Genomic DNA, 57289 nt, shown 5'->3' with positions numbered 1-57289 from the left:
TCACTTAGTTGAAGGCTTGCCAGCAAAAAGAGCTTATGCCCGCTTTCATGTTACCCAGCAGCATTTTAGCCAGGCATTAAAACTACTAAACAAAAAAGCTGACTTGGCCATGCAGTACGCGGCGCTGCAAAAGAGTAAAGGTGAGCAGAACTTTGACGAGTTAAGGCGGCGGATCATTGAAGCAAAACAAAGCGGCGGATATCGTCCGATATTTGGCGGAAGCCATAGAAATCCACCTGGTGATGATTGATAAAACCACATTAGATAAGTGGTGTAAAAATAGAGATATAACGAGTGTGGGTTAGGAAAATGAGAGTTGGCATTCAATATATAGCGTTAAAGGATCTAGGGGATCGCTGAATGATCGCAATCGCGTTTTTTTGCGTTTTGGGTAGCAGGGTTTTATCAGTGAAAGCAGCGAGTGCTGGCGCGGTTTTTCGGGATCGCGTTTTTGCGTTTTTTTCATCCGATAAAGCGGGCAGGCGTGGCGTGGGTCTGACGGCGCGCGCTGGGTTAGAAGTGGGGGTAAATCGCAGGCAATAAAAAACCGCCCGAGGGCGGTTGATGGGAATGGGGTTCCGATAGTTACTTGGCTTCGGTTGCGACTGCCAGTTGGTAAGGCTTAAAGCGGACTATCTCTTCGCCTGCCCAGTCGTTGATGGCCAGTAGTGACTGGCGAATACAATCCAGTTCGTTAGCATCAAATACCTGTGCAGCCTTGCCGGCATCACCAAAGCCGCCGGTATTGTTGGGCACAATCCCCATGAGTTGAGGCGGTACGCGGTGCGATGCCAGCTGGTCGTCACGGCTGACGTTCTTAATACTCAAAAACTCATCATTCGCGGCAACTTCTGCCACTGGGATTAATTTGATCCCATCCTTATTGCCACCTGGTGCATGCAAAAACAAGTTGCGGAAATTGCCAGGGCCTTTGCTGTTTCTTAGGGATTCACGCAGCTTGTCGACATCTTTCTCGTTCACTGTTGAGTCAGTAAGGTACATGATAAATCCAGCGTGACTGCCGTTCTCGTAGTACCGACGCCTAAACAGTGTCGCACTCTCATTCAGCAATGACGAGTTCATGCTGGCCACATAGTCGGGAATGCCATAAACCTCTTGGTTTAAGTCTGGATCCTTTACGTGAAAAATTGATGATTCAGAAAACTCCATCTCTTCGTGAAAGTTAGGCACCCACCAAAATTGATTAGGTTTAACACCTACCCGCGTGTATTTAGCCGGCGAGGCTTGATACTTCAACGCGCCACCCAAGCGATTCTTAATGACCTGCACATAGGCATTATTAAAAACCAGATAATCGAGAACAATGGCGCTGAACTCGTACAGGCTAAGCTTAGGGTGTGGAATAAAACAACTTTTTAGAATATTGCGCTTTACCTGAATCGCGCTTGCATGATGCACAGAAGCACGATAAATGCGGCTAAGGCCAGTCAATGAAAGCGGCGGCTCGTAGTATTTACCGTTAGACATGGCCTCAAGATAGTCGAAGATCTCCCGTTGGCTCAGTACTGGCATGGGGTCGCCAAAGGTAAAGGTCTCAATTCGTTGCTCTTGCGGCCCTTGCTGCTCTTGCGGTTTGGCTGCCATGGTTCGAGCCTTTCTATATTTTGCCATTAGTCGTAAATCTCCAACGTCGATGTACTGGTGCCGCTGGTATCCAGTGGCTCATTGTAAAGCGCATGCATTGCCGCCCACGCGATATCTGCGTGGCTAATTTCTTCGCTGCGAGCGGATTCATAGGTAACTTGTTTGCCGTTGGCTGTCAGGGTTTTACGAATGCTCATAAATGCCTGGGCTAGGTCGGTCCAGCCTGCGTCATATTCCAAGCGGCCTTTACTGATCACGTCATAAGCCTTGATCACCATCTGACTTTTCAGCACAGGGTTGTAGAGGAATGGCGTGACTTGAGGGAAAAACTTCTTCACCAGTTGATACACTGCCTCACCCAGTCCCGTGGTATCGATGCCGATAAAGGTCACGTTGTATTTATTGCAGATATCCTGAATCGCTTTGGCCTGTGCCTCAAAGTCCATGCCGTTCCAACGGTGTTTCTCTATCACGCGGAACTTACCGCCTGGCACTGCAGGTGGGCAGATCACAATGCAACCGGCGCTATCACCTTTGCCGCCTTTATTCGGGTCGTAACCAATCCACACTTCACGGTGCGCCAGCGGTCTTGGTGCAAAAGGCTTGTAGTCTGTCCACACTTCCCACGAGTCAACCATGCAGCGCTGCATCATCACCATAGGAAACACCGACATAGTGTCGTCGATGAACTCACACATCAGCAGGTTTGCGTATTCGTCAGGGCTGTATTCTAAGTGAATTGTATCGGGGTCGAATAAGTTGCAACCTTTGCGGATAGCATCATCGACGGTGACCACTTGACGCCACTGGCCGTCTTCACACTTGCGGCCGCTCTCTAGGGCGCGATGGCTAACATCAATCTCAATGCGATCGGCTTTAGGGCGGCCACGGTTAAACAATGTGCCAGTCCAAAACGGGTAGGCGTCGTGGGTAATCGATGACGGGGTAGAGATATAGGTTTGGCGCCACTGCGCGTGCAGTGCCATACCTGAGGCGACCTTGCGGAACTCTTGGAACTTGTGGATCCAAAAGTACTCATCCAAATACAAGTTGCCGTGGTAAGACTGAGCTGTTCTGGCATTGGTGCCCAAAAAGTACAGAATGGCACCGTTGTGCAGCACAATCGGGTCGCCCTTAAGTTCAATGCCGGTGACATCCTTCACGAACTGAATGATGTACTGCTTAAAAACATGGGCCTGCGCTTTACTGGCCGACAAAAAGATTTGGTTACGGCCCGTTACTAGTGCATCAATAATGGCTTCATGGGCAAAAAAGTACGTCGCGCCAATTTGTCTCGACTTGAGAATATTGCGTATACGCTGGGTGAGTCCTGCTGTGTACCATTCCTTTTGATAGGCAAACATCGAGCCTTGGAACGCTTCAATCAGCTTTTCCAAATCCTCTTCGCTAACATGGTTCTTCACCGGCGGCTTTTTAGGTCCAGCATTGCGGTTTTGTACGTTCGGATTGAGGTCTGCCTCATTACCGCCATTGTGATAGCGAGTAATACGGGCAATGCGCTCCATCTGCCGACCGAGTAGGTCTATCTCCTTAAAATCCTTGCCGTCTTTATCCTCTTTATTGATGAGCTGCAGCATGCGCATTTCAAGCGCAGAGTCCACCCTGTCAATGGGTTTAGCATCTTCCCAAGCATCGCGTTTTTTCCAACTCGACACGGTACTTTCAGGCAGTTGTAAATGCTGGCTAATCTCGCGGACAGCCCAGCCTTGCCAAAAAAGATTTTTGGCATATTGGCGTTGATTCTTATCTATAGAGATTTGGGGATTCAGTTTCATGGCGCCAGTGTAAATAGCCCAATACCGAAAACCCTGCTGTTTAAGCGGTATCGGTTTCCTTATACCGCCCGAAGCCCTTGCCCATCATCGCCTTGCTCTTGACCATACAGGCAGCAGTTAACAGACCTAATTCAACCCCAAAGGGCGACCAAGATGGCTAAGAAATCGAAATTTTTCCGTGTATTTACTGAAGGACATACGACCGACGGCCGAGTCGTTGAGCGTCAGTGGATCATCGATATTGTAGAAACCTATAACACAGCAAAGTATGGCGCCCGCATTTGGATGGAGCATATCCGTGGCATGACGGCAGATAGCCCATTTAAAGCCTATGGTGATGTGAGTGCGGTAAAGGCTGAGGAAGTCGATGGCAAATTAACCCTGTTTGCGCAAATTGAGCCGACAGAAGAACTGATCGCCATGAATCAGAAAAAGCAAAAAATCTATACCAGTGTTGAAATCGACCCTGACTTTGCTAAAACCGGTAAATGTTATTTAACCGGCTTGGCAGTAACAGATTCTCCTGCATCCCTTGGTACTGAAATGCTGGCGTTCTCAGCAACCTGCAAAGACAGCCCACTCTCTTCACGCAAGCAGCGCCCCGAAAACCTGTTTACCTCTGCAGTGGAAGTGGATTTTGAATTTGAAGAGGTCAGTGACGAGCTAGGACTATTTGCCAAAGTCAAAGCGCTGCTCGGTAAAAATAAGGCAGAAGCCAAAACCGACTTTGCCGACGTGCATCAGGCTGTTGAAGAAATCGCCCAAGCCGTTGCTCATGCTGAAACGCAATTTGGCACCAAAGTCACTAAAGGCATGGAAGATTTGATTAAGTTGCAGACGGATTTTAATGAGCTCAGCACTCAATTCAATGCACTCAAGGCCCAGCTTGAAAAAGAAGAGCCAACAGGCCAACGACGTTCGCCCGCAACCGGTGGCGACAACAACATGAAAACCGATTGCTAAGGAGCAAACATGCGCAATATCACTCGTACACTTTTTAATGGCTACCTTTCACAGGTTGCCACGCTTAATAGCATCGAAACGGCAACAGCTAAATTCACCGTTGCGCCAAGCGTTCAGCAAACGTTAGAAACGCGAATGCAAGAAAGCTCGCAGTTCTTGACGATGATTAACGTTGTGCCGGTCACCGAAAAGTCAGGCGAAAAATTAGGCCTTGGCGTTAGCGGTACTATTGCCGGCACGACCGACACCACCCAAAGCGATCGCCAAGCCATTGACCCAACCGATTTAGATGCACTGGGTTATGACTGTACTCAAACCAACTTCGATACGGCGCTTCGTTACGCCAAAATCGATATGTGGGCCAAGTTCCCTGATTTTCAGGCGCGCATCCGTGATGCCATTCTGAAACAGCAGGCGCTCGACCGCATCATGATTGGCTTTAACGGCACTAGCCGCGCGGCTACCTCTAACCGTACCGCCAATCCATTACTGCAAGATGTAAACATCGGCTGGTTGAAAAAAATTCGCCAGCATGCACCACAGCGCCATATGGCAGAAGTGGTTGAAGGTTCAGGTAAAATTGTCATCGGCACCGATTACGCCAACCTCGATGCCTTGGTGTACGACATGGTGAACAACATGATTGACCCATGGCACCAAGACGATACTGAGCTAGTTGTGATTTGTGGCCGCAAGCTATTGGCTGATAAGTACTTCCCGATTATCAATAAAGACAACGCCCCAACCGAAGCTATGGCCGCTGACATGATCATCAGCCAAAAACGCATTGGTGGATTAGGCGCGGTGCGTGTGCCGCATTTCCCCGCTAACGCCTTGCTGGTGACGCGCCTGGATAACTTAAGCCTTTATTGGCAAGAAGGCGCTCGCCGTCGCAGTGTGATTGATAACCCTAAACGCGACCAAATTGAAAACTACGAATCATCAAACGATGCCTATGTCGTTGAAGATTATGGCTGCACTGCGTTTGCCGAAAACATTGAGATGGGAGCATAGCCATGACATCTCCCGCCCATAAACGCTTTCATGGTGTTTTGGCGGCAGCGCGGGGAACGGATTCCCCTTTAAGCGCTCGCTCCGAAAATACCTACGAGCTCATGCTTATGCAGCTTACCGAACATCGCCGCATCTTAAAAACGGTGCAGGCGCTCGCGCGTAAGCTGCAGGCCAAATCACAGTTCTTGCCAGAATATGATGCCTATATCGATGGCACCATTAAGGGTGACAGTGGCGTGCAGGATGAAGTATTCGTGACTGTGCTGCTGTGGCATATCGACGTTGGCAACATCGACCGCGCGATAGAACTGGCCGCATACGCGCTTAAGCATGATTTGGTGATGCCAGACCGTTTTGAGCGCAATCTGGCTTGCACCATTGCCGAAGAAATTGCCGAAACCGCCGCGCGCGTGATTGAAACCGAAACTCCAGTAAAAAGTGAGCAATTAAAGGCTGTGCTTGATCTCACGGCCGAGTGCGACATGTACGACGAAGCGCGCGCTAAGCTGCTGCGTCAAATGGGGCAAGCATTTGAAGCTGAAGGCGAGTTAACCGCTGCGCTCGACGCCTATCAACAAGCATTAGCCCTAAACGATAAAGTGGGTGTGAAGAAGTTTATCGAGAAAGTCACTCGTGATCTTAAGAACGCCGACAAACAAACAACCGAAAGCACTGAGCCCTCAGAAACACAAGGCAGTGCAGGTTAACCGAGCGACCCTCGCAACCCGTGCGGCGCTGGCCAAGTAGCGTTATCCAATTTCACTACTTAAGCCAGCCCACCGCACAACCTAGCCGCAAGCAGGTAAACATGAGTTTTATCGCCCCAGCCACTAGCGCAGCACCAAGCACGATTACCAACAGCCCGTTTTGGCCTGATTTTCAGTTAGCGACATTGCGCGATGCCATGCGCCTTGATGGCACAGTGACAAACGCCCGACTTGAGCACGCAGTCATCAATGCAGCACTGCAGACAAACAGTGATCTCAAGGATTGGCGTATCGGGCAGCAAATCTTGGGCTTTGACGGTTTAGAGCAGGTGCCTGCCGAGCAAATCAACGGTCAGAGCATCTATTTGCAATTGTATTTACGTGCGGTGTACTGCCTCACCAAAGCCAATCTCATTGAGCGTTATAGCGATTTTGATAGCACGGCCAAGGGGCTAAAGGCGGGTGAAGTGCTCGGCGAGAGTGTTGACGATCTGCGCCGTGATGCGCGTTTTGCTATTCGCGACATCTTAGGCGAAAGCCATGTCACGGTGGAACTGATTTAATGAGCAGCTTGCAGGCAGTTCGCAGCATAGAGGGCGATACCGTCGATAAGATTTGTTATCGATACCTTGGGGCAACGGGTGAGATTACTGAGCAAGTGATAGACGCTAACCCGCAGCTTGCCGCCATCGGCCCTATATTGCCAAACGGTACGCTGATACTTCTTCCTGTGCAGGTGGCCGCGCCGACACAGCCAAACTTTATTCAACTATGGGATTAATGATGAGCGAGCCAATTTCAGCGACATCAGCCACATCTGCAGTCGTCACCGCCAGCGTGCTTACATTAGTGCCTGGGGCTGAGCCTGCAGTCATGATCGGCGCGTTTACAGGTGCAGTGTTGTTCATTATTTCGAATGACGCAGCGGGGAATTATCAGCGTATCGGACTGTTTATTGTGTCATTTTTGGGCGGCGTACTGTGCGCCAACTGGGCCGCAAATGCCTTGAGTGCATTACTGCCAGATGCCTTGCAGGTTAATGTGGGTATGGCGGCGCTCATTTCATCCGCCTGTGTTGTGCGCATGCTGCAGTATTTTATGAAACTCACCAATAACCCAGAAAGTTGGCTTAATGCCCTGCGTGGGCTTAGGGGGAAATGATGCTGATTATCAATGCCATTATTTGCAGTTTGATTGTGTTGCGCCTGGCTTTGTTTGTACGAACAGGGCGGCATCGAATATTCATCAGTATTTGCGCCTATCTCATCACAGTCGCCGCAGGCATTGAGGTCATTCTCACTGTGTATGGCGTCGCCACAGCGCCAAGTTATGCTGAGATATTTTTAAAAGCCACGCTTTGCATCGCCATTTTCCAAGCGCAGGGCAATGTTGCGCATCTTCTGCAACCAAACTCGAAAAAAGTTGGTAGCAGGCTAGTGCGCATTCCCCGTGCACAAACATTCAAAACCAAACATAGGTAATCGAGATGACCCTAAAAAAAGGCAGCAATGGCACGGCAGTGCGTGATTTACAACAACGGCTCAATGCCGCTGGCGCGTCATTAACGGTAGATGGTTGGTTTGGTGATGCAACCCAAAAGGCCATCGAGCAATTCCAAGACAAGCAAGACTTACCGCGCACCGGCTACGCAGGGGTAAGAACGCTGGCATTACTCGCCGGCGAAAGCCGCAGCAAGTTTATTCAGCACTCACAATTAGCTGATGCTGCAATGGTGCTAGGCGTCTCGTTTGCCGCCATGGCCAGCGTGGCAGAAGTGGAATCCAACGGCTTTGGCTTTTTCGCCTGTGGTAGGCCCACGATTTTATTTGAGCGGCACGTATTTTATCGCGAGCTATTAGAGCAAGGCGCCGCAGCGGCAGAACTGGCAGAGAAATATCCGAATATTTGCAACCCAGCCCGTGGCGGTTACACCGGCGGCAGTGGTGAGTATCAGCGCTTTGCTATTGCGTACCAGCTTAATCCAGAGGCCGCGATTTGCGCCTGCAGCTGGGGTATGTTTCAGATAATGGGCTTTCATTGGCAAGCCTTGGGATATCCGTCCCAGCAGGCTTTCAAGCAAGCCATGGATATTTCAGAGGGGGAACAGCTCAAGGCCTTAGTTAAATTTATCGAGTCGGATCCTGTGCTGCATAAGGCACTCAAAGCGCGTAAATGGGCAGAATTTGCCAAGCGCTACAACGGTCCTGCTTACAAAGAAAATGACTACGACATTAAATTAGCGCGGGCGTACCAGCAGTTTGCTGCCGCGAGCAAGCCACAGAGTGCCGATAATGTTGTCGCTGCTTAGTCGGTTTATTAAGCCATTTGCAGGTTATTTACTTGTCGCCGCCATCGGGATTGCGCTCACTATGGCGGGCGTTATTTATCAGCAACAAGAGCGACTTAGTAAGTTGCAACAGACGCAAGGTTCAATGCTGCAATCGCTGACACAAACATCACAGTCCTATTTTGACTTAAAGCAGCTATCAGCCGAAAACCAGCAAGCGCAGGCAGAGCTGCGAACGCAGCTAGCCAGCGTGAAAAGCACGAGCCAATACCGAAAAAACAAAATTGAGGAGCTAAAAAGTGAACTTAGCGATGTTAAAGCCTGGGCTGATACTTTGTTGCCTGATGCTATTCGCCGGCTGCACCAGCGCCCCGCCATTAGTGGCAGTGCAGAGTACCGTCGTTGGTTGTCCACTCGTGATCCCTTGCCTATTGCCGGCGAGCAACCCCATCAACAACCAAGGGATAAGCAGTGAGCTCGATACCTGCGAAACGGCTTGGCATGACTGCGCCGCGCAAATCGATATGATCATTGAGTGCCAGAATAAACAGAAAGCTAAGCAGCAAGCCAAAGGCTTAAGCCAGACTGAAGGGAAACGCAATGAATAAACCGGCGCAGCTGCGTGAGCTGTTATCTAGCCACGTTCCCCACTTGCAACAAAATCCTGATTGCCTGCACGTCTTCATTGAGAACGGCAACATCATCGCCACCGGGGCGGGGCAAAACCTGAGTTTTGAGTATCAATTCAACTGCGTATTAATCGTGACAGACTACGCCGCCCATGCCGATACGCTCATCGTGCCGATTTTAGGTTGGCTTGCATCGCAGCAACCAGAGCTATTATTTAACCCGGACAAGCGCGAGTCAGGGTTTAAATTCAAAGCCGAAATCATTAATCACACCACTGCCGACATCGAAATTGTGCTGGCATTAACTGAGCGAGTAAAAGTTGTTGCGGGTGATGATATGCAGCTTGAAGTGACGCACTTACCTGAGCCCGTTTTCAATGACGAAGCGATTGATTGGACACTTTACACCAATGGAATTGAAGTGCCATGGCCACCGACGATTTAAACCGACTGAATGAGTTGTTTGACGGGCTAATACAACAATTATCCCCTGCTGCGCGCAAGCAACTAAGCCGCGATATTTCAAGGCGCTTACGAGCAAGCCAGGCGCAGAGGATTAAACAAAACAATGCCCCAGACGGCTCGGCGTTTGAGGCTAGAAAGCCCCAGCCTACGTGGGCGAAAAGGCTAGGGGCTATTAAACGAAAGCTGATGTTCCAGAAAATAATCAGACAAAAATACTTAAAGGCCGAGTATTCAGCATCAGCAGCCAGTGTTGGGTTTACGGGGTTTATTTCCCGCGTAGCGACCGAGCATCAATACGGGCTTAGAGGGCGGATAAACGAGCGGATATCGGCACAATATCCAAAGCGTGAATTATTGGGCTTTACTGCCAGCGAGCTCGATATGATCGAGGAGGCTGTCATTACCCATCTTGCGCTATAACTTCCCACATACCACCCAAACCGCTAGCGGCTAGTCATACAACTGGCAACCATAGCCGCATGAACACGACCGCCGCGATTACCGAACTTACACGCCGTATCGATAACCTTTTACGTATTGGCACCGTTGCCGAAGTAAAGGGCGATTCGTGCCGCGTAAAAACAGGCGAGTTACTTACCCAGTTTCGCCCCTTTTTTACTCGCCGTGCCGGCACGGCAAAAACCAGTTGGCGCCCTACCGTTGGCGAGCAAGTGATGTTGTTATCGCTTAGCGGCGATCTAACCAACGCTTACATTCTGCCCGCGCTTTATAGCGATGAAAACCCAGAGCCTGACGATAACAACAATCGTGAACGCACTGTTTATCCAGACGGCGCGGTGATTGAGTACGATCCAGATACAAGCGCGCTTAAAGTTACCGGTATCAAAACCGCCACTGTACAGGCGAGCGAGCGGGTGACTATCGATTGCCCAAATTCGGAGTTTACGGGCAATGTGTTGGTTAAGAAAAAACTCACTGTAGAACAGGGCGCGAAGGTTACTGGGGCGATTGAACATTCAGGCAAGCTGACCAATAACGGCGGTATAGCAATCACTGGCGGCGCTAATATCGACGGTATTAATTTTGGCACCCATAAACATGGCGGTGTCGATACCGGCTCGGGCACTTCAGGAGGCCCGCAATGAGCGCCAATGAAAAATGGCAAGGTATGAATCGCTTTACTGGCCAAAGCATTAGCGAGTCGCAGCATATCAGCCAAAGTATCCAGGACATATTAACCACGCCATTAGGTTCGCGCGTGATGCGTCGAGACTATGGTAGCGCAATTTTTGAACTTATCGACCAACCCCAAAGCGCCGCGATAAAGCTGCAGATTATGGCGGCGGCAGTTATCGCGCTAACCCGTTGGGAGCCGCGTATTCGCATTACTGAGATTGAAATTATCAGTGGCGGCAACGACGGCAAAGTGCAATTCAACTTAGTGACCGACCGCATCGACACTCAACGTGCCCAATTATTCGAGGCCACCTATGGCTGAGCTCATTGACCTTTCTAAAGTTCCTGTGCCTGACATTATCCAGCCGCTGAGCTTTGAGCAGCGCTTTGCTGCGCTCAAGCAATTACTGATTGATATCGACCCCAGCTATGAAGCTGTGGTGGCGTTAGAATCGGACCCTATTGCCAAATTACTGCAGGTATTTGCTTATCGTGAAATGCACTTGGTTGCGCAAATTAATGATGCCACTCGCGGTAATATTTTAGCCTCATCAACGGGTAATAATTTGATCGCGTTAGGCTCACGTTATGACCTAGCGCCATTAGTTATCCAAGCGGGCAATCCAACTGCAGTGCCGCCAATCCCTGAAATTTTAGAGGATGAACAATCCTTTAAGCGCCGCGTGCAAATGGCGTTTGATGGCTTAAATACGGCGGGCAGTATCGACGGTTATATCTTTTTTGCGCTGGGCGCCGATGGCCGCGTGGCTGATGCCAAAGCCGTGAGTCCTGAACCCTGTGAAATGGTGGTCACCATTCTATCTATCGAGGGTAATGGCACAGCTAATAATGAGCTTCTTATTAAGGTACGTGACGTCTTTGGTATGAGTGCCGACGGTTTATCACAGTCAAATACCCCTTCAAAAGTGCGGCCGCAGGGCGATAGAGTAACTATTCAGGGCTCTGGCATTGTTAATTACAGTGTGCAAGCCGTGTTACAGCTGTTGCCGGGGCCTGATTCGCAAGTGGTGTTAGCCGCTGCGAATCAAGCGTTAGCACTCTACCAAAAGGAGCAGCGCCGTTTGGGGGCTGATATTACCCGTTCAGGAATATTTAAAGCGCTGCACCAAAGTGGCGTCAATAACGTCAATCTGATTAGCCCATCAGCTGATATCACAGTGCTTGACCATCAAGCGGCCTATTGCACCAGCGTTAATATTTCGATTGGGGGCGTAGGTGAATAATTCGGTTTCATCGTTACTACCACCCAACGCATCCCAGCTTGAGCGCGATATTGAGCAAGTGATCGCCAGCTCGCTAGATTTGCCCCTGTCTATTGCTGACCTGTGGGACCCGTTTCGCTGTCCGTTGTCATTACTGCCTTGGCTAGCGTGGGCCTACTCAGTCGATCAGTGGGCGGACAGTTGGCCTGAAAGCGTTAAGCGCCAGGTGGTTAACGATGCTTTTGGTATCCATCGATTTAAAGGTACTCCATACGCGGTGCAACGGGCACTTAATAGCTTAGGCATTAAGACCAATATCCTCGAATGGTGGGAAAGCGCTGGCAGCAATGTGCGCGGCACCATGAAAGTGCTCGCGTTAGTTAACGACAATATCACTGACGAAAATGAAGGATTGATCACGGCCAAAATGCTCGCCATGGTGACCGAGGCGATCAGCAATTCTAAGCGCGGTTCGATCCATTTTGATGTTGAGCTCGGCATCTCATTCGAAGAGTCGCTTACTGTCGCGGCAGGCATTAGCCCTAGCGTGGGCATATCAGATATCGATGCCGATTCTAATGGCGTTCGCCCTGATAGTGTTATTGCCTTAGCTGGCATATTTGGCATCGAGCATCGTATTGACTGCATCGATACCAATTACCAGTTATCTCCTGTGCTACCTGACGAATTGTTATTTACCCACAAGCTTGCGGCGGTGTCGCATCAACTAATCATCTCTGAACACGAATTAACGGGAGTTGTGTAATGGCACTAACACTGCAATTTACTGAAGCTGGCCTTGCCGCTTGCTTGTCAGCAAAAGACAAAGGGATGAGAGCCGAGATCACTCACATGGCGTTTGGCTCAAACGCCTATACGCCCTCTAAAACCCAAACCAGCTTGAGCGCTGAAAAAGAGCGTATTGCCATTTCTGACTATCAAGATGGCGGTAAGAGTCTGCGGATGGCTGGCGTATTTGATGGCGCGCTAGAGTACGCCATCAAAGAGATAGGGTTTTACATTGGCACTACTTTGCTTGGCGTATACAGCGCACCAAATAAGACACTGGGCTACCGAACCCCAGCTGTAAAAGTCGTGCAGTGGTTTACGTTAAATATTGAGGCGCTGCCAACAGACAGCATCACAGTGGTAGTGGGCGCTGAAAACCTTAACCTGATTTTAGACAAAGAGTTTATCGCGGGCTGTACGGCATTTTTACAAAATGCGGCGGCAGTTATTAAAAATGCTCACTGGAACATGCAACTCAGTGAGCGCATTAGACAAGTAGAGGGATAATTATGAGCTCGATTGCTGAAGAAATTGCGGGGCTAAAAGTCGCGTCCGCAACACAAACTGCCGCATCACAGGCGTTATCGCAAGAAGTCGCTGGCAAGATGGCGGCTATCGATAAAAAAACCAATGACTCCATTGCTAAGGTTGAATCAACCTACGACCAAAAAGCGGCCGGACTGACCATTATCGCCACCGACGGCTACAAAAAAGCTATCGAGCACAATTCCGGCGGTCGCAATACCGTGGTGTACGACGCTCAGGGTAACCCTAACATTATGTGCGTTATCCCGCGCTTCAATATTGAAGACCTAGGGCTGGTTGGCTTAAACCTTGGCACTGGGGTTCACCCTGCGTTCCAAACTAACGGCGTACCCCGCGGCGAGATATTAATCGGCAAGTATTTGGCCTCAGCCGCCGCCAATGGTAGCGCAGTCATTGGTGGCGTACAGCCGCGCACATCCGTTAACTACGATGTAGCCAAAGAGCTGTGTACGCGCAAAGGCGCAAATTGGCACATGATGTCAGTGCATGAATGGGCAGCTATTGCGTTGTGGTCCCTTGCTAATGGAACTGTGCCGCGCGGCAACACAAACTATGGGCGCTCGCACGAGAAAAAATGGGAAACCGCGCGCCGCTCTGATAATGGTGCACCTGGGGACGTAAGCGGTACAGGTAGAACGGACACGGGCAAAGGGCCATCTACTTGGAATCATGACCATACAAATTTTGGTGTGTGTGATTTAGTGGGCAACGTTTGGGAATGGTTAGATCAATTTAAGCTAGACGATGGCCAGATTATTACCACGCTGGACAATAACCCTGCAGTGGCTGAAGCAAACTGGCACAAACACGCTGCTTATTTTGATTCACCTACTGATAACCAAACCGGCGCGGGCAGCGCTGGCGCGCCAATCCTCAGTAATGCGGTGACTAAGCGCAACGGTCCTATGAATGACGATTCAAACGATTACCCATACTTAACCGCCTCGCACTTTGCTGCCATCACTAAAGCAGTGAGCTACGTGCCTAACGAGCTATTGCGCAAGCTGTTAATTGAATCGGCCACCACATCAACGGTCGGGGGTTACATTTCCGCGAGAAACTACGGTGACCGGTTCCCTATCCGCGGTGGCTACTGGGGCGACGGCACGGACGCCGGGCTGGGTGCGCTCGGCTTGCTCTATCCGCGCTCGTTTGCGTACTACAGCGTCGGTTTCCGTCCAGCTTTCTTTGTGTAGTGAAGCCTGAATCTTTGTGTGCTGCGCGATAGCGCAGCTGTTCTCTTACTCTTGGAGGCAGATTGACCGCCTTACTTATTGAAGATAAATGCCGAGAAATGTTGTTGTACGGCTATCAAGCATTGAAGCAGTTTCCTAAACATGAAACACATGTACTGGGCGCTGAAATTCGTTTGTCTATGCTGCAATTGCAGCGTTTAGTTATCACAGCTTTTAAACGTTATCACAAAAAGACCACGCTCACCGATCTCGACATTGAGTTGGCCATTCTGAAGCGACAGGTTCGACTGGCAAAAGACTTGCGCTATGTCGATCTTAAAAAGTATCAGATATGGATAGAAAAACTCGTTGAGATAGGTCGCATGATAGGCGGTTGGATAAAGTCTGTTAAAACCAAACAACAGGCGATTGCATTATGAATATGCGGGACCGGTTCCCTATCCGCGGTGGCAACTGGAACAACGGCACGAACGCCGGACTGGGTGCGCTCAACTTGAACAATCCGCGCTCGAATGCGAACAACAACATCGGTTTCCGTCCAGCTCTTGATTACGCCAGAAGCAAACATCCTACGGGATGCTGCCAGTGCAACAATGAAAAGGATGCAGTCGCCTCAGCTATTGCTGAAACAAAAATTAAGCCGATTGATGCGTCAATAGGCTGCTCTTTTGAGCAAATTTACAGCTTTGAAAATATCTTGAATGCGGCTTACCAATGTCGCAGGGGTAAAACAAAAGCCAATGCAACACTGGCATTCTTCAATCATCTTGAAGAGAACGTTATTCAAATTCAAAACGAGTTAATGTGGGGTATGTATGAAATGTCGCCATACCATCACTTTTATGTCTTTGAGCCAAAGCGTAGATTAATCTCGGCGCCACATTTTAAAGACAGGGTGGTGCATCGTGCGATTTACAACATCATAGAGCCGCTTTTTGACCAGCAGTATATTCACGACTCTTACGCCTGCAGGCGCAATAAAGGGACGCATAAAGGCGCTGATAGAGCGCAGCTTTTTATCAAGCGTGTGGAGCAAAAACACGGCAAAGCTTATGCACTTAAGGCGGACATTAGTCGTTATTTTTCTAGCATTGATCACCACATTCTTAAATCGCTGCTTAATGCAAAAATACAATGTGAGCGCACCAAAGCGTTGCTGTTTTATATCATTGACAATAGCCCGAGTGATGCGCTCGGCGTAGGCATTCCTCTGGGTAATCTAACAAGCCAGATATTTGCCAACATCTATCTTAATGAGCTTGATAGATTTGTTAAGCACAATCTAAAGGCGAAAAACTACGTGCGCTATATGGATGACTTTGTCATCGTGCACCAGGATAAAACCAAGCTCCATGCGTGGAGGCATGAGATAGAAACATTTTTGCATCAACATCTCAGGCTCAAAACTAACAGTAAGACGCAAGTTTTTCCCATTTCAACCAGTCAAGGTAGAAGCTTAGATTTTCTGGGGTATCGAATTTACTCCGGCCATAGGCTATTAAGAAAGTGCAGCGTCAATCGAATAAAAGCCAAGCTAAAGCAGTTCCATAGGAAGTTTGGTGAAGGCGAGATCAATCTAGTGGAGATAAAGCAAACTATCCAATCATGGCTAGGACACGCAAGCCATGCCAATACTTACAACCTAAAAAAGGCTTTGCTTAGCAAGCCGTTCAGGAGAAACAGCAATGAATGAAAAATTCACTTATTTATTTAACGGCGTATCGCACACTGATGTGTCGCGTGAATACATGAACAACTTAGGCATGAGCACTGAGCAGGTTAATTCTGTGCTCGCTCAGCGTGACTTTGAATTGTCGCAAAACATCGAAAAACGTAAGGCTGCGTATCGAGAAGAGTCAGACCCGCTTTATATGGAGTGGCAATACGACCAAACGCCAGAAAGCGAGCAACATTGGCGCGATAAAGTGGTCGAGATCAAGCAGCGCTATCCTGTCGCTACTGATGAATGATCAGAGGTTTTTAGGTCAATAAACGACTCTTACCACTCAAACCAGTAGCACCGCTCCGGTGTGCTCTGCAAGCTTAGCCCTGCTTAGTTTTGCAAAACCCACAGCACCGGAGCTTATTATGGATTATCACCACGGGGTCCGCGTCATTGAAGTCAATGATGGCACCCGAACTATTCGTACAGTATCAACCTCAGTTATCGGCATTGTCTGCACCGCCAGCGATGCTGATGCAACACTATTCCCGCTAAACACCCCAGTATTGCTAACCAATGTTATGCAAGCCATTGGTAAAGCAGGCACCTTAGGTACGTTAAAACCCACGCTAGAAGCCATTGCCGCTCAAGTGAATACACTTACCGTTGTGGTACGTGTTGAGCAGGGGGCGGATGAAACAGCCACAACGGCGAATATTGTCGGCACTGTAACCCCACAAGGGCAGTATACCGGCCTTAAAGCATTGCTGGCTGCACAGTCATTATTGGGCGTTAAGCCTCGCATTGTTGGCACTCCAGGATTAGACACCTTGCCAGTTGCCACAGAACTTGCTGCGACGGCTAAAAAGCTGCGCGCCTTTGCCTATATCAGCGCCTATGGCTGCGCCACCAAAGAAGAAGCCGTGGCTTACCGTGAAAACTTTGGCGATCGTGAAGTGATGATCATTTGGCCTGAGTTTGTTGCCTTTGATACCGTTGCCGCCGCAAGTGTAAACGCGACAGCGACCGCTCGCGCATTAGGTTTACGCGCACGTATCGACAAAGAAGTCGGTTGGCACAAAACCCTATCGAACGTCACCGTTAGCGGTGTTACCGGTTTAAGCAAACCCGTGTACTGGGACTTGCAGGATCCTTCTACTGATGCTGGCTACCTAAACAGCAACGACATTACCACCTTGATTAACCAATCAGGTTTCCGTTTTTGGGGCTCGCGTACCTGTTCGGAAGATCCCTTATTCCAGTTTGAAAACTACACCCGCACCGCACAAGTGTTGGCTGACACCATTGCTGACGCACACATGTGGGCCGTTGATAAGCCAATGACCCCCACATTGGTTAAAGACATCATTGAAGGTATTAACGCTAAGTTCCGCGAGCTGAAAGGCCTTGGCTATATCGTCGATGGACAAGCCTGGTACAGCGAAGACGTTAACGACGTCAGCACGATTAAGGCCGGTAAGTTGTATATCGATTACGACTATACCCCAGTGCCTCCGTTGGAAGATTTAACCTTCCGTCAAAAAATTACCGACCGTTATTTGGTCGACTTCGCGTCCGCAGTCGCTGCGGCCTAAGGATAACCCATGGCTTTACCAAGAAAACTCAAGCACCTGAACCTATTCGGTGATGGTCAAAACTGGATAGGTGTGGCGGAAGAATTTACCCCCGCCAAACTAAGCCGCAAATTTGAAAAATACCGTGGCGGCGGCATGCCAGGTGCGGCTGATATCGATATGGGGCTGGATGATGATGCCTTAGGTGTCGAATTCACCTTAGGCGGCTATGAAGCCCAGCTCGTTAAGCAGATGTCGGCCAGCAAGATTGACGGTGTTCAGCTGCGTTTTGCGGGTTCATTCCAGCGCGACGACACCGGTGAAGTGCAAGCCGTCGAAATCGTATGCCGTGGCCGTTACAAAGAGCTTGATCGCGGCAGTTACAAAACCGGCGACAACAGCCAAACCAAAGCCACTATGACGTGCACTTACTACAAAGAAACGGCAGGCGGCGAAGTGCTTGTTGAAGTTGATACCGTTAACGGCATTGAGATCATCAATGGCGTCGACATGATGGCAGAACACCGCAAAGCCATCGGGTTATAACTCGGGCTTAAAGCGTCAATACCAATTTTAGCCCGCAATACATAGCCGTATGCGGGCATTTTTTAATTAGACGGCACCGGGCATCCTGCCCTCTAGCCGCATTCAGGTCATCCTGACCATAACAGAGAGTCTAATCATGTCAGAAACAACTCATAAAACCGTCACTTTAGATAACGCTATTACTCGTGGCAAAGAAGAGATCACCGCCATTCAACTGCGCAAACCTAAAACGGGTGAACTGCGCGGCCTCAATGTAGTGGATATTCTCAACATGGATGTAAATGCCATGTCGAATTTACTGCCGCGTATCAGCTCACCCGTACTCACTAAAGAAGAAGTGCAAGACCTTGCACCAGAAGACTTTGTGCAGCTAGCGGGAGAAGTCACCAGTTTTTTGATCCCAAAGAAAATGCGCTAGCCCTCCCAAGCTGCGTAGATGACACCATGGCAGACATTGCCATGGTGTTCCACTGGCCGCCCAGTGAAATGTACGCCATGGAGATTAATGAGTTAATGCGTTGGCACGAGAAAGCCATATCCCGCTGGAACCTGCAACACCCCCCATCAAAGTGAGGCCATGAATGTCAAAAAAACTTGAGTTAAAACTGCTGTTGGATATGGTCGATAAGGTCACTGGCCCACTTAAAAAAATCCGCGAAGCCAGCGGCGGCGTCTCGGGGGAGCTGAAAGCCACGCGCGATAAACTCAAAGAGCTCAATAAACAGTCTCATCAGATTGATGGTTTTAAAAAACAGCAAAAGGCCATGCAAAGCACCACATCGACCCTAGTAGATGCGCAGGCAAAAGTGAAGCTGATGCAGGCACAAATGAAAGCATTAGGTGGCGAAGCCTCCAACAAGATGCGCACTGACTTTAGAAAGGCTAATGAAGCGGTGCGGGATTTAAGCCAAACCCTTGAAAAGCAGCGCACAGGGCTAGGAGAACACAGGCAAAAACTACGCGACTCAGGTATCGATACCGGCAAACTCGGCGATGCCCAAAAACAGCTTAAAGAAAAAATAGCGCAAACAACCGATGTCATGGAGCTACAACGCAAAAAGCTAGATGCGGTTTCTCGGCAACAAAAGAAACTTGATGATGCCAGCGCAAGTTATAAGAAAACCAAAGCGCTGCAGGGCGATCTTGCCGGAAAAGGCGCTGGCATGGTGGCAACGGGTGCGGCTATTGGTGCCGCCTCGGCAATTCCTATCATTGAATTTTCAAAAGCCGAAACAGCTGCAACAGACCTTAGGGTCGCGATGATGGGTACGGGCGGCGTTGTGCGCAAAGAATTTGCCGAAATCAATGCACTGGCCAATCAGCTCGGCAACAAACTCCCGGGCACCACTGCCGACTTCCAAAATATGATGACCACCCTTGTCAAGCAAGGGATGTCACCAAAAGCAATTTTAGGCGGGCTAGGCGAAGCGTCTGCATTTTTAGCAGTGCAAGTGAAAATGCCGTTTAACGAGGCGGCAGAGTTTGCGGCTAAATTGCAGGATTCCACTGGCACAGCCGAAAAGGACATGATGAGCCTGATGGACACGATCCAGCGTATGGACGGTCTTGGCGTTACAACAGACAATATGTCGCAAAGCTTTTCTAAGATGAGCTCTGCATTGCCAATTTTGAGGAAGACAGGGCTAGAGGCTGTAAAACTGCTGAGTCCGCTGACCGTCATGGCCGACCAGGCGAACATAGCTGGGGAGGTGGCGGGTAACGCCTATGCCAAAGTATTTAGGCTCTCAATGGATAAGTCAAAAGTCGGCATAGCAAACCAAATGCTAGAGGATAGGGGCATTAAGCTCGATTTTACCGACGGCAAAGGCGAGTTTGCTGGGCTAGACAACCTTTTCAAACAGTTAGAGAAAATAAAAGGGTTGAGCACCGAAGACCGCCTACCCATTCTAAGCTCAATATTCGGTAACGATGGCGATACCTTGCAAGTGCTTAACCTTATGACCGATAAAGGCATTGCAGGCTACCGCGAAACCGCCGCAAAGATGGAAGCGCAGGCATCACTGCAACTCAGGGTGAATGAGCAATTAAATACCCTGACCAACCTATGGGATGCCGCCACAGGCACTTTTACCAACGCGCTTGTTAACGTGGGCGAAGCGGTTGCACCAGAGCTGAAGCAGTTGGTTAACTGGCTGAGCGAAATGGCCGAAAAACTCGGCACATGGATAAAAGCCAACCCCGAACTCACTGGAACCCTATTTAAAGTCGCTATGGGCGTGGGGGCGCTAGCCGTTGCCGGCGGTACGCTGACGTTAATGCTCGCAGGCATCTTAGGGCCAATCGCCTTGCTCAAGTACAGTACATCTGTGCTGGGCATTAATTTGATGGGGTTATTATCCCCAACAGAAAAACAAGGTAGTGCCTTTGGCAGACTATCGAAAAGCGTGACGGGGGTGATAGGTAAAGCCACTAACTTTAAAGGCGCATGGGCAGGTATCGGTGCGCTATGGAAACAAAGCGATCCTAAAAATACCTTGCCAGCTTTTAAACAAGTTGCTGCAACACTCGACCGATGGAATGGCTCATTAAAGCGCATTGGGCCACGCTTTTTGCAGGCTAGAGCTGCAACGGTGGCATTCGCTAAAGCGCAGTGGCTAGCCGTCGTCTCGGGCTCAAAACTGGCAGCGGTCAATGCAGGGAAAGCTATCAAATCGACTGCAAGCGGCATACAGAGTTCCACTGCGGCAATGCGGGCTTATGTCCAAACTCATGGCAAAGTGGGCACTTTGTTGAATGGCTTTAAAGCCAGCGCGCGAGGAATTGGCCGCGTACTACTTACCAGTGTCACGTCACCGCTTCGCCTCGTTGGGCAAACGCTGCTATTTGTTGGCCGCGCCGCCTTACTTAACCCCATTGGCCTACTGGTCACTGCCATCGGTTTGGGTGCGTTGGCCGTTTATAAGTATTGGCAACCCATCAAAGCATTTTTTGTTGGCTTTTGGCAGGGGCTGCAAGAAGGGCTTGCGCCCGTAGCGGAAGCGCTTGGCCCTGCGTTCGTCGCATTTGGTAGCGCATTAGCCCCACTCAAACCCATTTGGGACGGCATCGCCAGCGTGCTCGGTACTGTTTGGAAATGGGTAACAGAGTTACTTACCCCGATTAACGCCACCGCCGCCGAGCTTGATAATGCCACCGGCGCAGGTAAGCGCTTTGGTTTATGGCTGGCTGACATCATTAATTTCTTCCCGCAAGTCATCGGCAATTTTATGAGCTTTGGCGCCAACATTATGGACGGTGTAATAAACGGCGTCGTGAGTAAAGTTGGCGCACTGAAAGAGGCTATATTCGGTGCCGCCAATGGCGCTATTGATAGTTTTAAAGACATGCTCGGCATTGCTTCACCCAGCAAAGTATTTGCGGTAATGGGCGACCAAACCATGCAGGGCTTAACCGTTGGCATTAGTAGAACCCAGCAGGAGCCGCTAGCAGAGGTTAATAAACTTAGTAAACAACTGGCAGGCACTGCCTTTGTGCTGGGTATTTCTGCTCTTCCTGCCGCCGCCATGCCAAATTTGCAGGCAATACCAGACCAAACCCGCACCATTCGGGATGAATACCAAGGCGCTGATTATTCGGTGCCGGATGCAATCCGTTTGGTAAAAGAGGGCGAGCTGCCTGCCAGAAAAGCGAAGAGTGACGACTTAACGCATAACGGCAGCGACTTAGCGCATAACGATAACAACTTAACGCATAGTGCAGCGCCAGATCGATTAAGCGCTGGCAGTGCCTTTGCGCAGCGCCAAGCGCCGCAACCTCAAACCGTTCACATCGATGCGGGTATCCATGCACCCATTACCATCCACACTACCACCAATATGGATGCGCAGGATGTCGCGCGCCTAGTCGCCATCGAACTAGAAAAGCGTGACCGCGCTCAGCAGGCACGCCTTCGCAGCAGCCTTAAGGACCTGAACTAACATGAGTCAAATATTATGATGATGACACTCGGTTTTTTTTTATTTAGCAGGCTAACTGTGCCATACCAATCATCGCAGCATGACATGGTATGGCGTCACCCAACCAACAGCCGCGTGGGGGCGCGGCCATCGGCGCAGTTCTTAGGGGTTGGTGATGAAACGCTAACGCTATCTGGTGTGCTAATGCCCGAAATAACGGGTGGAGAGCTAAGCCTTGAGGCGCTGCGTAAAATGGCCGACACAGGTAAAGCCTATCCACTTATCGAAGGGCGCGGCACTGTGACAGGTTTTTTCGTGATCGAGAAAATCAGCAAAGGCCGCAGCGAGTTTTTTAGTGACGGCGCAGCGAGGAAGATTGAATTTACGATTGAGCTAAAACGGGTGGATGAAAAAAACACTAGCCTCATCGCTAACGAGAACCTCATCGGCATGGGTATCAGCAAGTTGATAAGGAAATTTTTGTGAACCTACTCGCGCAGTTTAACCCGCTGGCATCGAGCGACCAGCCCACGCCAGACTATCAAATATTGGTCAATGGCAAAGACATCAGCCCCAAAATGAAAACGCGGCTTATGTCGCTGCGCCTGACTGATAATCGCGGTTTTGAGGCCGACACCGTCGAAGTGCAACTTGATGATGCAGATGGTGAGCTGGCCATGCCACCTAAAGGCGCAACCATGCAAGTGCGTATTGGTTGGAAGGGTAGCGCACTGGTTGATAAAGGCACGTATACCATTGACGAACTTGAGCACAGCGGCCCGCCAGACGCCATAACCATCCGAGGCAAATCCGCCGATATGCGTGGCACCTTGCAACAAAGCCGTGAGCAAAGTTTTCATAAACAAAGCGTGAGCAGCATTATCGATGTCATCGCAGCGCGGCATCAGCTCAAGGCTAAAATCAGCGATAACTTGAAAATGGAGTTTATCGATCACATAGACCAAGCCAACGAGTCCGATGCTAATTTTCTAAGCCGCCTTGCCGAACAGTTTGATGCCATCGCGACGGTAAAAAATGGCAACCTGTTATTTTTACAGGCGGGTTTAGCCCACAACGCCAGCGGCATCGCGCTCGACCGTGTAGACATTACCCGCCAGTCAGGCGACAGCCATCACTTTGGCGTAGCCGATCGCGATGCTTACTCAGGCGTTGTGGCCTATTGGCAAAACGATAAAGCCGCCAAGCGACAAACCGTTAAAGCTAAAAAGCCAACTGAAGCGAAACCGAGTGATGTAAAGGTGATTGTTGGCGAAAAGGAGATCATGGTTGGCAGTAACGACAACGTTAAAACCTTGCGACACACCTATGCCAACAAGCAGAACGCTGAGCGCGCAGCGCGTGCCATGTGGGACAAACTGCAACGCGGCGTGGCTACCTTCACCATCACCTTAGCCATGGGGCGACCGGAGCTATTCCCTGAGCTGCCAGTTAACGTCAGTGGTTTTAAACCGCAAATAGATAACAGTGACTGGCTACTCACCCGCGTTGAGCACAACATCACCGACACGGGTTACACCACAGGGATAGAGCTAGAAGTTAAAAACAGCGAAGTGGCCGAGGTGGCCGGTGGCGAAGATGGGGAAGATTAACCGCCAAATGTATCAAGCACAGACGCCAATAACTATGTTGGCCACAGCGGAAGGTCAAAATTTTGCAAAGACACACAATATGTTGTGTATATAACCCTATAGCCACCCTTTAGAATGGTTGTACGCAGTAACAATAAGGAGTTAACCATGACCTCGCACAAACCATATAAAACCAACACCCATAAAGAGGCTGTGTAATGGGTTGCGGTGCAGGCATGACCTGCCCACATTGCGACAGCCGCGCGCTACAGCGCCGAACTCGCGCTATCACGCCACTCACCCGTGAGAAAACCTACCGCTGTAATAACGACGAATGTGGTCACATATTCGTTAGTATTGAAGAAATCCAGCGCACCGTAGTACCGCCACGCATTCGCCGTGAAGGGATAAACCTGCAAATGAGCAGAATATCCAAACCACAACTAGAGCCAAGCCGAACAGAAGCTAGCCCAGCTCAGCGATAACCAGCAGCGCCAAAACAAAAGCCCACATCAAAGTGGGCTTTTTGTTGTCAAAAACAACACTGCGGACAATATGTGGCAAAGCTTCTTTAAAAGACCATAAAAAACATAATCTTAAAGCATCAAAAAAGGAGGTCTTAGCCTCCTTTCTCTCATAATTCATCTTTCACAACAATTAAGAATGCAGTCGGCCTTCGGGCTGTTCGAAGATTAAATCTTCCATTTGCTCATAAGCGGACTCATGGCCAGGAGCATTAAACAGTACCATTAAGATAACCCATTTGAGATCTTCTAAAATCAGGGTTGGTTCATCCAACTCCATGACTCTATCGATCACCATTTCACGGGTTTCGACATTCAGCACTTTAACTTGCTCTAAAAACAGCAAGAAACCGCGGGATTCCACATCCAGCTTGTCCATTTCGTCCTTTGTATAGATACGAAACGAATGCTGATCGTGATTACAAAGATAGGGTTTATCCCCTTCTTGTAATTCAGCTAAGCGCTCCAACCAAGTTAACGCTTTTAAAATCTCGGATTGATGAAATCCGGCACGAGTGAGTTCCTTGGTTAACTCGTCTTCATCAACTAGTAGTTCAACTTCACTGTGAACATAGTTTTCAAATAGATACATGAGGATATCAAACATGGCTAGCTCCTCTTTACTCTGACGTAACCACCGGGTACTGCTATTACCCAACCTTGCAACTCAAGTTCAAGCATTTGTTCTAACACCAGATCTATCGTTTTTCCACTATGTTCAACGACTGCATCAATTGATGTAGTTTCATAACCTACACTAGCTAACAGAGACGAAAATGGCAAATTACAAATCTCGCCTTGCTGTATATGGTGGCATAACTTCAATTCTTCAAGGTGGAAAGCGGTTAAACTTGCCAACTCTTCCACTATATCGGCAGCGGTTTCCACAAGCTTTGCTCCATCACGTAATAAATCATGACAGCCTTGATGGTAACCACCTAAGATTGAGCCCGGAACGGCAAACACCTCACGCCCTTGTTCCATCGCCAACCTAGCAGTGATTAAAGAGCCGCTTTTGCGACAAGCTTCAACCACAAGTGTCCCTAAAGATAGACCGCTAATAATGCGATTTCGTTTCGGAAAATTACCCGCAAAGGGACCAGTATCAGGCCAAAACTCGCTAAGTATACAGCCTTGCTGCTGAATATCATGATAAAGCTGCCGATGTTTTCGTGGATAAATGATCTCTATGCCCGTTCCTAGTACGGCAATAGTATGCCCTTGATGGTCAACACAGGCTTTATGGGCCGCCCCATCAATCCCCATCGCCATGCCACTACAGATACCAAATCCCATTGAGGACATCTCAGCAGCCAGTTGGTAAGCGACCTGCAATCCGCCAGGAGAAGCATTACGACTGCCAACAATCGCAAGATAAGGAAGGGCTAACGCCTCTAAGCAACCTTTAACGAACAGGACGGCGGGCGGATCTGAGAGTTGTTTTAATAATGGTGGATAAAGCGGATCAGAGAAACAAAGCAGATGATGATCGGCGGCTTGCTGTTGCCATTCGAGGGCGACATCCACTTTTTGATAATCAATAACAAGGCTATGGAGCAGATGATCAGATAAAGGTAGCGCTTGTCTCTCATGCTCTAACCTTTGTCTGAGGTCGTCCACTTCCATGTGCGTTAATAATTGTTGGATCCGAGCGGGTCCTAGCCCAGATACAGCACAAACAACTAACCAATCGACCAAATTTTCAGAGATTATAGACCTCTTAAGGCTAAAGATTCTGGGGCGATTAACTTATCGTCGACACGAACAGGCCGCTCGGTGGAGACAATCAAACCTAAGCTCGCCTTATCAAACACTTTAAACACTAACAACTTACCATGATAAACATCCGGCATCTTAACTGCACGATCCGAAGAGACTGACGCCATTAGGTTATCATAGGCAGTACGTTCAATTGCAGGAACCGGTATACCGTCATTGTTGATAACAATAACCTCACCATCACGGTAAATAGAAAACACCACCCCAGGCTCGACGCCATCCTGAGTGCCTTTATCTAAGTACACGACATTCAACTTACCCGCTTCACGCAAATTTGATTCTGTTGCTAACACTAAAGCCGGTATCTTTAATTCCGCAGGTTTAGGAGTAAAGTAAGCTGACATCAAGGAATCACTTTCCATCGGCAATACTCTGAAGCCCGCTTTGGTTTCGCGAAAGCTCGTTAGCAACTTAATTTTTGAAACCTTACCAGACTCAATCACTTGGCCAGTAGACGACAAAATGGCTTCTTGTCCTAACGCTTCGCCTGACTCTTTATTGAAAAACTCGCGACCGCGTTCGTAAATACCATATTTTTGGTTTATTGGCAGTTCAGCATCAATATAAATCACATCACCCACAATATGGTGACGCGATGGACTTTCACCTGCCAACACCATAGGTTGCTCAGTAAGCCAGTGAGTCTCGACGACCCGATTCTGCACTAAATATTGTTCAATCAAGGCTAAATCAACGGCTGGAATAGCATTACTCTTAGCAATGACACGTCCCTCGGGACTCTTTCTTACATGGGGTTTAGCACTATCGATAGTAGCACCATTACGCACAAGGCGGGGCTGACCATCAATAAATACCAGAGTGAGTTGATCGCCAGGGTAAATAAGGTGGGGATTAGCAATTTGTGGGTTTACATCCCAAAGACTCGGCCATTTCCATGGGTCATTCAGAAACGCGGCGGAGATATCCCAAAGAGTATCGCCCTTTTTCACTACATATGACTCAGGATGCCCCGCCTTAAGCGTCAGGGTATCTGCGGCAACAAACGTGCAATTGAATGTCATTAACGCGAGTAAAATTAACCGTTTCATGGGTATTTCCATGTTGTTTAACTCTTAGTTTGAGCTTTTACTGTTATTGGTAGGCACTAAAGATTAAAATTAACTCATTAGCATCAGTCAGTATAACTAACTGGCAGAGATTTGACAGACTTGTTAAGAGTTTATGTATGACACTATTAAAAGTATTACAATTCCCTGACGAAAGATTACGAACACAAGCCACACCCATCACAGAGTTTAATGCCGAGCTGCAGACTCAAATTGATGATATGTTCGAAACCATGTACCAAGAAAAAGGTATCGGTCTGGCCGCGACCCAAGTTGATTACCATAAACAACTTATTGTCATGGACTTACAGGATGAAGTCGAACGACCCAAAGTGTTTATCAACCCCGAAATTATCGCCAGCAGCGGTGACTTCTGCAATGAAGAAGGTTGCCTGTCGGTTCCGGGGATTTACGCCAAAGTCGATCGCGCCGAATTTGTCACGGTAAAAGCCTTAGACAGGCACGGTAACGAATTTATAGTTGAAGCCGATGAGTTATTTGCCATTTGTATTCAACACGAAATGGATCACCTCAAAGGCAAATTGTTTGTCGATTATTTGTCGCCGCTAAAACGTCAGCGGATCAAACAAAAACTTGAAAAAGCGGCCCGATTGGACGCCAAAGAAGCATAGGATCAGATTTGAAACCACTCAACATCATCTTTGCCGGAACACCGGATTTTGCCGCTCGCCACTTACAAGCACTGTTGAACTCACACCACAATGTGATTGGCGTTTACACTCAGCCCGATAGACCCGCTGGCCGCGGCAAGAAACTGACCGCCAGCCCAGTAAAAGAACTCGCTATCGCTAATAGTATTCCAGTGTTTCAACCCGGCTCATTACGTAAAGAACCCGCGCAACAAGAACTTGCCGCACTCAACGCCGATATCATGGTGGTCGTAGCCTACGGTCTGATCTTGCCAAAAGTCGTATTAGATACACCGCGTTTAGGTTGTATTAACGTTCATGGTTCTATTTTGCCACGCTGGCGTGGTGCCGCACCGATCCAACGCGCACTTTGGGCCGGCGACAAAGAAACTGGCGTAACCGTTATGCAGATGGATGTGGGTTTAGATACTGGTGACATGCTGCTTAAAACCTATCTGCCGATCGAAGATAATGACACGTCAGCCAGCCTTTACGAGAAACTGGCAGAACAAGGTCCCGTTGCCCTATTGCAAGCACTCGAAGGTTTGGCAAATGGCACTTTAGCCGCTGAAAAACAAGATGAAGCCTTAGCGAACTACGCAGAAAAACTCAGCAAAGAAGAAGCTAGACTCGACTGGAATAAATCCGCTAAACAGTTATGGCAAGAAGTCCGCGCCTTTAATCCTTGGCCTGTGAGTTACTTTGAGCACCAAGGTAACACTATTAAAGTGTGGCAAACCCAAGTCAGCGAAACCACCAGCACAGCCGCTCCAGGTACTATTATCAGCGCCAGCAAAAAAGGCATAGACGTCGCCACCGCTGATGGTGTGTTAACCCTGCTGAGTATGCAGCTTCCGGGGAAAAAGCCACTCAATGTTGCCGATATTCTCAATGCTCGAGGTGAATGGTTTAGCCCGAATACTCGCCTCGCAAACGAGGCACAATAATCATGAACTTGCGCGCGCTAGCTGCGAAAGCCATCTTCGAAGTATTAGAAAAAGGCGTGTCGCTGTCAGTGGCATTGCCTGATCAACAAAAGCATCTTGCCAGCGGCAAAGATAAAGCCCTACTTGCAGAGATCTGCTACGGCGTGATGCGCACTCTGCCGCAAATAGAAAAACGCATCAGTGAATGCCTAGCGAAACCACTTAAAGGCAAACAAAGGATTATCCACCAGCTCCTGATCGTAGGTTGCTATCAACTTTACTTCACTCGCATTCCAAGCCACGCCGCGATTTCAGAAACCGCCGAAGCCTGTCGCCAGTTAAAATTTGAAGGCATGGTCAAGGTCGTTAATGGTGTACTGCGCAACATTCAGCGCCAGCTATCGCCGCTAAGCACAGAATCAGATACCTTAAGCTATAACACACCCGCTTGGTTAATTAAGCGCTTAAAAGAAGCCTATCCCGAGCAGTGGCAAGACATCATTCAACAAAGCCATGAACGCCCGCCCATGTGGCTGCGTAACAATCGCTTATCCCAGAGCCGTGCCGAATACCTCGCTGCCCTAGCCGAAATCGACATTGAAGCGAGCGAAGGCAGCAGTGCCGATGCCATTCTCCTAGCGCAACCAAAGGATGTCGCCACACTGCCACACTTTCATGAAGGTGCGGCATCAGTACAAGATGGCGCGGCACAATGGGCGGCGGCCTTACTTGCCCCGCAATCGAATGAATTAATACTCGATGCCTGCGCGGCACCCGGTGGCAAAAGTTGTCACTTACTCGAACTTGAGCCGAGTATCAAATTAGTGGCTGTTGATTTTGATGCCAAACGCCTTGAACGTGTGCAACAGAACCTTGACCGCTTATCATTAAAAGCGGAGCTTATACATGGTGATGCGGCCAACATAGACTCATGGTGGCAAGGCGGACAATTTGATCGTATCTTACTGGACGCGCCTTGCTCAGCCACAGGAGTGATCCGCCGCCATCCCGATATTAAATGGTTGCGAAAAAACCATGACATCGAAGAGTTGGCTGAACTACAACAGCAAATTCTCGATCATTGCTGGAAGTGGCTAAAACCCGGTGGCACGCTTCTTTATGCCACTTGTTCGATTTTACCGCAGGAAAACCGCGACCAGATCAGTGCGTTTTTAGATAGAACGGTAGATGCTAAGCTAGACACACTTGCCCAGCAAAATTCGCCACAGGATATAGGTTGGCAAATCACGCCAGGACAAGACAATATGGATGGGTTTTATTATGCCCGTTTATTGAAAGCGACTGATTAGGAAGTAAGCAAGGCCATGAAAATTATCATATTAGGTGCGGGTCAAGTTGGGGGAACCTTGGCCGAAAATTTGGTGGGTGAGAACAATGACATCACCATTGTCGATTATGACAAATCCAGATTACGCGCCCTGCAAGATAAATATGACCTTCGCGTCGTAGCGGGCCATGCCGCTCACCCTGATGTTCTCAGAGAAGCAGGCGCAGAAGATGCCGACATGCTTATCGCTGTAACCAATAGTGATGAATGCAATATGGCTGCCTGCCAGATTGCCTATACCCTTTTTGGTACGCCGACTAAAATTGCCCGTATCCGCTCAGAACCCTATTTGGCGATGCGCGATAAACTCTTTATCGACAGTGAAACCAAAAATAGCGATGGTCGTCCCCGTGGCGGCTTCGTGATCGATGAATTAATCGCCCCTGAACAGCTAGTGACCGCTTACATCCAACGACTCGTAGAATATCCAGGCGCATTGCAAGTGCTTGAATTTGCGGAAGGCCGCTTGAGCCTAGTGGCTGTTCGAGCCTATTACGGCGGCCCACTGGTGGGGAATGCATTAGCGGCACTTCGCGAGCATATGCCCAATATTGATACCCGGGTCGCGGCGATTTTCCGCCAAGGCCGCGCTATTATGCCTCGCGGAACGACCATTATCGAAGCCGATGATGAAGTCTTCTTCGTTGCAGACAGTCGCCACATTCGCGCTGTCATGAGCGAAATGCAAAAACTCGATAACTCCTACCGCAACATTATGATCGCCGGTGGCGGTAACATAGGCCTAGGTTTAGCAAAACGCCTTGAGCGCACCCACTCGGTCAAACTGATTGAGCATAAATTAGAACGTGCAGAAGCATTATCGGAGCAGCTGGAAAATACCACAGTGTTCTGCGGTGATGCCTCAGATCAAGAATTACTGCTCGAAGAACACATAGACCAAACCGACGTATTTATTGCGGTCACCAATGACGACGAAGCCAATATTATGTCCGCCCTGCTAGCAAAACGTATGGGCGCGAAAAAGGTCATGGTGCTTATTCAACGCGAAGCCTATGTGGATATAGTGCAAGAAGCCAACATCGATATTGCAATCTCACCACAACAAGCGACGATTTCGGCACTATTAACTCATATTCGTCAGGGTGATATCTGTAACGTTTACTCTTTACGTCGTGGGGCGGCCGAGGCAATTGAAGCCATCGCCCACGGAGATGCCAGCACTTCTAAAGTCGTTGGCAAAGCCATTGGTGATATTAAGTTGCCACCGGGGACAACGATTGGCGCCATTGTCCGCAATGATGAAGTGCTGATGGCCCACGACAAAACCGTGATAGAGCAAGGAGATCACGTGATCTTGTTCTTAGTGAATAAAAAGTTTGTCGGCGAAGTCGAGAAGCTTTTCCAACCAAGTGCTTTCTTCTTCTAAGAACCTTAGTAAGCCAACTTATGCTGAACTTTAGACCGCTATTGTTTATTTTAGGACTGTTTTTGTCCATGCTGACAGCTTTCATGCTGATCCCACTGCTCCTCGCCGCATACAAAGGTGAGGAAACCGTGGGCTCTTTTATGGTGTCAGCATTAGTCACAGGCATTAGCTCAAGCCTGTGTTTACACAATGGCCAGAGCAAAAGCATTAACCTCAATATCCGCGATATGTTCCTGCTAACCAGCCTAACGTGGTTGATCGTAAGCCTATTCGCGGCCATGCCATTTACCCTTTATCACGGTATTGGTTATACCGACGCCTTCTTTGAAACCATGTCCGGCATCACGACCACAGGTTCTACTGTACTCTCAGGGTTGGATACTATGGATCACAGTATCTTAATCTGGCGCTCTTTATTGCAATGGCTAGGTGGGATTGGTTTTATCGTAATGGCGGTGGCGATTCTGCCCTTCTTAAACGTTGGCGGGATGCGGCTATTCCGCACTGAATCATCCGATTGGAGCGATAAAGCAGTGCCTCGCACCCAAAGCATGGCTAAGTATTTATTCTTTATATATATTTTACTAACGAGTATCTGCTGTGTTGCCTATTATCTGGCGGGAATGACTTGGTTTCAGGCCATCAATCATGCAATGACCACCCTCTCGACTGGTGGCTACTCGACCTCAGATAGCTCAATGGCGGCGTTCTCCAACTCTGCACACTGGGTTGGGATTTTCTTTATGGCAGCAGGTGGCTTGCCACTGCTCATGTTTGTACAAACCATACAGCAAAGGGATCTACGGATTTGGAACGATGCTCAGGTCAAAGGCTTCTTATTTTTCCTCACATTTGTATCTTGTTCTATTGGCTTCTGGCTGTGGCAAACCCGTGACATTGAGCTTCTAGATGCACTGCGTTTATCCAGCTTTAACGTGGTGTCGGTTGTCACCACTACAGGTTATGGCTTAACGGACTACGGTGCTTGGGGTGCCTTTGCCAATATCGCCTTCCTGTTTTTAATGTTTGTCGGTAGTTGCTCTGGCTCCACTTCGGGTGGGATTAAGATCTTCCGTTTTCAAATTGCTGGGGCCATTATGCGCGAGCAATTGAAACAGCAATGTCATCCAAACGGTATCTTTAGGGAACGTTACAACAACCGCATCATCAGTGATGATATCGTGCGCTCTCTGATCACTTTCGTACTGCTGTTTGTGATGGTTATTGTAGGCTTGTCAGTGATTTTAGTGCTCACGGGTCTCGATCCTATGACCAGTTTCACGGGAGCGATTACGGCAGTCACTAACGTTGGCCCTGGTTTAGGCCCGATTATTGGCCCTGTAGGTAACTTCTCAACGCTACCCGATGTCGCTAAATGGGCGTTGTCACTCGGCATGCTCCTCGGTCGTTTAGAAATCTTAACCGTGGCGGTATTGTTCCACCCGAGTTTCTGGAAGTACTAATTCAGTAGAGATTGAATACTAAAAAGCCGCTTAACTTGTTAAGCGCCTTTTTTATTAAGCCTGACCCGTCCTAAATAGCGGTAACGTCGACTAATTCAAGCAGATGATCGGCATAAACTTTCACATCTGCCCAGTCGGTATAATCGATAACTGACTTAGGATCAGTTGGACCTTTAGTCATCTTCATAATCAACTGGATCGCCAATCTGTCGTACCAAGGCCATGAAGGATAATCCACTTTGCCAGCAATAATTTTAAGATCAGCAGGCGTCCATGGCGATAACGCAATGAACTTTTGCAGATATTTATTATTTGCAGGGATACGTTTTTCAGGATTTCTCGCCACAACATTGACGCAGAAAAAACTGTTTGGCAATGCGCCCAGAGCCTGTGCATGCTGCTCAATAAATTGAAACACGCTCTTATCATAGGTGCCATAGAGCACGCAGGCGCCTAAGGCAACGGCATCATAATCAGGCCAATTAATACAAGTCGCGGCAGCACTGTTGATATCGATGAGGTCAACCTTCGCGTCACGAAATCTTAATTGCTCGGCAATTGCACTGGCAATCTTGGCCGTATGGCCACCACGGGTAAAATAAAGTACGAGGACGCGTGTCATAGGCAATTTCCGATCCACTGAGTAATACCACCATTGTGGCAAGGTTACGTTAAATAAACCTCTGATAGGATCACAAATCAGTCGTATCTCATATTCTGAGATGCAAAAATTGAGATCTGCATTGCCGAGCAGTATGATTGCGTAAACACATGTGTTCAATTAGAATTATCTAATCAAAAGCGATAAAGTGAGTGACCTTATGCAAAATGATATAGATGTAGATGTAGATGCAATGGTAACTAATGCGGAAAGTGCGGCTAAATGGCTCAAGGCCATAGCGAACCCTTATCGCCTAATGATTTTATGTCTATTACTAGACAAAGAGTTGAGCGTAACCGAGCTCAACGCCACAGTGCCATTAAGCCAGTCGGCCCTATCCCAGCATTTAGCCGTATTACGCGCAGAAGATCTCGTGGATACCCGTAAGAGCTCGCAGATTGTTTACTATAAACTCAAGAACGAGCAAGTCACCCAAGTGATTTCGATTCTGCATAGCCGCTACTGCGCAGCCTAACACTGCAAAATTAGCCTAAATTTAAGCCCTAACCTCTTGCAAGTGATTAGGGCTTAATGGTTTTTAATGTTGGCTAAAACGGTGACCGAAGGCATCGACTTTTGCCCAATCGGTAAACTCAAAAGTGCCAGTGATATCCGTTGGCCCTTTAGTCAACCACATGATAAAACGTATCATGGTCCGGTCGAAGAAAGCGTATTTAGGGTAATCAATCTTGCCCGCAAACACTTCTAACAGCTGGGGTTGCCACAGTGAAAGCTTGAGAAACTTTTGCATATAAGGATTGGTTTCAGGCGTATTTTTTAAGGGTTTGCGTGCCACTACGTTAACGGTAAAAAAACCATTAATCTTAGTATCTAGCACTGCATGGTGGCGATTCACATACTGATAAAGCTCTGGTCTATGCTTACCATAACGAATACTGGCACCAATCAGCACTTTATCAAAATCCACTAAGCTCAACGCTTCCGCCTGCTCTAATGTGACGAGCGAAACCTGCTCTCCCGCCTGTTCAGCAATCGTCTTCATTTTTTGGCAAATTGCCAATGTTTGGCCATCTATCGTCGAATAGATTATTAACGTCTGCATGATTAATTCTTCCAAAAAGTTGGCGTAAACAAAATCAGTAAGGTAAATACTTCGAGGCGACCAAACAGCATAGCCACGACCAATACCCACTTGGCTCCATCACCAATACTGGCATAATTGCTCGCTACCTCACCTAAACCTGGGCCTAAGTTGTTTAAGCATGCCGCCGTGGCACTAAAAGCCGTAATATCATCTAATCCCATCGCCATGAGTGCAAGCATACAAATCACAAACACCAGCGCATAGGCAGAAAAGAATCCCCAAACAGCATCAACCACGCGGTCGGGTAAGGCTTTAGAGCCAATCCTAATCGAAAACATTGCCTTAGGGTGAACGAGTCGTTTCAATTCACGGGAACCCTGTAACAGCAGTAAAATTACTCGAATGACCTTAATCCCACCCGCAGTTGAGCCACCACAGCCACCGATAAAACTCGAAAACATTAATAGTATGGGTAAAAATAATGGCCACAGATGGAAGCTATCAGTGCCAAATCCAGCCGTAGTGGCAACTGAGACAGCCTGAAATAAAGCATGATCTAAGGTTTCTTCTGGCGAATCATAAATACCAGAACGATAAAGCGTGAAGAAACAAATCGCTGTGAGAATAAGTTGAATCGCCACCAGCATCTTAAATTCAGCATCTTTAAAATAGACTCTAACGTTAATCCCACGTCGTGAGAATGCCGCAAAATGCACGCTAAAGTTAACCGCAGAAACAATTAAAAAGAACACACAAATAAGATTAATAGTAGGACTATCGAAATAGCCCATACTGGCATCATGGGTCGAAAAACCTCCGATGGCTATGGTCGAAAATGAATGACAAATGGCGTCAAAAATACTCATGCCCGCCCACCAATAAGCCGTCGCGCAGGAAATCGTTAGCAGTAAATAGATATACCACAGTGCTTTAGCGGTTTCGGCTATCCGCGGGGTCATCTTACTGTCTTTCACTGGCCCCGGAATTTCTGCGCGATAAAGCTGCATTCCTCCCACACCGAGCACAGGTAAAATAGCCACTGCGAGCACAATAATCCCCATGCCGCCAAGCCATTGCAGCATATGGCGGTAAAACAAAATGGCCTTAGGTAGGAAATCGAGCCCGACAATGACAGTGGCTCCGGTGGTGGTTAACGCAGAAAAAGATTCAAAGAAGCTGTCTGTCCAGCTTAAGTCTGGCTGACTCGAAAAAATAAACGGCAAGGCACCAATAGAACCCAGTACAGTCCAGAACAGCACGACAATCAGGAAGCCCTCTCGAGTACGCAATTCTTCTTTGCAGTGGCGGTTCGGATACCAGAGCCAAAAACCAATAAATAGGCTAACAAAAAATGCCTGCATAAACGCCGTGCCGCCGCCATCGTTATACCAAACAGCGATCAGTGCTGGTGGCAGCATAGTGATTGAAAATAAACCAATCAGCAGGCCTATGATTCTAATTATGGTTTTATATTGCATTACGCGAGTTCAATTATTCCATTGGCTGTAAAGGTATTTTCAGCATTTGGGCTATTTTGGCATAATTTACGCAGGCATCACAGCTCAAACTCGGGCCTCAAACTTCCTTGACTCAGTGTCGCCAGTGACTCACAAAGCCATGCCTGTTGCTCTCGCCCTATCTCAAACACAATATCGACCGCTGCGGCAAATTGCTTATCGATGATCACGGCATCCACTTGCTGTAATAGATGCTCGACATCGCGCAGCTGCGCATAATCACAATGCAACTTGGCGGGATACCGTAACTGTTTGAGTTGCGTCGGTAATTGAATCAAGCCTTGCCTTAAGCCCGACGTATAAGCCCGAACGAGTCCACCTACGCCTAGCTTAGTACCGCCATAATAACGCACGACAACGGCGCCAACTTCGCCAATATGTGCCCCTTGCAACACAGCTAACATAGGGCGACCTGCACTACCCGCGGGCTCACCGTCATCACTCGAACCAATTAAGACGCTATCATCCGGTGCGCCAGCAACAAAAGCTGAGCAATAGTGACTTGCACCGGGATAGTCACGCTTTATGTCAGTAAGTACTAACTTTAATTTATCGACACTATCGCAATGAAAGAGAAAAGAGATAAAGCGACTATGCTTTATCTCTTCTTCAATGACGATTTCATCACAGGGAACGTTATAACTTTCGAGCACGAATTCGCCCTAATCTATTTTCAAACATCAATCGGCTAAGCCGAGCTCACGGGTCATGTTCTCGTTTCTATCTTGATGCACTATGACGTTATCTTCGATACGAATACCGCCAAAAGGCCTTAACTCATCAACGGTTTGCCAGTTGATCTGCTGGCCACGACTATCTTGTTTAAGCTCATTGAGCAAAGTATCTATGATGTATAGCCCAGGTTCCATAGTCAGCACTTGGTTTGGCGCTAAAATGCGGGTGCAACGTAGGAATGGATGGGCCTCGGGGGCCGCGATATGTGTACCGCGCTCATCGTGGGAGAAGCCACCCACATCATGCACTTGTAAACCTAACATGTGGCCTAAACCATGGGGGAAGAAAGCACTGGTTATGCCTTGATCAACCAAACCTTGGGCATCCCCCATGGCTAAATCAAAATCCAATAGCATTTGCGCGACTTTAGCGTGAGTCGCTAAGTGTAAATCAGGATAACGCACGCCGGGACGCATCATGTCGATAAGCTCAAGCTGCGTCTTATTCATCGCAGCGATCAACTCATCGAAACGATTCTTCTCGAATGCATAGGTTCTAGTGATATCAGACGCATAACCAAAGTAGCTCGCCCCCGCATCGATAAGAAAAGACAAAAGTTTCGCAGGGCTTTGATGCTCGAGCCCGGTGTAATGCAAAATCGCCGCATTTTGATTAAGAGCGATAATATTGCCGTAGGGCACTTCATTTTCGCTCTGGCCCACGGCAGATAAATAATGCTGTTGGATCTCGAACTCACTCGCACCGTTATAAAACGCATTTTTAGCCGCCAAATGTCCCTGCACCGCAATTTGGTTGGCGCGGCGCATACATTCCAGCTCATATTCAGTTTTAGTGGTTCTGTGGTAATGCAAATAGCTCATCACAGCATCGGGATTGCGACTGGTAAAACCCAGCACTTCGGCTACATCTAAATGCTCACCCAAATAAGCCCAATTAACTGTGTCTTTAGGTAACAGCTCAGCGACCTTATCGGCCTTAGTTAACAGCTTAATATCAAAATGCTCGGTCCAGAACATATCCGGCACATCGGATACTTTGTGCCAAAAATCCACAGGACGATAAAAAATCAGCTGCGGCTTATCGCGACCATTGACGACTAACCAGCAATTCGGATTATCCAACACAGGCAACCATGCCTTGAAGTGCGGGTTTGCTTTAAAGGGATAATTGATATCATCCAAAAACATCCGATGCGGCTGACCCGAATGGATCACTAAACCAGACAAGGCTTCTCGAGACAAAATCTCTGCGACTCGGCGGTTTAACTCGGCAATATGGGCACGATAGTGATGAGCCAACTGATCCATTTGTCATCTCCTGCAATGAATAAAAGTTAATATTATGAGCCAAATTTGCCCACATAATCTTAATCTGATCATGAACAACAGATTCAATCAAAACGTTAAACTGTCACTCAATCTAAAATACATGGCTGCTAAATAAAGAACATTAAAGCGATAACATCATGATTATTTTTAATAATTCTATTCAACCCTAGCATGGCTACAGCGTTTAAACGTCTAAGGAAAACAGCCACAAAGACCTATTTATCTGCAAAGTGATTTAACGCATTCTAGGTGTTCTACACTCTGTGCAGTGTATCACAAAGGTGAAAAATCACTCTAGCCGACAAGAAATTAAACAGTCGTTTAAATTGGGTGTTGTAATTTATCGAATTTCGAAGCACACTGGCACACAACTGGTCAAATGATGGCCGAAGCTGCTGTGAGATAGAGAGTCGTACTAGCACCAACACATAATGGTGGGTATCACTTTTAAGCCAAAAGGAAGCAAGCAATGATCTACCAAAGTCCTACAATTCAAGTTGAGTTACTCGAGGATAATATTGCCAAGCTGTGCTTTAACGCACCCGGTTCGGTGAACAAATTCGACAGAGAAACCCTCGCTTCGCTCGATGCCGCATTAGACAGCATCAAGCAAAATTCCAATATCAAAGCGTTAGTGCTGACCTCCAGTAAAGATACCTTTATTGTGGGTGCCGACATTACCGAATTTTTAGGCCTATTTGCACAAGATGACGCCGTACTGCTCTCTTGGGTTGAACAAGCCAACGCTGTATTCAACAAACTCGAAGACTTACCTTTCCCAACCGCATCTGCAATCAAAGGCTTTGCCTTAGGTGGCGGCTGTGAAACCATTCTGGCAACGGATTTTCGTATCGCAGATACCACAGCCAAAATCGGTTTACCTGAAACTAAACTCGGCATCATCCCAGGCTTTGGCGGCACAGTTCGTCTGCCACGTGTGATTGGTGCAGATAACGCACTTGAATGGATCACCACAGGTAACGACCAACGCGCTGAAGATGCACTGAAAGTCGGTGCTGTGGATGCTGTGGTTGCGCCAGAAGCATTAGAAGCGGCTGCGATTCAAATGCTCAAAGATGCTGTTGCTGAAAAGTTGGATTGGCAAGCGCGTCGTAACCGCAAGCTGTCTGCACTAACACTGCCAAAACTTGAAGCTATGATGTCATTCACCACAGCCAAAGGCATGGTGTTTGCGGTTGCGGGTAAACACTACCCTGCACCAATGGCCGCAGTAAGCGTAATTGAGCAAGCATCAACTAAAGGCCGCACCGAAGCACTGCAAATCGAGCATCAAGCCTTTATCAAACTGGCTAAAACTGACGTTGCTAAAGCGCTTATCGGTATCTTCCTTAATGATCAATTCGTTAAAGGCAAAGCGAAAAAAGCGGGTAAATTAGCCAAAGAAGTGAAAAACGCTGCTGTATTAGGTGCTGGCATTATGGGCGGCGGTATCGCCTACCAAAGCGCTAGCAAAGGCACACCGATTGTCATGAAAGACATTGCCCAGCCAGCATTAGATTTAGGCCTCAATGAAGCCGCCAAACTGCTGTCTGCCCAAGTTGCTCGTGGTCGTTCAACGCCAGAAAAAATGGCCAAAGTGCTGAACAACATCACGCCTTCATTAGATTATGCTGCGCTCAAACACAGTGATGTCGTCGTTGAAGCCGTTGTTGAACATCCAAAAATTAAAGCACAGGTTTTAGCCGAAGTTGAAGGTTATGTGAGTGAAGATGCGATTATCGCGTCAAACACCTCAACGATTTCAATCAACTTGCTCGCTAAGAGCATGAAGAAACCTGAGCGTTTCTGCGGTATGCATTTCTTCAACCCAGTGCACAAAATGCCGTTGGTCGAAGTTATCCGTGGTGAGCACAGCTCTGAAGAAACCATCGCCTCTGTTGTGGCTTACGCCAGCAAAATGGGCAAAACCCCAATCGTGGTAAACGATTGCCCAGGCTTCTTCGTTAACCGCGTACTCTTCCCTTACTTTGCAGGCTTTAACGGCTTACTTGCCGAAGGTGGCGACTTTGCTGCAATCGACAAAGTAATGGAAAAACAATTCGGTTGGCCAATGGGCCCTGCTTACCTGCTCGACGTAGTGGGTTTAGACACAGGTCATCACGCCCAAGCCGTTATGGCTGAAGGTTTCCCTGATCGAATGGGTAAATCAGGCACTGATGCGATTGATGTGATGTTTGAGAACAAACGTCTTGGCCAGAAAAATGGCAAAGGTTTCTATGTCTATTCAGTCGATAGCCGTGGTAAACCGAAGAAAGATGTCGATCCTACGAGCTACAGCCTATTGAAAGCTGCTTTTGGCGAATTAAAAGTCTTTGAAGCCGATGACATTATTGCCCGTACTATGATCCCTATGATCATCGAAACCGTGCGCTGTTTAGAAGAAGGTATTGTCGCATCACCAGCCGAAGCGGATATGGGCCTAGTTTATGGCTTAGGTTTCCCGCCGTTCAGAGGCGGCGTGTTCCGTTATTTGGATACCATGGGTGTCGCAAACTTTGTAGCCTTAGCAGACAAATATGCTCACTTGGGCGGTCTGTATCAAGTCACAGATGCAATGCGTACATTAGCAGCCAATAACGGTAGCTACTACCAAGCCTAATTAGCGGGAAAGGAATTTAATCATGAAACAAGCTGTTATCGTAGACTGCATTCGTACTCCGATGGGCCGCTCAAAGGCTGGCGTATTTCGTAATGTACGTGCAGAAACTCTGTCTGCCGAATTGATGAAAGGTCTGTTGCTGCGTAATCCGCAACTCGACCCAAACCTGATTGAAGACGTGATTTGGGGTTGTGTGCAACAAACCCTAGAGCAAGGCTTCAACATTGCCCGTAATGCTTCACTATTAGCCGGCATTCCAAAGACAGCTGGCGCTGTGACGGTTAACCGCCTATGTGGTTCGTCAATGGATGCTATCCATCAAGCGGCGCGTGCGATTATGACTGGCATGGGCGACACCTTTATTATTGGTGGCGTAGAACACATGGGCCATGTGCCTATGAGCCATGGTGTCGACTTCCACCCTGGTCTTGCTAATAACGTGGCAAAAGCCTCTGGCATGATGGGGTTAACTGCTGAAATGCTAGGTAAACTGCACGGTATTACCCGTGAGCAGCAAGATGCTTTTGCGGTACGTTCTCATCAACGCGCTTATGCAGCCACAGTTGAAGGCCGTTTTGCCAAGGAAATCTATGGCATTGAAGGTCACGATGCTAACGGTGCCTTAATTAAAGTCCTGCAAGACGAAGTGATCCGCCCAGAAACCACAATGGAATCTCTAGCAGCACTGCGTCCGGTATTTGATCCAGTCAACGGCACTGTGACTGCAGGTACTTCTTCTGCACTGTCTGATGGCGCTTCAGCCATGCTGATCATGGAAGAATCTAAAGCGCGCGCACTTGGCTTACCAATTCGTGCACGTATTCGCTCTATGGCGGTTGCGGGTTGTGACGCGGCTATCATGGGTTACGGCCCTGTTCCTGCCACGCAAAAAGCGCTGGCTCGTGCCGGTATCACAGTTGCCGATTTAGATGTGATTGAACTGAACGAAGCGTTTGCAGCTCAGTCTTTACCTTGTGTGAAAGATTTAGGTTTAGCGGATGTGGTTGACGACAAAATCAACCTCAACGGCGGCGCGATTGCACTAGGTCACCCACTGGGTTGTTCAGGTGCGCGTATCTCTACGACGCTGATCAACTTGATGGAAGACAAAGACGCGACCTTAGGTTTAGCGACCATGTGTATTGGTTTAGGCCAAGGTATCGCAACCGTGTTCGAACGCGTTTAATTCGTTACTCAAATAATCAAAGCCGGAACTTGTTCCGGCTTTTTTATGCCAAATATTCTGCCATCGTAAATATTAATATTTCTCATTTCTTCTGCTGTTCATTTGAAAATCAGTCCGTTATCGACTTAACTACAAGGGCATTACTGGCTATTGTGGACGACAAGTGGCAGCAATCATCAGCCAAATCTAGGCAGTGTAGTGCAAGGATGCAATTCGTTGTTTTACCAGAGGAATGCCAGATGCTACAAACGGAACAGACCCTTTTCGAACAAATGCGGATCACTGAGCTGGAGATCGAGTCTCGTAAGGCGCTCTTCTCTTTTACAGGGGCGGACGTAAAGGCCCTGCAATCCTTTAAGCCCATCATTGAAGAAAACATAGATAAAATCGTCGACGACTTTTACGGCTTACAAACCAGTGTGTCAGAAATTGCGCTCTTGATTGGAGACTCAGACACCCTTGCCCGCCTACGTACCGCACAGAGAAGATATGTGCTTGATTTATTTAATGGTGTTTATGATCTTGAGTACGTAAACAATCGCCTGCGGATTGGGTTAGTCCATAAACGCATTGGTGTTGAGCCCAAACTTTACCTGTCTGCGGTGCACACACTCAAGGAGTTGATCTATGCAGTGATCAACGGCTCAGTACAAGATGTACGTCAAGCCGAACGTATTCGAGCCGCAATTGATAAACTCGTGCTGTTTGATGTCACACTAGTATTCGATACTTATATTCGCAGCTTAGTCTCCGAGATTGAGAACGCTAAAGATAAGGCTGAGAAATATGCCCAAAGCATGGAAAGCAAAGTCAAAGAGCGGACCCAGCAGTTAGAAGAACTCTCGCAAACCGATCCCTTAACAGGTTTGCTCAACGTAAGACACTTACAAGAAACCGCAACTCGCATACTCAGAGCTGCCCAAAGACGCGCCGAGCCAGTGTGTGTCATCTACTTAGATGTAGATGATTTTAAATTATTTAATGACACTCAAGGCCATAGATCAGGTGATGAAGTACTTTGTGCTGTCGCAAAAGCGATTAAAGAAACCACTCGTGCTGAAGATCATTGTTTTCGATATGGTGGAGATGAGTTCTGTATCATCATGCCTAATTGTCGTGAGGAACAAGCTCGAGAGAATTTCATCACTCGGTTTAATCAAAAAATAAAACTCAGTCTAAACAATATTTCCTTAAGTTTTGGCATTACAGATACTGGCCCCTATGAATATGAAGAAGCCAATAGCTTAATTCATAAAGCCGATCAAAAAATGTATAGCTACAAACGGGCGTCCAAATTGCAGCAACAAACTATGGTAGCTGCAAATGATTTAGCACCAGAGAATAGTACAGCTGTTATCCATCCAATCTCTCAATCTCAAAGCGCTGCTGATAAAGCCGTTGAGTAATGTTAATTATCATAAGCCATAAGTTTGTTCCACGTGGAACATTTTATCTCTAGCTTTGGTAACGACAAAAAGCACACCAATCAAACCACATCACAAATTGAGACCACCAACTTGGTTTATCATGGGGGCTGGAGTAACATTAGCTAATTCTGCTTAACCGTTCAGTAGAGGTAATATGAACGACGCTTTCTCAACCGCACAGCATAGGCTCGATGCAATAGGCTTACGTTGCCCAGAACCTGTAATGATGGTGCGTAAAACGGTAAGACAAATGGCTGCAGGCGAGACACTGCTGATCATTGCCGATGACCCTGCAACGACACGCGATATTCCAAGCTTCTGTGAGTTTATGGATCACACCCTTATCGCCAGCGAAACGGCTCAGACGCCATACCAATATTTGATCAAAAAAGGACTTTAAGTCGTATCGTTTTAGCGACTTAATCATTAAAAAAGGATGTGAGGAACTATGCCAAAACTGCTGGCAATTGCCTATAAAACTGTAAAGCGCGGCCCAATGAATGAGGTTCTCTGTGCCAATGTCACCCAGTTAAATGGTGTAGAGAAAGATGTATTTGGTCGTCCTGGCAAACGCCAAGTCACTGTGCTTTCCAAACTACAATGGCAACAAGCCTGTCGTGCTATCGAGGCAGAATTGCCTTGGACGACTCGCAGAGCAAATCTGCTCGTTGATGGTCTAGTATTTAGCAGTGCAGATGTTGGTAAACATTTACAAATTGGTGAGTTACTACTTGAAATTACAGGTGAGACCGATCCTTGTAAAAAAATGGAAATTGCACATGTTGGTTTAGAAGCCGCACTCACCCCAGATTGGCGAGGAGGTGTAACATGCAGGGTATTAAATGATGCCATGATCCACCTAGGTGATGAGATAGCAATTTTCTTTCCTAGCTAATCCAATCAGCCTATCTCAGCTAGTTCTCCATACTCCTCTATAAATAGAACCAAATAACTTGGTTCTATTTCTGTTGTCCCAATCCTAATATAAATATCAGCTTTCTAGCTCGAACATCAATTGAAACAGTATTTACGTTTTCCTTCCTATCTATTTATGCGATAACTACACCAAGTATTAACAAAACTTTATCTTGTGATTAATACCGATCATGTAGCCCACATAAGAACGATAACAGGAAGTGACATGTTGAACTCTAAACTTACCCCGCTTTATATTGCCCTCACTCTTGGGATGAATACTCTCGCAGTTAGCGCCACAGAAACGAAAGAATCGACTTGGAATGTTAACGCTCCAACGAATGCTCCCTTAGTGCAAGTCAAAGTTGATGTTAATGAAGGCACTTGGATGAACTTGAGCGTCAGTCCAGATGGTAAGCATATCGTCTTCGACTTACTCGGTGACATCTACCAAATTCCAGTAACAGGCGGTGAAGCTAAGCCATTAGCCCAAGGCATAGCTTGGCAGATGCAGCCCGTCTATAGCCCCGATGGCAAGCACATTGCTTTTACGTCCGATGGTGATGGTGGTGATAACATTTGGATTATGGATGCCGATGGCAAAAACCCAAGAACAGTCACCCAAGAAACCTTCAGGCTACTAAACAGTCCAGCTTGGAGCCCAGACTCCCAGTATTTGGTTGCCCGTAAGCATTTTACCGCCAGCCGTAGTTTGGGTGCGGGCGAAGTGTGGCTATACCACGTTGCGGGTGGTGAAGGCGTCAAACTAACCGAACGTCCTAATGATGAGAAAGATTTAGGTGAACCCGCGTATTCTCCCGATGGTCGCTATATCTACTTTAGTCAGGATGACACACCGGGTAAAACCTTCCATTACTCAAAGGATTCGGTCAACGGTATCTACAAAATCAAACGCTACGATACTCAAACTGGTGAGATTGAAGTATTAATCGAAGGCACGGGTGGCGCGATTCGGCCAACGCCGAGCCCAGACGGCACTAAGCTCGCCTATATTAAGCGCGATGATTTCCAGTCATCACTCTACCTACTCGACCTTAAGTCGGGAGAAACAACTAAGCTGTTTGGCGAACTTGACCGTGATATGCAGGAGACTTGGGCCATTCATGGCGTCTATCCAACAATGGCATGGACACAAGATAACAAGGATATTTTCTTCTGGGCTAAGGGAAAAATTAATCGTCTGAATGTTGCCAATAAAACACTCACAGATATCCCCTTTAGTGTAAAAACTGAGTTAGCAGTACAACCCTCAGTGCACTTTAAGCAAGATATCGATAAAGATGTTTTCGATGTCAAAATGCTACGTATGGCGCAAGTCTCACCGGATGGTAGCAAAGTCGCCTTCGAAGCACTGGGGAAAATTTGGTTAAAATCCTTACACGATGGCAGAATGTCACGCTTGACTGATCTAGACAAAAATATTACAGAACTTTATCCCCAATGGTCGCGCGATGGTAAAAATATTGTTTTTACCACTTGGAATGACCAAGACCAAGGCACAGTACAAGTGATTAGCGCAAAAGGTGGCAAACCTAAGCAACTAACATCTGAGCCAGGAAAGTATGTCGAACCCACCTTTTCACCCAATGGTGAACTCGTAGTGTATCGTAAAACTCAAGGCGGTAACCTCACACCAAAAACTTGGTCGCAGGAGCCCGGGCTATATAAAGTCGATATTAAAGGTAAACAAAATAGCAAGATCAGTACCGATGGCTATCAAGCTCAATTCGGTGCCAATGCCGATCGCGTCTTTTTTATGAATAGCAGCGAAGATGAAACGCCGCAATTATCATCGATCAACTTAGACGGCTTCGATAAGCGGGTTCATTACAGCAGCAAACATGTAACTGAATTTAGGGTTTCACCCGATGGTGAGCAACTCGCCTTTGCTGAACGCTTTAAAGTTTGGGTAACACCTTTTGCTAAACACGGCGAGACAGTTGAGATTGGCCCCAATGCCAGCAATCTACCCGTAAGCCAATTGAGTGCCCGTGCGGGTGAAAGTATCAGTTGGAACAGTAAAAGCGACCAACTATATTGGACTCTTGGCCCCGAGTTGTACCAAGCCAAGGTTGACACTCAATATCGCGACAAAAAAGATGAAAAGGCACAACCAAGCATTATCGATTTAGGCTTTACCGAAAAGGCCGATGTTCCACGTGGAACAATCGCCTTCGTCGGTGGCAAAGTGATTACGATGGAAAATGACCAAGTGATTTATAATGGTGTGGTCATAGTAAAAGACAATCATATTGTCGCCGTAGGCGATGCCAATGTTGCGATTCCTAAGGATGCGCAGATCATCGACATCAAAGGCAAATCCATTATGCCAGGACTATTCGATGCCCACGCCCATGGACCGCAAGCGGATGATGAAATCGTGCCACAACAGAACTGGGCGCTGTATTCAGGCTTATCCTTGGGTGTCACCACGATTCACGATCCCTCGAATGACACCACAGAAATCTTTGCCGCATCTGAGCAACAAAAAGCAGGCAATATTGTTGGCCCACGAATATTCTCCACCGGCACCATACTTTATGGTGCCAATGCGCCTGGCTACACATCGCACATAGACTCACTGGATGATGCCAAATTTCATCTTGAACGCCTGAAAAAAGTCGGGGCGTTTAGCGTAAAAAGCTATAACCAACCGCGCCGCAATCAGAGGCAGCAAGTTATCGCAGCCGCACGTGAACTCGAAATGATGGTCGTGCCTGAAGGTGGCAGCTTGCTGCAACATAATTTAAGCATGGTCGCCGATGGACATACTACGATTGAGCACTCCCTCCCCGTTGGTTCAATCTATAACGATATCAAACAGTTTTGGAGCCAGACTCAAGTTGGTTACACGCCAACCTTAGTGGTCGCCTATGGTGGTATTTCTGGTGAAAACTACTGGTATGATAAAACCGATGTGTGGGCCCATCCACGCCTATCCATGTATGTGCCAGCCGATATTTTGCAAGCAAGATCAATGCGACGCCCCCATGCTCCAGAGAGCCACTACAATCATTTCAATGTTGCTAAGGTTGCTAACGAGCTCAATAAGTTAGGGGTTCACCCAAATATTGGCGCCCACGGTCAGCGTGAAGGTTTAGCGGCACATTGGGAAATGTGGATGTTTGCCCAAGGCGGCATGAGCAATATGGAAGTGTTGAAAACGGCCACCATTAATCCAGCAACGACCTTTGGCATGGAGCAGCAACTCGGTTCTATCAAAGAAGGTAAGCTCGCAGACTTGATCGTTATTGATGGTGATCCATTAGCCGACATTCGAGTCACCGACAGAGTCACTCATACTATGGTCAATGGTAAGTTATTTGATGCAGATACTATGAATGAACTTAATGGGGATAAAGCACAGCGTAAGCCGTTTTTCTTTGAGAAAATCTAAGTTCGACCTCAAGGCAAAATGAAATTGTCGCTTTTCTATAAGGCCATTTAGACTTTATAAGAGGGATGACTAACTCCTGCGAATAACAAAAAGCATGTTCCACGTGGAACATGCTTTTTTATCGCTAGGCTTCTAATACCACGACAAGTCCCAACCCCTACTTCAACATAGGCAAGCTCTACGATTAATGTTACTCGTGGTTATGCAGTCCGGCACAAGAATCGACACAGGCCTGATAGGAAATACACTCGACAAGGTGATCGTTCACCATACCCACCGCCTGCATAAAGGCATAACAAATGGTTGGGCCGACAAAATTGAATCCGAGTTTCTTCAACGCTTTTGACATGGCTTCAGATTCTGGTGTTTGTGCAGGAACCTGCGACATTGCCGTAATCTGATTAGCTATGGGTTTTCCGCCCACAAAGCTCCATAAAAATGCAGAGAAATCCTTCCCGTCGGCAGTATAGGCTAAATAACCTTTAGCATTCTTGATGATAGAGTTCACCTTCAAGCGATTGCGCACTATACCGGAATTCAACATGAGCTCCTCTACTTTCGCCTCATCGAAAGTCGCAATAATCTCAGGTTCAAAATTAGCAAAGGCCTGTTCATAGTTTTGTTGCTTCTTCAGGATAGTTATCCAAGATAATCCGGCCTGTTGACCATCTAAACACAACTTAGCAAACAGCTCCTTTGGATCATAAACAGGTCGCCCCCACACGTTGTCGTGATACTCACGATACAAGGGATCATCACTTACCCAGCCACAGCGGATCTCTTCCATGACATATAACCTTATCGTTTTAATTAAGAAGGTAAAAAATAACCTACATAAGCAGATATCTACAAGGTATAATCGAACCCATTTTCTATTCAGGCTGACGGCAGTAGACAAGTAGACATGACGACAAAACACGACGTAAAAACATTTCAGGGTTTCATTCTCACCCTGCAGGAATATTGGGCACAGCAAGGCTGTGCAATCGTTCAACCTCTAGATATGGAAGTCGGCGCTGGTACATTCCACCCACAAACTTTCCTACGTTCTTTAGGGCCAGAACCTATGAGCAGTGCCTATGTGCAGCCATCGCGCCGCCCTACGGACGGTCGTTACGGTGAAAACCCTAACCGTCTGCAGCACTACTACCAGTTCCAAGTCGTGTTGAAGCCTTCACCTGACAATATTCAAGAGCTATATTTAGGCTCACTGCAAGCACTGGGTATTGATACTCAAATCCACGATATCCGCTTTGTAGAAGATAACTGGGAATCACCAACATTAGGTGCTTGGGGCTTAGGCTGGGAAGTCTGGCTTAACGGTATGGAAGTGACTCAGTTTACTTACTTCCAACAGGTCGGCGGTATCGAATGCAGCCCAGTCACAGGTGAAATCACCTATGGCCTAGAGCGTCTGGCCATGTATATCCAAGGCGTTGATAGCGTTTATGATCTCGTATGGACCGATGGTCCACTGGGCCGAATCACCTATGGCGATGTGTTCCATCAAAACGAAGTCGAGCAATCGACCTATAACTTCGAGCACGCCGATGTGGACTTTATGTTCACCCTGTTCGATCAGTGCGAAAAAATGTGTCAGCATTTATTGTCGCTCGAAAAACCTTTACCTCTGCCCGCCTACGAGCAAGTGATGAAAGCCTCACACGCCTTCAACCTGCTCGATGCCCGCCATGCCATTTCAGTTACCGAGCGCCAACGCTACATCTTACGCGTTCGTACTATGGCGAAAGCGGTCGCTGAATCTTATTATCAGGCACGCGAAGCGCTTGGCTTCCCAATGTGTAAGTAGAGGTAAAAACATGAATTTTGAAAACTTACTCATAGAGTTAGGCACGGAAGAATTACCACCTAAGTCACTGCGTAAACTGGCTGAATCCTTTTTAGCTAACTTTACTGAAGAACTCACCAAAGCCGATTTAGCGTTCAGCTCAGCCGTTTGGTACGCAGCGCCACGTCGTCTGGCAATTAACGTCACTGAACTTGCCCTTGCACAAGCTGACAAAGTCGTTGAAAAACGCGGCCCAGCAGTGAGTTCAGCATTCGATGCAGAAGGCAAACCGACTAAAGCCGCCGAAGGTTGGGCACGTGGTAATGGTATTACTGTTGAACAAGCCGAACGTTTAGTTACAGATAAAGGCGAATGGTTAGTCCATAACGCCAAAGTTGAAGGCGTCGAAACCAAAAGTTTGATCGCTGCCATGGCTCAACGTGCACTCGATAAATTGCCCATTCCTAAGCCAATGCGTTGGGGCAATAATAAAACCCAATTTATTCGCCCTGTTCACACCGCGACTATGTTGCTAGGCAGTGAGTTGATTGAAGGTGAATTGCTGGGTATCAAATCGGCACGCACTGTTCGCGGTCACCGCTTTATGGGGCTCAAGCAGTTTGAATTAGCACACGCTGATCACTACCTTGCCGACCTAAAAGAAAAAGGCAAAGTCATCGCCGATTACGAAAGCCGTAAAGCATTAATCAAAGCCGATGCCGAAAAAGCCGCCGCTAAGATTGGTGGCACAGCCGATATCGAAGATAGCCTGCTTGAAGAGGTCACCTCTTTGGTTGAATGGCCTGTGGTATTGACCGCTAGCTTCGAAGAAAAATTCTTAAGTGTACCGTCTGAAGCTTTGGTCTATACCATGAAAGGCGACCAAAAATACTTCCCAGTCTTTGATGATGCAGGCAAGTTACTGCCAAACTTTATCTTTGTGGCCAATATCGAATCTAAAGATCCCGCGCAAATTATCTCAGGTAACGAGAAAGTCGTTCGCCCACGTCTTGCCGACGCCGAGTTCTTTTTTAATACCGATAAAAAACACACGCTGGAATCGCGTTTACCTAGCCTAGAAACCGTCCTGTTCCAACAACAGCTCGGCACCTTAAAAGACAAAGTGAATCGTATTTCTGCCCTAGCCGCCTTTATTGCCGAGCAAACTGGCGCAAATACGGTTGATGCAGCCCGTGCAGGTTTGTTATCTAAAACCGATTTGATGACCAATATGGTGATGGAGTTTACCGACACTCAAGGCACTATGGGCATGCACTACGCCCGCCTTGATGGTGAAACCGAAGCGGTTGCGGTTGCAATGGAAGAGCAATACAAGCCTAAGTTCTCTGGCGATACAGTGCCTAGTGCTGGCGTATCTTGCGCAGTCGCATTAGCAGATAAGCTCGATACTTTAGTCGGTATCTTTGGTATTGGCCAAGCACCCAAAGGCGCTGCCGATCCCTTTGCCCTACGCCGTGCCGCCATCGGTGTGCTGCGTATTATCGTTGAGAATAAACTGCCACTGGACTTAGTAACACTGATAGCTAAAGCTCAGGAGCTCCACGGTACTAACTTAAGCAACGCCAATGCAAGCGACGAAGTGTTAGAGTTCTTAATGGCACGCTTCCGCGCTTGGTATCAAGATAAAGGTATTGGTGTTGATGTGATCTTAGCAGTGCTAGCACGTCGCCCAACACGCCCAGCTGATTTTGATAGTCGTATCAATGCGGTATCACACTTTAGAAGCTTAGAAGCTTCTGGCGCACTTGCAGCAGCGAATAAACGTGTATCTAACATTCTGGCTAAGGTTGAAGGCGCTTTACCGACAACGATCAATGCAAGTTTGTTGACCGAAGCGGCAGAGCAAGCATTGGCGGCCAAATTGAACGAACTACAACCACAGTTGGCACCTTTGTTTGCCAATGCTGATTACCAACAGGCCTTAACTTTGTTAGCTGGCCTGCGTGAAAGCGTGGATCAGTTCTTCGAAGATGTAATGGTTATGGCGGATGATGAAGCCTTGAAAAACAATCGTTTAGCATTGTTGAATAATCTACGCGAGCAGTTCCTGCACGTAGCGGATATATCACTACTGCAATAACGATACTAACGTTTTTTAAATTATCGCTTTATAAAAAACGCGCTCAATAGCGCGTTTTTTATTGTCCTGATTTCTCATACCAAACGTATTAAATTGCCCAATCAGAACTGCAGCAGTTTTTGATGTAAGCCATCAAATTGAGTTTGATCTAAGTTAACTTGCTGCAGTAAATTCGTCAGTATTTCAGGAGACAATTGCCCTGCTTGATGCAGCATAGAAATCTCGCTAATCACATTCGCCCGCCATACCACTGCGGCGAGCCCCGCTTGCGGGCGCGAGTTCACACTGGCAAGCTTGTCTAATTCTGTTTCAAAGGTATTGGGTAACTGCCAATGCTTAGCAAGCAATGAACTCAAGGTTAACGATTTCGTCGTCATCACTTGTCTAAATAATCCAGAATTAGGCTGTTCTCCCGGCTCTGCCTGTACAAATGCATCGAGGAGCATTTTAAAAATGGCCAACTTGCCGACATCGTGTAATAGGCCCAATAAAAAAGCCGTATCTTGATCTTCATCGCTTAACTCACTGGCGAGAAAAGCAACCTGCATCGAATGGCGCCAAATTTCTGCCCCAAAACGACGGAAATAGATTGGTTTGATATCCAACATTTCACGCACTAAACAAGTGGTGACAAATTTTCTCAACTGTTCGCGGCCAAGCTGTACCAAAGCCTGCTGTAAACTGGTGATATCCCTATCGCTACGTTTAAACGCGGGAGAATTACACAGCTTAAGCACCTCAATACTCAATAAAGGATCTCGCTCGATAAGCGCTAATAGATCCTTAATATCAAATTGTGGGTCGGCCAATTTACGATCTAACTCCAATACCTTTGACGGCAGCTTTAACACTTTTTCGGCGATGACTTGTGGCGATGCCAAGGCTTGCTCTATCTCAGCCATTACCCGACGTTCAAGATTATTCGCTACACCGCCAGTGTCCTTAACCCGTGTCGGAAATAACAAACTATAAAAGAGTGCAGATAAATCGACAGATACCACGCTAATGTCTTCGAGAGGTTTAGCAGGCTTTCGCGCAGGTTCAAGCGACTTACCTAAGTCCGTCGTTGAAAAACTTTTGGGTCTCTCAACGGTCGCCGTATCGCGAATATTAAAGAGTTTATTAAAAAGTGATTTAATCAAGAAGCATCAACCTGTCATTATAAATAATTGTTAAAAAGTCAGTTAAATATTGCCCATCATAAATCCATTTTGATCAGCTCAAGCCATGTATTAAGGCATTGTAGACAGGCTAATACTTAGCTTAAGTGTAACATATTCAATTCATTTCGGACTTCTTCTATCCCACCATTACTGCTTTTACAAAGACAATCTTGGTTACAAGTTGAAACCTCAAAAAACTTACATTCCAGCATCATTTAACTGACAATATGCCTACCATTCATAAAGGGATACGTATTTTGTCTCCCTTTAAGTGATTAATAATCTACTCGCGAGCTAACAACGGAAAATTTGATGATCGAGGTAATAAAAGCGGGTGCACTAACCACAGTTCAAGATATCGGACGCATGGGATATCGACATTTAGGCGTAACCCAAGCTGGTGCCTTAGATAGACCTGCACTGTGTTTAGCAAACCGCCTACTCTCAAATCCAGACAATACACCCGTACTGGAATTGACCTTCGGCCAATCGATTTTTTTGTTTAAACGTGATGCTTGGATTGCCTTAACGGGTGCCGATTTCGATGCCCGCATAGACAATAAACCCATAGTTTGCGGCTGGCGCTACTCCATTAAGGCAGGACAAAAACTCAGTCTTAGAGGGGGAAATAAAGGCATGCGTGCCTATGTTGCGATTGATGGCGGCGTTAGAGTGCCGTTAGTGATGGATTCTGCTGCAACTGATTTAACCTCAGGTATCGGTGGATTTCATGGTCGCGCATTAGAAGCTGGCGATAACCTGACCTTAGGTTCCGCACATCCACTAAGAAGGCAAGTTGGCGCAATTCAAAAAAGTTGGAATGGGCATATTCGCGCACTCGCAACAAAGCACACCCAAGCCTTCTCGTTGAAATCTCAGCAAATATTCTGGCAAACACAGTGGCAACTTTCGGCAGAAAGCAATCGTGCAAGTGCAATACTCAACGGGGAAATATTGACCTTAGCAAAACCATTTCCCATTCAATCACATACAGTCAAGCCAGGAGTCATTCAAGTGTCAGCTTCGGGGCAGCCTTTAGTGTTACTTGCCGATGCTAAGACCACCAGCAATCATCCTCAAATCGCCGTGATTATTGAAGCCGATCTGTGGAAACTCGCGCAAACTCGCCCAGGGCAGACAGTTAAATTCGAATTGGTTGACGATGAACAAGCCGCAACGGCGCAAGCGGAATGGCATGACTACTTCTATCGACTACAACGTAGCCTAGGTTAACGAACCACTGCATAATCAAATCTACAAAATATCACCCCGTATTCCCAACTACACCCTATATCGGTTTTATTCAAATAACGCACTATACTCGCGCTAATTCGCACTTAGGTTCGGTGTAACTTGCTGGCTATAAAACAGCGCCACATCTTGTAATTGCTCAGAGCTTAACGCGCTGACTTGTGATTGCATCAAAGGATCGAGTCGTAAACCAGTTTTAAAATCGACGAGCTGTTTATTAAGATAAGCTAATTTTTGTCCCTTTAAGTTTGGGAATTGCTTGGCCATAGCGATCACCGCATTGCCATGGCATGACTCACACTGTGCCGTAGCCAATGCCTGACCTCGCTCTATATCTGCTTGATAAACCTCCCCATTAACCTCTGATGATAAGCCACATAGCGCAATCAAACTTATGATAATCGCTTTCATTTTGGCTCCTTAGGGAAAGGGTTAACTAGCGCAGGCTGCAGGCTCGGTTCTAAAGGTAGACGTCTGAAGATCGTCATATCCATTTCAGCCTGCCCATAATGAGTGCTTAGATAACTCAAGGTCGGCTCCCAAGTATCCGACAAGTCCCATAAACCCTGAGTATCTACCATCCACTGCAAAGTCTCTTTCCAAAAGGCTTTATCGCCGTGGTTTTGCACGACTATCATACTGGTATGGCAGGCATTACATTGATAATTCACTAACTCCCAGCCAGGAGCCATGATCAAACCCGATTTAGGGTCCACTGGATACTCAGCGGCTAGCGAAATACTGGATGCCACTAACCCAAGCAATATCAGTTTATTGATATGTGACTTCATCACACCACCCTAACGGCAATACGGTGGCAGCCGTTAAACATATATCCCTTAGGATTCCATTGCGGTTGTACGACAGGCTGACTATCACCTTCACTATCGGTCGCTTTGGCCCAGATTTCATAATAGCCCTGCGACGGTAATTGCAATTCAATCTTCCATTGCTGCCATGCTGTTATGTTTTTAGGTTTTTCTAATTCAGCGGCAAACCAACGGGTGCCATAATCGTAACTGACTTCCACCTTAACCACTTCCCGCAATCCCGCCCAAGCATGGCCTGCGATAGTCATCTTTTGACCCACAGCTAATTCGGTTCCAGATTGGGGGTGAGTGATCAATGACTTCACTATCATTTCTTCAATGATTTTATAGTCTTTATCATCAACAGACTCACCTGGCGCTATGGGATATTTAGGGAGTTGATACGCTGGCGCTTCCATTTTATGCCCATCATGGACTTTATTACGCACACTGATCCCCGTCGCCGCTTTTTGCGAAACGGATCCTGGCCGTCCACCAAACACAATACGTAAGGGATATCCATGTAGATAAGGAATGTCCTCACCGTTCATCGACCATGCAATAAGCCCAAGCTCTTCGAGCGCCGCCTTTATTGGTACGCCGCGTGAAATAGCCTCACCTTTGCCGCTCAAATGCCGATCAACACCGTGATGGCCTGTGTAAACAGCATCAGCTTTAATACCGCAATCCTTAAGCACATCACTCACTAAGACACCTGTCCACTCGGAGCAAAATACGCCGGCATTATTCCACTGATTGCCTTTAGTACTAGGAAAAAAGCCAGAGCGACTATTACCGCCACATTCAATCAGCAACTGCAATGTGTAATGCTTAAAGCGACGCTTAAGTTCATCAATTGTGTAGGTTTTTGGGGTGATAACAGACTCACCATCCACTTGAAAAGTCCAAGTTTTAGCATCTAACGCCTTAAAGTCAGGCACTATGCCATTCCAACGGATAAACGAGGCATCGGCAGGCGTCACAGCAGGAGCGAGCTTATGCTCCGGCGGAAACGCATTCAGTGGATGAGTGTTTAACACTTTGAAATAATTCGGCAAGTCCTCAGCCTTAGCCCAAGTTAATGCTGATATATCCAGAGGAATAACCTCTGCGGGAAGCTGATTGGCAAATACCCACTTAACGGGTAAGGCAGATAACACAGACGTCGCTACCGCACCTTTAATAAAAAACCGACGATTAAGATCCATGTTATTTGTCCTTTCCGAGGTAAAAGTAATCCGCCATCTGCTGCATATCAGCCTCGCTCAACAATTGGGCGACTTTAGTCATAGTGGGATCTTGGCGATTTCCCGTCTTAAAGGCTCGAAGCTGCTTCAACAGGTAATCCGAGTTTTGCCATCCGATATTAGGAATATGCTCAAAACGACTCACACCGGACTCGCCATGACAGGCCTTACACATATTCAATAACTTATTTGCCTCATCGGCGTTTGCCACCGCCGATAGCATAAAAATCAGTGCACTTACGGGGTAAATCACTCGCTGCCACATCCATTTATCTCGCCAATTAGCCTTTATCTCGACAGAATCCATCGAACAAAGTAATTAAGATATGGTTAAATTATCTCAATGCTATGGGTCGTTTAAATTCAATAAAAGTGACTCGTAAGCTCAAGAGAAATGACGCGTATTAGCGGATGTAGAAAGGGTAAAATATTTATTAGTCATAGGTGAAATGAGTCCATATAGTAGCTTTGCAGAAACACTGCATTTCACTCAAGGACAAACAATGGATCTTTATATCGGCAATAAAAATTACTCTAGCTGGTCACTGCGAGCTTGGTTAATGGCCGCAAAATCTGGCGTGCAGTTCAACGAAGTATTACTGCAACTCGATACCGACAGCTTCTATCAGCAACTCAAAGCCATTTCGCCGACGTTAAAAGTACCGACATTAGTCGATGGTGACATTAGGGTATGGGATTCACTATCAATTTGTGAATACCTCAACGACACCTATCTTGCAGGTAGCGCATGGCCGCAAGATCCTAAACAAAAAGCCAAGGCTAGATCGATTGCCAGTGAAATGCATTCAGGCTTTAATGCCGTGCGTAACGCTCTACCAATGAACATACGCGCGAGGCGCTATGTTGAGCTCACTGATGTGGTCCGCAAAGACATTGAGCGCATCGATGCGATTTGGTCAGCACAGATGGCCGAGTTTGCTCCATCAAATTCCGAAGGTACTTGGTTATTTGGCCAATGGTCGATTGCAGACATGATGTTTGCCCCTGTGGTTATGCGTTTTCTTACCTACGATATTGAAGTCTCGCAGGCAAGCCGTGCCTATATGCAGCATGTGATTGTAGTGGTCAAGTAAAATTGGCCACGATTTTAGAGTCATTCCAATATAAACGTTCTGACTCATTTGGCGTTAACCCACCATTATATTGATGGGGTCTGGTCTCACTGTAATATCCAGTGATGTAATTTGTGATCTCTTTATCTGCTTCTGTAAAATTCCCATAACCATTGGCGGGTATCCACTCAGATTTCAAACTTCTAAAGAAACGCTCCATTGGTGCGTTATCCCAACAATTCCCGCGACGACT

The 57289-nt window shown here is 47.4% G+C and carries 61 protein-coding genes and 2 pseudogenes (1 of these 63 cut by a window edge); 46 read left to right on the top strand and 17 right to left on the bottom strand.

The window, feature by feature from the left end; genetic code table 11:
* On the top strand, positions 1 to 250 hold the 3' portion of the coding sequence (locus tag L5M28_RS16050; RefSeq protein WP_263203891.1) for an adhesin biosynthesis transcription regulatory family protein. Its footprint begins 101 nt before the window's first position; only the last 250 of its 351 coding nucleotides appear in the window; its start codon lies off the left edge, out of view; its stop codon occupies positions 248 to 250.
* 335 nt (positions 251 to 585) lie between these two features.
* Here L5M28_RS16050 and L5M28_RS16045 read toward each other — a convergent pair whose 3' ends face one another.
* On the bottom strand, positions 586 to 1632 hold the full coding sequence (locus L5M28_RS16045) for a phage portal protein (protein ID WP_263203889.1): 1047 nt from the start codon (positions 1630 to 1632) through the stop codon (positions 586 to 588).
* Positions 1632 to 3401, bottom strand: a complete 1770-nt coding sequence (locus tag L5M28_RS16040; RefSeq protein ID WP_411569180.1) for a terminase ATPase subunit family protein — start codon at positions 3399 to 3401, stop codon at positions 1632 to 1634. The genes L5M28_RS16045 and L5M28_RS16040 overlap by 1 nt, the downstream gene beginning before the upstream one ends.
* Positions 3402 to 3554: 153 nt before the next feature.
* Here L5M28_RS16040 and L5M28_RS16035 point away from each other — a divergent pair, with 153 nt between their 5' ends.
* From L5M28_RS16035 to L5M28_RS15895, 29 genes and pseudogenes are all read left to right on the top strand, one after another.
* Entirely contained in the window at positions 3555 to 4364 is an 810-nt protein-coding gene (locus tag L5M28_RS16035) for a GPO family capsid scaffolding protein (RefSeq protein ID WP_263203887.1), read from the top strand.
* Between the two features lie 9 nt (positions 4365 to 4373).
* Positions 4374 to 5378, top strand: coding sequence for a phage major capsid protein, P2 family (locus L5M28_RS16030; protein ID WP_263203886.1), 1005 nt, complete (start codon positions 4374 to 4376; stop codon positions 5376 to 5378).
* Between the two features lie 2 nt (positions 5379 to 5380).
* The gene (gene gpM / locus L5M28_RS16025; RefSeq protein ID WP_263203885.1) at positions 5381 to 6085 is read left to right on the top strand and encodes a phage terminase small subunit; all 705 of its coding nucleotides are present in this window, start codon (positions 5381 to 5383) and stop codon (positions 6083 to 6085) included.
* A 101-nt stretch (positions 6086 to 6186) separates the two neighbouring features.
* Positions 6187 to 6648, top strand: coding sequence for a head completion/stabilization protein (locus L5M28_RS16020; RefSeq protein WP_263203884.1), 462 nt, complete (start codon positions 6187 to 6189; stop codon positions 6646 to 6648).
* On the top strand, positions 6648 to 6866 hold the full coding sequence (locus tag L5M28_RS16015) for a tail protein X (protein ID WP_263203883.1): 219 nt from the start codon (positions 6648 to 6650) through the stop codon (positions 6864 to 6866). The genes L5M28_RS16020 and L5M28_RS16015 overlap by 1 nt, the downstream gene beginning before the upstream one ends.
* 2 nt (positions 6867 to 6868) lie before the next feature.
* Positions 6869 to 7246, top strand: coding sequence for a putative holin (locus tag L5M28_RS16010; RefSeq protein ID WP_012197334.1), 378 nt, complete (start codon positions 6869 to 6871; stop codon positions 7244 to 7246).
* Complete coding sequence (locus tag L5M28_RS16005; protein ID WP_263203882.1) at positions 7246 to 7566, top strand: phage holin family protein; 321 nt, start codon at positions 7246 to 7248, stop codon at positions 7564 to 7566. Before L5M28_RS16010 ends, L5M28_RS16005 begins: the two co-directional genes overlap by 1 nt.
* Positions 7567 to 7571: 5 nt before the next feature.
* Positions 7572 to 8393, top strand: a complete 822-nt coding sequence (locus L5M28_RS16000) for an N-acetylmuramidase family protein (protein WP_263203881.1) — start codon at positions 7572 to 7574, stop codon at positions 8391 to 8393.
* A complete protein-coding gene (lysB, locus tag L5M28_RS15995; protein WP_263203880.1) occupies positions 8377 to 8847 on the top strand; it encodes an Rz-like lysis system protein LysB in 471 nt (156 codons plus the stop codon). Before L5M28_RS16000 ends, lysB begins: the two co-directional genes overlap by 17 nt.
* Positions 8747 to 8980 (top strand): annotated as a pseudogene (lysC, locus tag L5M28_RS15990) (Rz1-like lysis system protein LysC); the annotation flags it as partial. The gene lysB and the pseudogene lysC, both read left to right, overlap by 101 nt.
* On the top strand, positions 8973 to 9446 hold the full coding sequence (locus tag L5M28_RS15985) for a phage tail protein (RefSeq protein WP_014358033.1): 474 nt from the start codon (positions 8973 to 8975) through the stop codon (positions 9444 to 9446). The pseudogene lysC and the gene L5M28_RS15985, both read left to right, overlap by 8 nt.
* Positions 9428 to 9886, top strand: coding sequence for a phage virion morphogenesis protein (locus L5M28_RS15980; protein WP_263203879.1), 459 nt, complete (start codon positions 9428 to 9430; stop codon positions 9884 to 9886). Before L5M28_RS15985 ends, L5M28_RS15980 begins: the two co-directional genes overlap by 19 nt.
* A 59-nt stretch (positions 9887 to 9945) precedes the next feature.
* Positions 9946 to 10572 carry a phage baseplate assembly protein V gene (locus L5M28_RS15975; protein WP_263203877.1) on the top strand — a complete coding sequence of 209 codons (627 nt, stop codon included), beginning with the start codon at positions 9946 to 9948 and terminating at the stop codon, positions 10570 to 10572.
* On the top strand, positions 10569 to 10925 hold the full coding sequence (locus tag L5M28_RS15970) for a GPW/gp25 family protein (protein ID WP_012197325.1): 357 nt from the start codon (positions 10569 to 10571) through the stop codon (positions 10923 to 10925). The genes L5M28_RS15975 and L5M28_RS15970 overlap by 4 nt, the downstream gene beginning before the upstream one ends.
* On the top strand, positions 10918 to 11847 hold the full coding sequence (locus L5M28_RS15965) for a baseplate J/gp47 family protein (RefSeq protein ID WP_259590708.1): 930 nt from the start codon (positions 10918 to 10920) through the stop codon (positions 11845 to 11847). Before L5M28_RS15970 ends, L5M28_RS15965 begins: the two co-directional genes overlap by 8 nt.
* A complete protein-coding gene (locus L5M28_RS15960) occupies positions 11840 to 12592 on the top strand; it encodes a phage tail protein I (protein ID WP_263203875.1) in 753 nt (250 codons plus the stop codon). The genes L5M28_RS15965 and L5M28_RS15960 overlap by 8 nt, the downstream gene beginning before the upstream one ends.
* Positions 12592 to 13122: a hypothetical protein gene (locus tag L5M28_RS15955; RefSeq protein ID WP_263203873.1), complete on the top strand. Its 531-nt coding sequence runs from the start codon at positions 12592 to 12594 to the stop codon at positions 13120 to 13122. The genes L5M28_RS15960 and L5M28_RS15955 overlap by 1 nt, the downstream gene beginning before the upstream one ends.
* Before the next feature lie 2 nt (positions 13123 to 13124).
* On the top strand, positions 13125 to 14357 hold the full coding sequence (locus L5M28_RS15950; protein ID WP_263203871.1) for a formylglycine-generating enzyme family protein: 1233 nt from the start codon (positions 13125 to 13127) through the stop codon (positions 14355 to 14357).
* Between the two features lie 62 nt (positions 14358 to 14419).
* Positions 14420 to 14776, top strand: coding sequence for a diversity-generating retroelement protein Avd (gene avd / locus L5M28_RS15945; RefSeq protein WP_263192448.1), 357 nt, complete (start codon positions 14420 to 14422; stop codon positions 14774 to 14776).
* Positions 14773 to 16050 carry an RNA-directed DNA polymerase gene (locus L5M28_RS15940; protein WP_263203870.1) on the top strand — a complete coding sequence of 426 codons (1278 nt, stop codon included), beginning with the start codon at positions 14773 to 14775 and terminating at the stop codon, positions 16048 to 16050. Before avd ends, L5M28_RS15940 begins: the two co-directional genes overlap by 4 nt.
* The gene (locus tag L5M28_RS15935; RefSeq protein WP_263203869.1) at positions 16043 to 16327 is read left to right on the top strand and encodes a hypothetical protein; all 285 of its coding nucleotides are present in this window, start codon (positions 16043 to 16045) and stop codon (positions 16325 to 16327) included. The genes L5M28_RS15940 and L5M28_RS15935 overlap by 8 nt, the downstream gene beginning before the upstream one ends.
* Before the next feature lie 115 nt (positions 16328 to 16442).
* Positions 16443 to 17615 (top strand): phage tail sheath protein, encoded by a 1173-nt coding sequence (locus L5M28_RS15930; protein WP_263203919.1) that lies wholly within the window; start codon positions 16443 to 16445, stop codon positions 17613 to 17615.
* 9 nt (positions 17616 to 17624) lie between these two features.
* Positions 17625 to 18140, top strand: a complete 516-nt coding sequence (locus tag L5M28_RS15925) for a phage major tail tube protein (RefSeq protein WP_014358024.1) — start codon at positions 17625 to 17627, stop codon at positions 18138 to 18140.
* Positions 18141 to 18276: 136 nt separating this feature from the next.
* Positions 18277 to 18558, top strand: coding sequence for a phage tail assembly protein (locus L5M28_RS15920; RefSeq protein WP_012197317.1), 282 nt, complete (start codon positions 18277 to 18279; stop codon positions 18556 to 18558).
* Between the two features lie 26 nt (positions 18559 to 18584).
* Positions 18585 to 18713: a GpE family phage tail protein gene (locus tag L5M28_RS15915; RefSeq protein WP_012197316.1), complete on the top strand. Its 129-nt coding sequence runs from the start codon at positions 18585 to 18587 to the stop codon at positions 18711 to 18713.
* Positions 18714 to 18721: 8 nt separating this feature from the next.
* On the top strand, positions 18722 to 22078 hold the full coding sequence (locus L5M28_RS15910) for a phage tail tape measure protein (protein WP_263203867.1): 3357 nt from the start codon (positions 18722 to 18724) through the stop codon (positions 22076 to 22078).
* A gap of 15 nt (positions 22079 to 22093) precedes the next feature.
* Complete coding sequence (locus L5M28_RS15905; protein ID WP_263203865.1) at positions 22094 to 22543, top strand: phage tail protein; 450 nt, start codon at positions 22094 to 22096, stop codon at positions 22541 to 22543.
* Positions 22540 to 23667: a phage late control D family protein gene (locus L5M28_RS15900; RefSeq protein WP_263203863.1), complete on the top strand. Its 1128-nt coding sequence runs from the start codon at positions 22540 to 22542 to the stop codon at positions 23665 to 23667. Before L5M28_RS15905 ends, L5M28_RS15900 begins: the two co-directional genes overlap by 4 nt.
* A gap of 197 nt (positions 23668 to 23864) precedes the next feature.
* Positions 23865 to 24131 carry an ogr/Delta-like zinc finger family protein gene (locus tag L5M28_RS15895; RefSeq protein WP_263203861.1) on the top strand — a complete coding sequence of 89 codons (267 nt, stop codon included), beginning with the start codon at positions 23865 to 23867 and terminating at the stop codon, positions 24129 to 24131.
* Between the two features lie 172 nt (positions 24132 to 24303).
* Here the strand turns inward: L5M28_RS15895 and L5M28_RS15890 are convergent, their stop codons facing one another.
* The 3 genes from L5M28_RS15890 to L5M28_RS15880 form a co-directional block, all read right to left on the bottom strand.
* Positions 24304 to 24777 carry a DUF494 family protein gene (locus L5M28_RS15890; RefSeq protein WP_006083793.1) on the bottom strand — a complete coding sequence of 158 codons (474 nt, stop codon included), beginning with the start codon at positions 24775 to 24777 and terminating at the stop codon, positions 24304 to 24306.
* A 2-nt stretch (positions 24778 to 24779) separates the two neighbouring features.
* On the bottom strand, positions 24780 to 25796 hold the full coding sequence (gene dprA / locus L5M28_RS15885; protein WP_263203859.1) for a DNA-processing protein DprA: 1017 nt from the start codon (positions 25794 to 25796) through the stop codon (positions 24780 to 24782).
* Between the two features lie 83 nt (positions 25797 to 25879).
* A complete protein-coding gene (locus L5M28_RS15880) occupies positions 25880 to 27010 on the bottom strand; it encodes a LysM peptidoglycan-binding domain-containing protein (RefSeq protein WP_263203857.1) in 1131 nt (376 codons plus the stop codon).
* Positions 27011 to 27135: 125 nt separating this feature from the next.
* Here L5M28_RS15880 and def point away from each other — a divergent pair, with 125 nt between their 5' ends.
* Genes def through L5M28_RS15855 form a run of 5 tightly spaced genes read left to right on the top strand, consistent with a single transcriptional unit; the run spans position 27136 to position 32790 of the window.
* Positions 27136 to 27648, top strand: a complete 513-nt coding sequence (def, locus tag L5M28_RS15875; RefSeq protein WP_206766142.1) for a peptide deformylase — start codon at positions 27136 to 27138, stop codon at positions 27646 to 27648.
* An 8-nt stretch (positions 27649 to 27656) separates the two neighbouring features.
* On the top strand, positions 27657 to 28613 hold the full coding sequence (fmt, locus tag L5M28_RS15870; RefSeq protein ID WP_131524501.1) for a methionyl-tRNA formyltransferase: 957 nt from the start codon (positions 27657 to 27659) through the stop codon (positions 28611 to 28613).
* Positions 28614 to 28615: 2 nt separating this feature from the next.
* Positions 28616 to 29902, top strand: a complete 1287-nt coding sequence (gene rsmB, locus L5M28_RS15865) for a 16S rRNA (cytosine(967)-C(5))-methyltransferase RsmB (RefSeq protein ID WP_263203855.1) — start codon at positions 28616 to 28618, stop codon at positions 29900 to 29902.
* A 15-nt stretch (positions 29903 to 29917) separates the two neighbouring features.
* Positions 29918 to 31327 carry a Trk system potassium transporter TrkA gene (gene trkA / locus L5M28_RS15860; RefSeq protein ID WP_105250826.1) on the top strand — a complete coding sequence of 470 codons (1410 nt, stop codon included), beginning with the start codon at positions 29918 to 29920 and terminating at the stop codon, positions 31325 to 31327.
* Positions 31328 to 31347: 20 nt separating this feature from the next.
* The gene (locus L5M28_RS15855) at positions 31348 to 32790 is read left to right on the top strand and encodes a TrkH family potassium uptake protein (RefSeq protein WP_263203854.1); all 1443 of its coding nucleotides are present in this window, start codon (positions 31348 to 31350) and stop codon (positions 32788 to 32790) included.
* 70 nt (positions 32791 to 32860) lie between these two features.
* Here the strand turns inward: L5M28_RS15855 and hemG (L5M28_RS15850) are convergent, their stop codons facing one another.
* Positions 32861 to 33412, bottom strand: coding sequence for a menaquinone-dependent protoporphyrinogen IX dehydrogenase (gene hemG / locus L5M28_RS15850; RefSeq protein ID WP_263180057.1), 552 nt, complete (start codon positions 33410 to 33412; stop codon positions 32861 to 32863).
* A 199-nt stretch (positions 33413 to 33611) separates the two neighbouring features.
* Here hemG (L5M28_RS15850) and L5M28_RS15845 point away from each other — a divergent pair, with 199 nt between their 5' ends.
* Complete coding sequence (locus tag L5M28_RS15845; protein WP_263203853.1) at positions 33612 to 33926, top strand: ArsR/SmtB family transcription factor; 315 nt, start codon at positions 33612 to 33614, stop codon at positions 33924 to 33926.
* A 63-nt stretch (positions 33927 to 33989) separates the two neighbouring features.
* Here L5M28_RS15845 and hemG (L5M28_RS15840) read toward each other — a convergent pair whose 3' ends face one another.
* The 4 genes from hemG (L5M28_RS15840) to pepQ form a co-directional block, all read right to left on the bottom strand.
* The gene (gene hemG, locus L5M28_RS15840) at positions 33990 to 34514 is read right to left on the bottom strand and encodes a menaquinone-dependent protoporphyrinogen IX dehydrogenase (RefSeq protein ID WP_263203851.1); all 525 of its coding nucleotides are present in this window, start codon (positions 34512 to 34514) and stop codon (positions 33990 to 33992) included.
* A gap of 2 nt (positions 34515 to 34516) precedes the next feature.
* Positions 34517 to 35974, bottom strand: a complete 1458-nt coding sequence (locus L5M28_RS15835) for a TrkH family potassium uptake protein (protein ID WP_105250821.1) — start codon at positions 35972 to 35974, stop codon at positions 34517 to 34519.
* A 77-nt stretch (positions 35975 to 36051) separates the two neighbouring features.
* Positions 36052 to 36666, bottom strand: coding sequence for a YigZ family protein (locus tag L5M28_RS15830; protein WP_168827579.1), 615 nt, complete (start codon positions 36664 to 36666; stop codon positions 36052 to 36054).
* Positions 36667 to 36693: 27 nt separating this feature from the next.
* Positions 36694 to 38016 carry a Xaa-Pro dipeptidase gene (pepQ, locus tag L5M28_RS15825; RefSeq protein WP_263203849.1) on the bottom strand — a complete coding sequence of 441 codons (1323 nt, stop codon included), beginning with the start codon at positions 38014 to 38016 and terminating at the stop codon, positions 36694 to 36696.
* A gap of 490 nt (positions 38017 to 38506) precedes the next feature.
* On the opposite strand from pepQ, the gene fadB reads away from it, so the two are divergent.
* From fadB to L5M28_RS15795, 6 genes are all read left to right on the top strand, one after another.
* The gene (gene fadB / locus L5M28_RS15820) at positions 38507 to 40657 is read left to right on the top strand and encodes a fatty acid oxidation complex subunit alpha FadB (RefSeq protein WP_263203847.1); all 2151 of its coding nucleotides are present in this window, start codon (positions 38507 to 38509) and stop codon (positions 40655 to 40657) included.
* Positions 40658 to 40679: 22 nt separating this feature from the next.
* Positions 40680 to 41843 carry an acetyl-CoA C-acyltransferase FadA gene (gene fadA / locus L5M28_RS15815; RefSeq protein WP_006083808.1) on the top strand — a complete coding sequence of 388 codons (1164 nt, stop codon included), beginning with the start codon at positions 40680 to 40682 and terminating at the stop codon, positions 41841 to 41843.
* Positions 41844 to 42082: 239 nt separating this feature from the next.
* Positions 42083 to 43249 (top strand): diguanylate cyclase domain-containing protein, encoded by a 1167-nt coding sequence (locus L5M28_RS15810; protein WP_263203845.1) that lies wholly within the window; start codon positions 42083 to 42085, stop codon positions 43247 to 43249.
* Between the two features lie 175 nt (positions 43250 to 43424).
* Entirely contained in the window at positions 43425 to 43670 is a 246-nt protein-coding gene (tusA, locus tag L5M28_RS15805; protein ID WP_168827595.1) for a sulfurtransferase TusA, read from the top strand.
* A 48-nt stretch (positions 43671 to 43718) separates the two neighbouring features.
* Positions 43719 to 44165 (top strand): MOSC domain-containing protein, encoded by a 447-nt coding sequence (locus tag L5M28_RS15800; protein ID WP_168827597.1) that lies wholly within the window; start codon positions 43719 to 43721, stop codon positions 44163 to 44165.
* Positions 44166 to 44411: 246 nt separating this feature from the next.
* A complete protein-coding gene (locus tag L5M28_RS15795) occupies positions 44412 to 47603 on the top strand; it encodes an amidohydrolase family protein (protein WP_263203844.1) in 3192 nt (1063 codons plus the stop codon).
* Between the two features lie 190 nt (positions 47604 to 47793).
* Here L5M28_RS15795 and L5M28_RS15790 read toward each other — a convergent pair whose 3' ends face one another.
* A complete protein-coding gene (locus L5M28_RS15790) occupies positions 47794 to 48390 on the bottom strand; it encodes a DNA-3-methyladenine glycosylase I (protein ID WP_263203843.1) in 597 nt (198 codons plus the stop codon).
* Between the two features lie 117 nt (positions 48391 to 48507).
* On the opposite strand from L5M28_RS15790, the gene glyQ reads away from it, so the two are divergent.
* Both glyQ and glyS read left to right on the top strand, forming a co-directional pair.
* Positions 48508 to 49413, top strand: a complete 906-nt coding sequence (glyQ, locus tag L5M28_RS15785; RefSeq protein ID WP_219235734.1) for a glycine--tRNA ligase subunit alpha — start codon at positions 48508 to 48510, stop codon at positions 49411 to 49413.
* Positions 49414 to 49423: 10 nt separating this feature from the next.
* Positions 49424 to 51493: a glycine--tRNA ligase subunit beta gene (gene glyS, locus L5M28_RS15780; RefSeq protein WP_263203840.1), complete on the top strand. Its 2070-nt coding sequence runs from the start codon at positions 49424 to 49426 to the stop codon at positions 51491 to 51493.
* A 101-nt stretch (positions 51494 to 51594) separates the two neighbouring features.
* Here glyS and L5M28_RS15775 read toward each other — a convergent pair whose 3' ends face one another.
* Positions 51595 to 52635, bottom strand: a complete 1041-nt coding sequence (locus L5M28_RS15775) for an HDOD domain-containing protein (RefSeq protein WP_263203838.1) — start codon at positions 52633 to 52635, stop codon at positions 51595 to 51597.
* Positions 52636 to 52968: 333 nt separating this feature from the next.
* On the opposite strand from L5M28_RS15775, the gene L5M28_RS15770 reads away from it, so the two are divergent.
* Positions 52969 to 53889: a biotin-dependent carboxyltransferase family protein gene (locus tag L5M28_RS15770; protein ID WP_263203837.1), complete on the top strand. Its 921-nt coding sequence runs from the start codon at positions 52969 to 52971 to the stop codon at positions 53887 to 53889.
* 93 nt (positions 53890 to 53982) lie between these two features.
* On the opposite strand, the gene L5M28_RS15765 is transcribed toward L5M28_RS15770, so the two are convergent.
* The 4 genes from L5M28_RS15765 to L5M28_RS15750 are packed head-to-tail and all read right to left on the bottom strand — an operon-like array spanning position 53983 to position 56228.
* On the bottom strand, positions 53983 to 54318 hold the full coding sequence (locus tag L5M28_RS15765) for a c-type cytochrome (protein ID WP_113941409.1): 336 nt from the start codon (positions 54316 to 54318) through the stop codon (positions 53983 to 53985).
* Positions 54315 to 54698 carry a cytochrome C gene (locus L5M28_RS15760; RefSeq protein WP_263203835.1) on the bottom strand — a complete coding sequence of 128 codons (384 nt, stop codon included), beginning with the start codon at positions 54696 to 54698 and terminating at the stop codon, positions 54315 to 54317. The genes L5M28_RS15765 and L5M28_RS15760 overlap by 4 nt, the downstream gene beginning before the upstream one ends.
* Entirely contained in the window at positions 54698 to 55924 is a 1227-nt protein-coding gene (locus L5M28_RS15755; protein WP_263203834.1) for a sulfite oxidase, read from the bottom strand. The genes L5M28_RS15760 and L5M28_RS15755 overlap by 1 nt, the downstream gene beginning before the upstream one ends.
* A 1-nt stretch (position 55925) precedes the next feature.
* A complete protein-coding gene (locus tag L5M28_RS15750) occupies positions 55926 to 56228 on the bottom strand; it encodes a c-type cytochrome (RefSeq protein WP_263220934.1) in 303 nt (100 codons plus the stop codon).
* A 238-nt stretch (positions 56229 to 56466) separates the two neighbouring features.
* On the opposite strand from L5M28_RS15750, the pseudogene L5M28_RS15745 reads away from it, so the two are divergent.
* Positions 56467 to 57042: pseudogene (locus L5M28_RS15745) on the top strand (glutathione S-transferase family protein); the annotation flags it as partial.
* A 7-nt stretch (positions 57043 to 57049) separates the two neighbouring features.
* Here the strand turns inward: L5M28_RS15745 and L5M28_RS15740 are convergent.
* Positions 57050 to 57289, bottom strand: a 240-nt coding sequence (locus L5M28_RS15740) for an integrase core domain-containing protein (protein WP_263148716.1), incomplete at its 5' end; no start/stop codon positions are given.

It is taken from the genome of Shewanella sp. SW32, assembly GCF_025653365.1.
Taxonomy (GTDB): Bacteria; Pseudomonadota; Gammaproteobacteria; order Enterobacterales; family Shewanellaceae; genus Shewanella; species Shewanella oncorhynchi.
The sequence above is the reverse complement of the archived record's forward strand: the minus strand, read 5'-3'. Positions and strand labels throughout refer to the sequence as shown.

Excerpts from the sequence above, each read along its gene's own strand:
- L5M28_RS16045 (WP_263203889.1), bottom strand. The coding sequence starts at position 1,632 with ATGGCAAAATATAGAAAGGCTCGAACCATGGCAGCCAAACCGCAAGAG.
- L5M28_RS16040 (WP_411569180.1), bottom strand. The coding sequence starts at position 3,401 with ATGAAACTGAATCCCCAAATCTCTATAGATAAGAATCAACGCCAATAT.
- L5M28_RS16035 (WP_263203887.1), top strand. The coding sequence starts at position 3,555 with ATGGCTAAGAAATCGAAATTTTTCCGTGTATTTACTGAAGGACATACG.
- L5M28_RS16030 (WP_263203886.1), top strand. The coding sequence starts at position 4,374 with ATGCGCAATATCACTCGTACACTTTTTAATGGCTACCTTTCACAGGTT.
- gpM (WP_263203885.1), top strand. The coding sequence starts at position 5,381 with ATGACATCTCCCGCCCATAAACGCTTTCATGGTGTTTTGGCGGCAGCG.
- L5M28_RS16020 (WP_263203884.1), top strand. The coding sequence starts at position 6,187 with ATGAGTTTTATCGCCCCAGCCACTAGCGCAGCACCAAGCACGATTACC.
- L5M28_RS16015 (WP_263203883.1), top strand. The coding sequence starts at position 6,648 with ATGAGCAGCTTGCAGGCAGTTCGCAGCATAGAGGGCGATACCGTCGAT.
- L5M28_RS16010 (WP_012197334.1), top strand. The coding sequence starts at position 6,869 with ATGAGCGAGCCAATTTCAGCGACATCAGCCACATCTGCAGTCGTCACC.
- L5M28_RS16005 (WP_263203882.1), top strand. The coding sequence starts at position 7,246 with ATGCTGATTATCAATGCCATTATTTGCAGTTTGATTGTGTTGCGCCTG.
- L5M28_RS16000 (WP_263203881.1), top strand. The coding sequence starts at position 7,572 with ATGACCCTAAAAAAAGGCAGCAATGGCACGGCAGTGCGTGATTTACAA.
- lysB (WP_263203880.1), top strand. The coding sequence starts at position 8,377 with ATGTTGTCGCTGCTTAGTCGGTTTATTAAGCCATTTGCAGGTTATTTA.
- L5M28_RS15985 (WP_014358033.1), top strand. The coding sequence starts at position 8,973 with ATGAATAAACCGGCGCAGCTGCGTGAGCTGTTATCTAGCCACGTTCCC.
- L5M28_RS15980 (WP_263203879.1), top strand. The coding sequence starts at position 9,428 with ATGGCCACCGACGATTTAAACCGACTGAATGAGTTGTTTGACGGGCTA.
- L5M28_RS15975 (WP_263203877.1), top strand. The coding sequence starts at position 9,946 with ATGAACACGACCGCCGCGATTACCGAACTTACACGCCGTATCGATAAC.
- L5M28_RS15970 (WP_012197325.1), top strand. The coding sequence starts at position 10,569 with ATGAGCGCCAATGAAAAATGGCAAGGTATGAATCGCTTTACTGGCCAA.
- L5M28_RS15965 (WP_259590708.1), top strand. The coding sequence starts at position 10,918 with ATGGCTGAGCTCATTGACCTTTCTAAAGTTCCTGTGCCTGACATTATC.
- L5M28_RS15955 (WP_263203873.1), top strand. The coding sequence starts at position 12,592 with ATGGCACTAACACTGCAATTTACTGAAGCTGGCCTTGCCGCTTGCTTG.
- L5M28_RS15950 (WP_263203871.1), top strand. The coding sequence starts at position 13,125 with ATGAGCTCGATTGCTGAAGAAATTGCGGGGCTAAAAGTCGCGTCCGCA.
- L5M28_RS15940 (WP_263203870.1), top strand. The coding sequence starts at position 14,773 with ATGAATATGCGGGACCGGTTCCCTATCCGCGGTGGCAACTGGAACAAC.
- L5M28_RS15935 (WP_263203869.1), top strand. The coding sequence starts at position 16,043 with ATGAATGAAAAATTCACTTATTTATTTAACGGCGTATCGCACACTGAT.
- L5M28_RS15925 (WP_014358024.1), top strand. The coding sequence starts at position 17,625 with ATGGCTTTACCAAGAAAACTCAAGCACCTGAACCTATTCGGTGATGGT.
- L5M28_RS15920 (WP_012197317.1), top strand. The coding sequence starts at position 18,277 with ATGTCAGAAACAACTCATAAAACCGTCACTTTAGATAACGCTATTACT.
- L5M28_RS15915 (WP_012197316.1), top strand. The coding sequence starts at position 18,585 with ATGGCAGACATTGCCATGGTGTTCCACTGGCCGCCCAGTGAAATGTAC.
- L5M28_RS15910 (WP_263203867.1), top strand. The coding sequence starts at position 18,722 with ATGTCAAAAAAACTTGAGTTAAAACTGCTGTTGGATATGGTCGATAAG.
- L5M28_RS15905 (WP_263203865.1), top strand. The coding sequence starts at position 22,094 with ATGATGATGACACTCGGTTTTTTTTTATTTAGCAGGCTAACTGTGCCA.
- L5M28_RS15895 (WP_263203861.1), top strand. The coding sequence starts at position 23,865 with ATGGGTTGCGGTGCAGGCATGACCTGCCCACATTGCGACAGCCGCGCG.
- L5M28_RS15890 (WP_006083793.1), bottom strand. The coding sequence starts at position 24,777 with ATGTTTGATATCCTCATGTATCTATTTGAAAACTATGTTCACAGTGAA.
- dprA (WP_263203859.1), bottom strand. The coding sequence starts at position 25,796 with ATGGAAGTGGACGACCTCAGACAAAGGTTAGAGCATGAGAGACAAGCG.
- L5M28_RS15880 (WP_263203857.1), bottom strand. The coding sequence starts at position 27,010 with ATGGAAATACCCATGAAACGGTTAATTTTACTCGCGTTAATGACATTC.
- def (WP_206766142.1), top strand. The coding sequence starts at position 27,136 with ATGACACTATTAAAAGTATTACAATTCCCTGACGAAAGATTACGAACA.
- rsmB (WP_263203855.1), top strand. The coding sequence starts at position 28,616 with ATGAACTTGCGCGCGCTAGCTGCGAAAGCCATCTTCGAAGTATTAGAA.
- trkA (WP_105250826.1), top strand. The coding sequence starts at position 29,918 with ATGAAAATTATCATATTAGGTGCGGGTCAAGTTGGGGGAACCTTGGCC.
- L5M28_RS15855 (WP_263203854.1), top strand. The coding sequence starts at position 31,348 with ATGCTGAACTTTAGACCGCTATTGTTTATTTTAGGACTGTTTTTGTCC.
- hemG (WP_263180057.1), bottom strand. The coding sequence starts at position 33,412 with ATGACACGCGTCCTCGTACTTTATTTTACCCGTGGTGGCCATACGGCC.
- L5M28_RS15845 (WP_263203853.1), top strand. The coding sequence starts at position 33,612 with ATGCAAAATGATATAGATGTAGATGTAGATGCAATGGTAACTAATGCG.
- hemG (WP_263203851.1), bottom strand. The coding sequence starts at position 34,514 with ATGCAGACGTTAATAATCTATTCGACGATAGATGGCCAAACATTGGCA.
- L5M28_RS15835 (WP_105250821.1), bottom strand. The coding sequence starts at position 35,974 with ATGCAATATAAAACCATAATTAGAATCATAGGCCTGCTGATTGGTTTA.
- pepQ (WP_263203849.1), bottom strand. The coding sequence starts at position 38,016 with ATGGATCAGTTGGCTCATCACTATCGTGCCCATATTGCCGAGTTAAAC.
- fadB (WP_263203847.1), top strand. The coding sequence starts at position 38,507 with ATGATCTACCAAAGTCCTACAATTCAAGTTGAGTTACTCGAGGATAAT.
- fadA (WP_006083808.1), top strand. The coding sequence starts at position 40,680 with ATGAAACAAGCTGTTATCGTAGACTGCATTCGTACTCCGATGGGCCGC.
- L5M28_RS15810 (WP_263203845.1), top strand. The coding sequence starts at position 42,083 with ATGCTACAAACGGAACAGACCCTTTTCGAACAAATGCGGATCACTGAG.
- tusA (WP_168827595.1), top strand. The coding sequence starts at position 43,425 with ATGAACGACGCTTTCTCAACCGCACAGCATAGGCTCGATGCAATAGGC.
- L5M28_RS15800 (WP_168827597.1), top strand. The coding sequence starts at position 43,719 with ATGCCAAAACTGCTGGCAATTGCCTATAAAACTGTAAAGCGCGGCCCA.
- L5M28_RS15795 (WP_263203844.1), top strand. The coding sequence starts at position 44,412 with ATGTTGAACTCTAAACTTACCCCGCTTTATATTGCCCTCACTCTTGGG.
- L5M28_RS15790 (WP_263203843.1), bottom strand. The coding sequence starts at position 48,390 with ATGGAAGAGATCCGCTGTGGCTGGGTAAGTGATGATCCCTTGTATCGT.
- glyQ (WP_219235734.1), top strand. The coding sequence starts at position 48,508 with ATGACGACAAAACACGACGTAAAAACATTTCAGGGTTTCATTCTCACC.
- glyS (WP_263203840.1), top strand. The coding sequence starts at position 49,424 with ATGAATTTTGAAAACTTACTCATAGAGTTAGGCACGGAAGAATTACCA.
- L5M28_RS15770 (WP_263203837.1), top strand. The coding sequence starts at position 52,969 with ATGATCGAGGTAATAAAAGCGGGTGCACTAACCACAGTTCAAGATATC.
- L5M28_RS15765 (WP_113941409.1), bottom strand. The coding sequence starts at position 54,318 with ATGAAAGCGATTATCATAAGTTTGATTGCGCTATGTGGCTTATCATCA.
- L5M28_RS15760 (WP_263203835.1), bottom strand. The coding sequence starts at position 54,698 with ATGAAGTCACATATCAATAAACTGATATTGCTTGGGTTAGTGGCATCC.
- L5M28_RS15755 (WP_263203834.1), bottom strand. The coding sequence starts at position 55,924 with ATGGATCTTAATCGTCGGTTTTTTATTAAAGGTGCGGTAGCGACGTCT.
- L5M28_RS15750 (WP_263220934.1), bottom strand. The coding sequence starts at position 56,228 with ATGTGGCAGCGAGTGATTTACCCCGTAAGTGCACTGATTTTTATGCTA.